Origin of the sequence: Streptomyces lanatus (assembly GCF_014655715.1) — a bacterium.
In the GTDB taxonomy this organism is placed as follows: domain Bacteria; phylum Actinomycetota; class Actinomycetes; order Streptomycetales; family Streptomycetaceae; genus Streptomyces; species Streptomyces lanatus.
In genome coordinates, this window is sequence record NZ_BNBM01000017.1 from 1 (window position 1) to 56338 (window position 56338).

54 protein-coding genes, 1 other RNA gene and 2 pseudogenes (1 of these 57 cut by a window edge) are annotated in these 56338 nt (G+C 70.2%); 29 read left to right on the plus strand and 28 right to left on the minus strand.

Annotated features, from left to right (window positions below; all coding sequences use genetic code 11):
* Positions 1 to 57 precede the first annotated feature (57 nt).
* From IE325_RS34360 to IE325_RS34370, 3 genes are all read right to left on the minus strand, one after another.
* Complete coding sequence (locus IE325_RS34360; RefSeq protein WP_190074040.1) at positions 58 to 528, minus strand: nuclear transport factor 2 family protein; 471 nt, start codon at positions 526 to 528, stop codon at positions 58 to 60.
* An 8-nt stretch (positions 529 to 536) separates the two neighbouring features.
* Positions 537 to 1565, minus strand: a complete 1029-nt coding sequence (locus IE325_RS34365; RefSeq protein WP_190074041.1) for a Strvi_7410 family MBL fold metallo-hydrolase — start codon at positions 1563 to 1565, stop codon at positions 537 to 539.
* A gap of 86 nt (positions 1566 to 1651) precedes the next feature.
* A complete protein-coding gene (locus IE325_RS34370) occupies positions 1652 to 1927 on the minus strand; it encodes a hypothetical protein (RefSeq protein WP_190074042.1) in 276 nt (91 codons plus the stop codon).
* A 125-nt stretch (positions 1928 to 2052) separates the two neighbouring features.
* Between IE325_RS34370 and IE325_RS34375 the strand changes: the two genes are divergently transcribed.
* Positions 2053 to 3510 carry an aldehyde dehydrogenase gene (locus tag IE325_RS34375; RefSeq protein ID WP_190074043.1) on the plus strand — a complete coding sequence of 486 codons (1458 nt, stop codon included), beginning with the start codon at positions 2053 to 2055 and terminating at the stop codon, positions 3508 to 3510.
* A gap of 6 nt (positions 3511 to 3516) precedes the next feature.
* Positions 3517 to 3750 (plus strand): ferredoxin, encoded by a 234-nt coding sequence (locus tag IE325_RS34380; protein ID WP_190074044.1) that lies wholly within the window; start codon positions 3517 to 3519, stop codon positions 3748 to 3750.
* Between the two features lie 254 nt (positions 3751 to 4004).
* On the opposite strand, the gene IE325_RS34385 is transcribed toward IE325_RS34380, so the two are convergent.
* On the minus strand, positions 4005 to 4625 hold the full coding sequence (locus IE325_RS34385; protein ID WP_190074045.1) for a TetR family transcriptional regulator: 621 nt from the start codon (positions 4623 to 4625) through the stop codon (positions 4005 to 4007).
* Between the two features lie 209 nt (positions 4626 to 4834).
* Here IE325_RS34385 and IE325_RS34390 point away from each other — a divergent pair, with 209 nt between their 5' ends.
* The 3 genes from IE325_RS34390 to IE325_RS34400 all read left to right on the plus strand — a co-directional run bounded on the left by IE325_RS34390 (position 4835) and on the right by IE325_RS34400 (position 8167).
* Positions 4835 to 6286: a glycosyltransferase family 4 protein gene (locus tag IE325_RS34390; protein ID WP_190074046.1), complete on the plus strand. Its 1452-nt coding sequence runs from the start codon at positions 4835 to 4837 to the stop codon at positions 6284 to 6286.
* A 79-nt stretch (positions 6287 to 6365) separates the two neighbouring features.
* A complete protein-coding gene (locus tag IE325_RS34395; RefSeq protein ID WP_190074047.1) occupies positions 6366 to 7100 on the plus strand; it encodes a class I SAM-dependent methyltransferase in 735 nt (244 codons plus the stop codon).
* Positions 7097 to 8167 carry a prenyltransferase/squalene oxidase repeat-containing protein gene (locus IE325_RS34400; protein WP_190074048.1) on the plus strand — a complete coding sequence of 357 codons (1071 nt, stop codon included), beginning with the start codon at positions 7097 to 7099 and terminating at the stop codon, positions 8165 to 8167. The genes IE325_RS34395 and IE325_RS34400 overlap by 4 nt, the downstream gene beginning before the upstream one ends.
* Positions 8168 to 8177: 10 nt before the next feature.
* Here the strand turns inward: IE325_RS34400 and IE325_RS34405 are convergent, their stop codons facing one another.
* Positions 8178 to 8471 (minus strand): hypothetical protein, encoded by a 294-nt coding sequence (locus tag IE325_RS34405; protein WP_190074049.1) that lies wholly within the window; start codon positions 8469 to 8471, stop codon positions 8178 to 8180.
* A 148-nt stretch (positions 8472 to 8619) separates the two neighbouring features.
* Here IE325_RS34405 and IE325_RS34410 point away from each other — a divergent pair, with 148 nt between their 5' ends.
* From IE325_RS34410 to IE325_RS34420, 3 genes are read left to right on the plus strand one after another with little or no spacing between them, the layout of a single operon-like run.
* On the plus strand, positions 8620 to 9924 hold the full coding sequence (locus IE325_RS34410; RefSeq protein WP_190074050.1) for a hypothetical protein: 1305 nt from the start codon (positions 8620 to 8622) through the stop codon (positions 9922 to 9924).
* Complete coding sequence (locus tag IE325_RS34415; protein ID WP_190074051.1) at positions 9921 to 11480, plus strand: substrate-binding and vWA domain-containing protein; 1560 nt, start codon at positions 9921 to 9923, stop codon at positions 11478 to 11480. The genes IE325_RS34410 and IE325_RS34415 overlap by 4 nt, the downstream gene beginning before the upstream one ends.
* The gene (locus tag IE325_RS34420; protein ID WP_190074052.1) at positions 11467 to 12249 is read left to right on the plus strand and encodes a hypothetical protein; all 783 of its coding nucleotides are present in this window, start codon (positions 11467 to 11469) and stop codon (positions 12247 to 12249) included. Before IE325_RS34415 ends, IE325_RS34420 begins: the two co-directional genes overlap by 14 nt.
* 6 nt (positions 12250 to 12255) lie before the next feature.
* Here the strand turns inward: IE325_RS34420 and IE325_RS34425 are convergent, their stop codons facing one another.
* From IE325_RS34425 to IE325_RS34445, 5 genes are all read right to left on the minus strand, one after another.
* On the minus strand, positions 12256 to 13260 hold the full coding sequence (locus IE325_RS34425) for an LLM class F420-dependent oxidoreductase (RefSeq protein WP_190074053.1): 1005 nt from the start codon (positions 13258 to 13260) through the stop codon (positions 12256 to 12258).
* 110 nt (positions 13261 to 13370) lie between these two features.
* Positions 13371 to 14201 carry a DUF5336 domain-containing protein gene (locus IE325_RS34430; protein WP_190074054.1) on the minus strand — a complete coding sequence of 277 codons (831 nt, stop codon included), beginning with the start codon at positions 14199 to 14201 and terminating at the stop codon, positions 13371 to 13373.
* Positions 14202 to 14363: 162 nt separating this feature from the next.
* Positions 14364 to 15317, minus strand: coding sequence for an N-acetylmuramoyl-L-alanine amidase (locus IE325_RS34435; protein ID WP_190074055.1), 954 nt, complete (start codon positions 15315 to 15317; stop codon positions 14364 to 14366).
* A gap of 64 nt (positions 15318 to 15381) precedes the next feature.
* Entirely contained in the window at positions 15382 to 16032 is a 651-nt protein-coding gene (locus tag IE325_RS34440; RefSeq protein WP_190074056.1) for a class I SAM-dependent methyltransferase, read from the minus strand.
* Positions 16033 to 16128: 96 nt separating this feature from the next.
* The gene (locus tag IE325_RS34445) at positions 16129 to 17871 is read right to left on the minus strand and encodes an MFS transporter (protein ID WP_190074057.1); all 1743 of its coding nucleotides are present in this window, start codon (positions 17869 to 17871) and stop codon (positions 16129 to 16131) included.
* Positions 17872 to 18044: 173 nt separating this feature from the next.
* On the opposite strand from IE325_RS34445, the gene IE325_RS34450 reads away from it, so the two are divergent.
* A complete protein-coding gene (locus IE325_RS34450; protein ID WP_373315269.1) occupies positions 18045 to 19484 on the plus strand; it encodes an MFS transporter in 1440 nt (479 codons plus the stop codon).
* Positions 19485 to 19491: 7 nt separating this feature from the next.
* Here the strand turns inward: IE325_RS34450 and IE325_RS34455 are convergent, their stop codons facing one another.
* Positions 19492 to 20124 carry a response regulator transcription factor gene (locus IE325_RS34455; protein ID WP_190074254.1) on the minus strand — a complete coding sequence of 211 codons (633 nt, stop codon included), beginning with the start codon at positions 20122 to 20124 and terminating at the stop codon, positions 19492 to 19494.
* A 218-nt stretch (positions 20125 to 20342) separates the two neighbouring features.
* A complete protein-coding gene (locus IE325_RS34460; RefSeq protein ID WP_190074059.1) occupies positions 20343 to 21536 on the minus strand; it encodes a sensor histidine kinase in 1194 nt (397 codons plus the stop codon).
* Between the two features lie 296 nt (positions 21537 to 21832).
* Between IE325_RS34460 and chsH3 the strand changes: the two genes are divergently transcribed.
* From chsH3 to IE325_RS34475, 3 genes are read left to right on the plus strand one after another with little or no spacing between them, the layout of a single operon-like run.
* The gene (gene chsH3 / locus IE325_RS34465) at positions 21833 to 22690 is read left to right on the plus strand and encodes an enoyl-CoA hydratase ChsH3 (RefSeq protein ID WP_190074060.1); all 858 of its coding nucleotides are present in this window, start codon (positions 21833 to 21835) and stop codon (positions 22688 to 22690) included.
* Between the two features lie 29 nt (positions 22691 to 22719).
* Positions 22720 to 23796 (plus strand): Zn-dependent alcohol dehydrogenase, encoded by a 1077-nt coding sequence (locus IE325_RS34470; protein ID WP_190074061.1) that lies wholly within the window; start codon positions 22720 to 22722, stop codon positions 23794 to 23796.
* 11 nt (positions 23797 to 23807) lie between these two features.
* Positions 23808 to 24746: a 3-oxoacyl-ACP reductase gene (locus IE325_RS34475; protein ID WP_190074062.1), complete on the plus strand. Its 939-nt coding sequence runs from the start codon at positions 23808 to 23810 to the stop codon at positions 24744 to 24746.
* A 68-nt stretch (positions 24747 to 24814) separates the two neighbouring features.
* Here the strand turns inward: IE325_RS34475 and IE325_RS34480 are convergent, their stop codons facing one another.
* Together IE325_RS34480 and IE325_RS34485 are read right to left on the minus strand one after the other, a co-directional pair.
* Positions 24815 to 24970: a hypothetical protein gene (locus IE325_RS34480; RefSeq protein ID WP_190074063.1), complete on the minus strand. Its 156-nt coding sequence runs from the start codon at positions 24968 to 24970 to the stop codon at positions 24815 to 24817.
* Between the two features lie 48 nt (positions 24971 to 25018).
* Positions 25019 to 26272, minus strand: a complete 1254-nt coding sequence (locus tag IE325_RS34485) for a hypothetical protein (RefSeq protein WP_190074064.1) — start codon at positions 26270 to 26272, stop codon at positions 25019 to 25021.
* A gap of 222 nt (positions 26273 to 26494) precedes the next feature.
* Here IE325_RS34485 and IE325_RS34490 point away from each other — a divergent pair, with 222 nt between their 5' ends.
* The 3 genes from IE325_RS34490 to IE325_RS34500 are packed head-to-tail and all read left to right on the plus strand — an operon-like array spanning position 26495 to position 29264.
* Entirely contained in the window at positions 26495 to 27352 is an 858-nt protein-coding gene (locus IE325_RS34490; RefSeq protein ID WP_190074065.1) for a Nif3-like dinuclear metal center hexameric protein, read from the plus strand.
* Positions 27349 to 28092 (plus strand): zinc ribbon domain-containing protein, encoded by a 744-nt coding sequence (locus IE325_RS34495; RefSeq protein WP_190074255.1) that lies wholly within the window; start codon positions 27349 to 27351, stop codon positions 28090 to 28092. Before IE325_RS34490 ends, IE325_RS34495 begins: the two co-directional genes overlap by 4 nt.
* 11 nt (positions 28093 to 28103) lie before the next feature.
* Complete coding sequence (locus tag IE325_RS34500; RefSeq protein WP_190074066.1) at positions 28104 to 29264, plus strand: bifunctional RNase H/acid phosphatase; 1161 nt, start codon at positions 28104 to 28106, stop codon at positions 29262 to 29264.
* Here the strand turns inward: IE325_RS34500 and eda are convergent.
* Positions 29247 to 29876: a bifunctional 4-hydroxy-2-oxoglutarate aldolase/2-dehydro-3-deoxy-phosphogluconate aldolase gene (gene eda, locus IE325_RS34505; RefSeq protein ID WP_190074067.1), complete on the minus strand. Its 630-nt coding sequence runs from the start codon at positions 29874 to 29876 to the stop codon at positions 29247 to 29249. The genes IE325_RS34500 and eda overlap by 18 nt on opposite strands.
* Positions 29877 to 29937: 61 nt before the next feature.
* Positions 29938 to 30720, minus strand: a complete 783-nt coding sequence (gene yaaA, locus IE325_RS34510; protein ID WP_190074068.1) for a peroxide stress protein YaaA — start codon at positions 30718 to 30720, stop codon at positions 29938 to 29940.
* 74 nt (positions 30721 to 30794) lie between these two features.
* On the opposite strand from yaaA, the gene IE325_RS34515 reads away from it, so the two are divergent.
* Positions 30795 to 32231, plus strand: a complete 1437-nt coding sequence (locus IE325_RS34515) for an RNB domain-containing ribonuclease (protein WP_190074069.1) — start codon at positions 30795 to 30797, stop codon at positions 32229 to 32231.
* On the opposite strand, the gene IE325_RS34520 is transcribed toward IE325_RS34515, so the two are convergent.
* Positions 32182 to 32778 (minus strand): hypothetical protein, encoded by a 597-nt coding sequence (locus tag IE325_RS34520; RefSeq protein WP_190074070.1) that lies wholly within the window; start codon positions 32776 to 32778, stop codon positions 32182 to 32184. The genes IE325_RS34515 and IE325_RS34520 overlap by 50 nt on opposite strands.
* Positions 32775 to 33536: a MerR family transcriptional regulator gene (locus IE325_RS34525; protein WP_190074071.1), complete on the minus strand. Its 762-nt coding sequence runs from the start codon at positions 33534 to 33536 to the stop codon at positions 32775 to 32777. The genes IE325_RS34520 and IE325_RS34525 overlap by 4 nt, the downstream gene beginning before the upstream one ends.
* Before the next feature lie 53 nt (positions 33537 to 33589).
* Here IE325_RS34525 and IE325_RS34530 point away from each other — a divergent pair, with 53 nt between their 5' ends.
* From IE325_RS34530 to rnpB, 3 genes and pseudogenes are all read left to right on the plus strand, one after another.
* A complete protein-coding gene (locus IE325_RS34530) occupies positions 33590 to 34465 on the plus strand; it encodes an AraC family transcriptional regulator (RefSeq protein ID WP_190074072.1) in 876 nt (291 codons plus the stop codon).
* Between the two features lie 52 nt (positions 34466 to 34517).
* A pseudogene (locus IE325_RS47125) lies at positions 34518 to 35264 on the plus strand (DMT family transporter); the annotation flags it as partial.
* Positions 35265 to 35379: 115 nt separating this feature from the next.
* An RNA gene (gene rnpB, locus IE325_RS34540) (RNase P RNA component class A) lies at positions 35380 to 35781 on the plus strand.
* Positions 35782 to 36166: 385 nt separating this feature from the next.
* Here rnpB and IE325_RS34545 read toward each other — a convergent pair.
* Complete coding sequence (locus IE325_RS34545) at positions 36167 to 37222, minus strand: tyrosine-type recombinase/integrase (RefSeq protein WP_190074073.1); 1056 nt, start codon at positions 37220 to 37222, stop codon at positions 36167 to 36169.
* 1021 nt (positions 37223 to 38243) lie between these two features.
* Here IE325_RS34545 and IE325_RS34550 point away from each other — a divergent pair.
* From IE325_RS34550 to IE325_RS34560, 3 genes are all read left to right on the plus strand, one after another.
* Positions 38244 to 38912, plus strand: coding sequence for an RNA polymerase sigma factor (locus tag IE325_RS34550; protein WP_190074074.1), 669 nt, complete (start codon positions 38244 to 38246; stop codon positions 38910 to 38912).
* 67 nt (positions 38913 to 38979) lie between these two features.
* Positions 38980 to 39282: a hypothetical protein gene (locus tag IE325_RS34555; RefSeq protein WP_190074075.1), complete on the plus strand. Its 303-nt coding sequence runs from the start codon at positions 38980 to 38982 to the stop codon at positions 39280 to 39282.
* 40 nt (positions 39283 to 39322) lie between these two features.
* Positions 39323 to 40942, plus strand: a complete 1620-nt coding sequence (locus tag IE325_RS34560) for a hypothetical protein (protein WP_190074076.1) — start codon at positions 39323 to 39325, stop codon at positions 40940 to 40942.
* Between the two features lie 149 nt (positions 40943 to 41091).
* Here IE325_RS34560 and IE325_RS34565 read toward each other — a convergent pair.
* From IE325_RS34565 to IE325_RS34580, 4 genes and pseudogenes are all read right to left on the minus strand, one after another.
* A pseudogene (locus tag IE325_RS34565) lies at positions 41092 to 41451 on the minus strand (single-stranded DNA-binding protein); the annotation flags it as partial.
* A gap of 54 nt (positions 41452 to 41505) precedes the next feature.
* Positions 41506 to 42561, minus strand: a complete 1056-nt coding sequence (locus IE325_RS34570; RefSeq protein ID WP_190074078.1) for a peptidoglycan-binding protein — start codon at positions 42559 to 42561, stop codon at positions 41506 to 41508.
* An 84-nt stretch (positions 42562 to 42645) separates the two neighbouring features.
* Complete coding sequence (locus IE325_RS34575; protein ID WP_190074079.1) at positions 42646 to 43290, minus strand: hypothetical protein; 645 nt, start codon at positions 43288 to 43290, stop codon at positions 42646 to 42648.
* Between the two features lie 20 nt (positions 43291 to 43310).
* Positions 43311 to 43946, minus strand: a complete 636-nt coding sequence (locus tag IE325_RS34580; protein WP_190074080.1) for a ParB N-terminal domain-containing protein — start codon at positions 43944 to 43946, stop codon at positions 43311 to 43313.
* 430 nt (positions 43947 to 44376) lie between these two features.
* On the opposite strand from IE325_RS34580, the gene IE325_RS34585 reads away from it, so the two are divergent.
* From IE325_RS34585 to IE325_RS34615, 7 genes are all read left to right on the plus strand, one after another.
* Positions 44377 to 44979 carry a hypothetical protein gene (locus IE325_RS34585; protein WP_190074081.1) on the plus strand — a complete coding sequence of 201 codons (603 nt, stop codon included), beginning with the start codon at positions 44377 to 44379 and terminating at the stop codon, positions 44977 to 44979.
* A 59-nt stretch (positions 44980 to 45038) separates the two neighbouring features.
* Positions 45039 to 45323, plus strand: a complete 285-nt coding sequence (locus IE325_RS34590) for a helix-turn-helix domain-containing protein (RefSeq protein ID WP_190074082.1) — start codon at positions 45039 to 45041, stop codon at positions 45321 to 45323.
* A gap of 5 nt (positions 45324 to 45328) precedes the next feature.
* Positions 45329 to 46399, plus strand: coding sequence for a hypothetical protein (locus IE325_RS34595; protein ID WP_190074083.1), 1071 nt, complete (start codon positions 45329 to 45331; stop codon positions 46397 to 46399).
* 11 nt (positions 46400 to 46410) lie between these two features.
* On the plus strand, positions 46411 to 47229 hold the full coding sequence (locus tag IE325_RS34600; protein ID WP_190074084.1) for an ATP-binding protein: 819 nt from the start codon (positions 46411 to 46413) through the stop codon (positions 47227 to 47229).
* Positions 47230 to 47383: 154 nt separating this feature from the next.
* Positions 47384 to 48553, plus strand: coding sequence for a DUF2637 domain-containing protein (locus IE325_RS34605; protein WP_229912201.1), 1170 nt, complete (start codon positions 47384 to 47386; stop codon positions 48551 to 48553).
* Positions 48554 to 48614: 61 nt separating this feature from the next.
* Positions 48615 to 49046 carry a hypothetical protein gene (locus tag IE325_RS34610; protein WP_190074085.1) on the plus strand — a complete coding sequence of 144 codons (432 nt, stop codon included), beginning with the start codon at positions 48615 to 48617 and terminating at the stop codon, positions 49044 to 49046.
* Between the two features lie 189 nt (positions 49047 to 49235).
* Positions 49236 to 50843 (plus strand): hypothetical protein, encoded by a 1608-nt coding sequence (locus IE325_RS34615; RefSeq protein WP_190074086.1) that lies wholly within the window; start codon positions 49236 to 49238, stop codon positions 50841 to 50843.
* Between the two features lie 749 nt (positions 50844 to 51592).
* Here the strand turns inward: IE325_RS34615 and IE325_RS34620 are convergent.
* From IE325_RS34620 to IE325_RS34640, 5 genes are all read right to left on the minus strand, one after another.
* The gene (locus IE325_RS34620; protein ID WP_190074087.1) at positions 51593 to 52414 is read right to left on the minus strand and encodes a hypothetical protein; all 822 of its coding nucleotides are present in this window, start codon (positions 52412 to 52414) and stop codon (positions 51593 to 51595) included.
* 353 nt (positions 52415 to 52767) lie between these two features.
* Entirely contained in the window at positions 52768 to 53091 is a 324-nt protein-coding gene (locus IE325_RS34625; RefSeq protein ID WP_190074088.1) for a hypothetical protein, read from the minus strand.
* A gap of 58 nt (positions 53092 to 53149) precedes the next feature.
* Positions 53150 to 53575, minus strand: a complete 426-nt coding sequence (locus IE325_RS34630; RefSeq protein WP_190074089.1) for a hypothetical protein — start codon at positions 53573 to 53575, stop codon at positions 53150 to 53152.
* Between the two features lie 119 nt (positions 53576 to 53694).
* A complete protein-coding gene (locus IE325_RS34635; RefSeq protein ID WP_190074090.1) occupies positions 53695 to 53898 on the minus strand; it encodes a hypothetical protein in 204 nt (67 codons plus the stop codon).
* Between the two features lie 3 nt (positions 53899 to 53901).
* Positions 53902 to 56338, minus strand: the 3' portion of a protein-coding gene (locus IE325_RS34640) for a hypothetical protein (RefSeq protein WP_190074091.1). It continues 491 nt past the right edge of the window; the window shows 2437 of its 2928 coding nt (coding positions 492-2928); the start codon falls outside the window, past its right edge; its stop codon occupies positions 53902 to 53904.

Here is a 56338-nt window from a genome sequence, read left to right on the forward strand (position 1 = left end):
AACGACTCCGGCAGAAAGCCCAGAACCCACTGTCATAGGCCTCCGTCAGTTGCACACCTAGTCGCCGACCCGTGGGGTGGGCCCGGCGAAGGGCAGGTGCAGGGTTCGGGAGGTGAGGAGCCAGTGGCCGTCGACGCGGCGGAAGGTGTCCTGGTAGTGGCCGACCTGGACGGGCGGGCCGGCGGGCACCATGGCGCCCGACCAGCCCTCGATGCGGTACGTCGTGAAGTACGACGTGGACTCGGCCGTGTCCGGGGCGGTCACCGTGACGCGGATGTTGGACATGATCCGCCGCGACAGCTTGTCCGGCGGCCGGGCGCCGAAGTACGCCCGCAGCGCCTCCCGTCCCTCGGACCGCCGCCCGTCCCCCGGAGGCGGCCACTCCCATATGCCGTCCTCGGTGAAGAGCTCGGCGACGGACGAGGGTTCACCGAGGTCGAGACGGTGGACGAAGTCGAGGACGACGCGCTCGCAGGCGCGCTCGGCGAGGAGCCGGTCGAGGGGACTCAATGGATCCACGGAGTTCATGGCGATCTTTATACGGCCACGTACGTCACCGGCTCGCTCCCCGCCACCGCCTCCGCCCTCCCCAGTTTCACCAGCCGTCGCAGATGGGCCTCCGCCTCGGCGATCGCGATGTTCCGGGAGCCGTACGGGATCTGGTCCCAGGGGCGGTTCCACTCCATGAGTTCGGCCAGTTGCCAAGGGGTGAGTGGAGTGGCGAGGAGGGAGTGGAGGTCGGTGAGGCGGGACTCGTGGTGGGTCAGCAACTGCCGTACGCGGGCGGGGGCGTCGGTGAAGGTGTGCTGGTGGGCCGGGAGGACCTCGGCGGGGGTGAGGCGGGCGACGCGTTCGAGGGAGGCGAGGTAGTCGCCGAGCGGGTCGGTGACGGTCGTGTCGTCGGGGTCCTCGTACAGGCCGATGTGCGGGGTGATCTCGGGGAGAAGGTGGTCGCCGGAGAACAGGCGGCCCTGGCCGGGGAGTTGGGCCGGGTGGTCCTCCTCCAGGTGCAGGCAGACGTGACCCGGTGTGTGACCGGGGGTCCAGATCGCGCGCAGGCGGCGGCCGGGGAGGTCGAGGAGTTCGCCGGGGACTATCTCGCGGTCGGGGTCGGCGGGGGTGAAGCCGGGCAGGGTGCTGGGGCGGCGGGCCGTGCGCAGGGGGGCGATATGGGCCTCGGGGGCGCCGGCCGCCGTGAGTTTGGCCGCCATGTAGGAGAACCAGCGCTCGGGGCGGGTCGAGCGGGTGCGCCGTACGATCGCCGCGTCCGCCGCGTGCATGGCGATCCAGGCGCCGGAGGCCTCACGGACCCGGCCCGACAGGCCGTGGTGGTCGGGGTGGTGGTGGGTGATCACCACCCCGTGGACCTCGGAGGGTGCGGTGCCGCAGGCCGCCAGGCCCTCGGCGAGGGTGTCCCAGGACGCCGGGTCGTCCCAGCCGGTGTCGACCAGCACCGGGCCCCGGTCGGTGTCGACGACGTACACCAGGGTGTGGCCGAGGGGGTTGTCGGGGATCGGGACCTGGATGGACCGCACGCCGCCGCCGTGGTCGTACACCGTCGCCATGGACTCCCCAATCGCCGCGACAAGCTTCGGCCGTGAAGAACACCGTCACTATAACTAGAACGGGTTTCGATGGGAGCCCGAGTCATCTACCAACAGCGCGGGGCGAGAGAGTGCGGGAAGTGCTCGCACGGAACCCAGACCGGCATCTCGGCGGGCTCGGCCCGCCGGACGCGCTCGGAGGTCCAGTACTCCCGGATCTCCTCGGGACTCTTCGTCTCCCGCTGAACGGACACCCCGTTGCCGCGGCTGACGTCCTCCCAGGCCGAGACCATCCATGCGGCGCCGCAGGCCGCCGTCGTCATGGCCGTCCCGAACACCGCCCAGGCGCGCAGGCGTCGGCGGTGATCATTCGTCATCCTCACTTGATCAGGGTAGGCGCGAAGTGATGTGCGTTCCGTGGACTCCGTCGGGTGGAACTGGTATCAGTTCCGTGTAGCCAAGAAGCTGATGGACCGTCAGAAAGCATGCTCAGGGGAGGCAGTCGGCCATGACCGAGCTCGTGGAACACGGACAGCTGTTCATCGGCGGGGAGTTGACCGACCCCCTGGGCAAGGACGTCATCGAGGTGATCTCGCCGCACACGGAAGAGGTCATCGGACGCGTCCCGCACGCCTCGCCGGCCGACGTCGACCGGGCGGTCGCGGTGGCGCGCAAGGCGTTCGACGAGGGACCCTGGCCGCGGATGAGCCTCGACGAGCGCATCGAGGTCGTCACCCGTATCAAGGACGGAATCGCCGTACGACACGAGGAGATCGCCCGCGTCATCTCCTCCGAGAACGGGTCCCCGTACTCCTGGAGCGTCCTCGCCCAGGCCCTCGGCGCGATGATGGTGTGGGACGCGGCGATCACGGTCGCGCGGAACTTCACCTACGAGGAGACCCGCGACGGCGTCCTCGGCAAGATCCTCGTGCGGCGCGAGCCGGTCGGCGTCGTCGCGGCCGTCGTCCCCTGGAACGTCCCGCAGTTCGTCGCCGCCGCCAAACTCGCACCCGCCCTGCTCACCGGCTGCACGGTGGTGCTGAAGCCGTCCCCGGAGTCACCGCTCGACGCCTATCTCCTCGCCGAGATAGCGAAGGACGCGGGGCTGCCGGAGGGGGTTCTCTCCATCCTCCCGGCGGACCGTGAGGTGAGTGAGTATCTCGTCGGGCACCCGTCCATCGACAAGGTCTCCTTCACCGGTTCCGTCGCCGCGGGCAAGCGCGTCATGGAGGTCGCCGCCCGCAATCTCACCCGCGTGACACTGGAGTTGGGCGGCAAGTCGGCGGCCGTCGTCCTGCCGGACGCGGACGTCGAGGCGACCGTCGCCGGTGTCGTCCCGGCGGCCTGGATGAACAACGGCCAGGCGTGCGTGGCCCAGACCCGCATCCTGCTCCCGCGCTCCCGCTACGACGAGTTCGCCGAGGCCTTCGCCGCGGCGGCCGGTGCGCTGGTGGTCGGCGACCCGCTGGACGCGGCGACCCAGGTGGGGCCGCTGGTGGCGGAACGGCAGCAGCGCAGGAACCTCGACTACATCCGGATCGGACAGGAGGAGGGCGCGAAGATCCTGACGGGCGGCGGGCGGCCGCGCGGGCTGGAGCGCGGCTGGTACGTCGAGCCGACGCTCTTCGGGGACGTCGACAACTCCATGCGGATCGCCCGCGAGGAGATCTTCGGGCCCGTGATCTGCCTCCTCCCCTACGGCGACGAGTCCGAGGCCCTGAAGATCGCCAACGACTCCGACTACGGCCTCAGCGGCAGCGTCTGGACGGCCGACACCGCGCACGGCATCGAGGTCGCACGGCAGGTCCGTACCGGTACGTACTCGGTGAACACCTTCAGCCTGGACATGCTCGGCCCGTTCGGCGGCTACAAGGACTCGGGGCTGGGGAGGGAGTTCGGGCCGGAGGGCTTCGGCGAGTATCTGGAGCACAAGATGATCCATCTGCCGGCCGGCTGGGAGGCGTGAGGGGACATGGGTGACCGCTGGCATGTCGAGGTCGACCGGTCGGTGTGCATCGGCTCGGCGCAGTGTGTCCACCACGCAGCCGGTCACTTCCACCTCGACAGCGGCCGTCAGTCCCATCCGGCCGACCCGGAGACCGACGCGAACGAGCGGATCCTCGCGGCGGCGGAGAGCTGTCCGGTGGAGGCGATCGTGATCACGCTGCTGGGGAGCGGGGAGCCGGTGTTTCCGCCGGAGGAATAGTGCCGGAAAAGTACCCTTCCGGGGGGTTCATTTCCGGCTAACTGTTCTATTCTGGAAGTCGGCCTACGGGACGAGTGAGGGAGTTCGAACCGGAGTAGCCGACTCTGGCGAGAAGCAGACGGCTTCCGCTGGGGCCGACGTCGACGGTCCGGGCTGAGAGGCCAGAAGGCAGTAGTCGGGCCGGATGGCGACCCCCATAACCTGATCCGGACAATACCGGCGCAGGGAACCCGTCTCGTAGGTCCTACCTGTGCCTATTCGTGCGTCTCCGGGCTCGTCAGGTCGATGAGCCGGCACACCGTCTCGATGTCGATCTTCACCTGGGCGATCGAGGCGCGGCCCGACAGCCAGGTGATCAGGGCCGAGTGCCAGGTGTGCTCGATGACGCGGACGGCGGAGAGCTGCTCGGGGGTCGGGTTCTCCAGGCCCATCGCGTCCAGGATGATCACCGTGGTCTGGCGGGAGACCTGGTCGACCTCGGGGGAGACGCTGCGGTCGGCGAAGGTCAGGGCGCGGACCATGGCGTCGGCCAGGTGCGGCTCGCGCTGCAGGGCGCGGAAGGCCCGCATCAGGGTCTCCGCGACCCGCTCGGCCGCGCTCTCCCCCTGCGGCGGCTTCTTCCGGAGTGTGCCGTGCATGTGCTCCAACTGGTCCTGCATCGTGGCGACCAGCAGATGCACCTTGGACGGGAAGTAGCGGTACAGCGTGCCCAGCGCCACCTGCGAGGACTCCGCGACCTCCCGCATCTGTACGGCGTCGAAGCCGCCCCGGCTGGCGAGCTGCGCGCTGGCGTGCAGGATGCGCCGGCGCCGGGCCTCCTGTCGCTCCGTGAGGGGCGGTGAGGCGGGGCTCGCGCTACTGACTTCCGCAGGCATGGATCCCGTTCCGTGACAGTCGGTGAGGGTGAGTGACCGGACAGAGCATGCCAGGGCCTCGGCCGTGGCGTGAATCACCTGATCCATCGCTCACAGCGGCGCTACCTGCCGGTAGATTCAGAGCCTCTTGAACGATCAAGTCTGAAACTTGTTCTAGATTAGCGTCCCGGCGTAGTCTCGCGGGAAGAGCAGGGAGAAGGGGGTCCGGAGTGACCGCTGGGGCCAGGGAGGCCGGGTCCCCCGAGGACCTTGCCGCCGACGGCGAGCGACCGCTCGACATCGCGCTTCTCACCTATAAAGGGAACCCGTTCTGCGGCGGCCAAGGTGTCTATGTAAGGCACCTCTCCCGCGAACTGGCCCGCCTCGGCCACCGCGTCGAGGTGATCGGCTCCCAGCCCTACCCCGTCCTCGACGAGGACGCGGAGTACGCGGGCCGGCTCACCCTCACCGAGCTCCCCAGCCTCGACCTCTACCGCCAGCCCGACCCCTTCCGCACACCCGGACGCGACGAGTACCGCGACTGGATCGACGCGCTGGAAGTGGGGACCATGTGGACCGGCGGCTTCCCCGAGCCGCTCACCTTCTCGCTCCGCGCCCGCCGCCTGCTGCGCGCCCGGCGCGGCGAGTTCGACGTCGTGCACGACAACCAGACCCTGGGGTACGGGCTGTTGGGCGACGTCGGCGCGCCCCTCGTCACCACCATCCACCACCCCATCACCGTCGACCGGCAGTTGGAGCTGGACGCGGCGGAGGGCCGGCGGCGACGGATGTCGGTGCGCCGCTGGTACGCCTTCACCCGCATGCAGAAGCGGGTGGCACGCCGTCTGCCGTCGGTACTGACCGTGTCGGGCACCTCCCGCGCGGAGATCGTCGACCATCTCGGCGTACGGCAGGACCGTATCCACGTCGTGCACATCGGCGCCGACACGGACCTTTTCTCGCCGGATCCGTCCGTACGGCGGATCCCCGGCCGGATCGTCACGACCTCCAGCGCCGATGTCCCGCTCAAGGGCCTGGTGTTCCTGGTCGAGGCGCTGGCCAAGGTCCGCACCGAGCACCCCGACGCCCACCTCGTCGTCGTCGGCAAGCGGCCCGAGGAGGGCCCGGTCGCGCAGGCCATGGAGCGCTACGGCCTCGAAGGCGCCGTCGACTTCGTCAAGGGCATCTCCGACGCCGAACTCGTCGACCTGGTCCGCTCGGCGGAGGTCGCCTGCGTGCCGTCGCTCTACGAGGGCTTCTCCCTGCCGGCCGCCGAGGCCATGGCCACAGGCACGCCGCTGGTCGCCACGACCGGCGGGGCGATCCCCGAGGTCGCCGGCCGGGACGGCGAGACATGCCTGGCGGTGCCGCCGGGGGACCCCGGGGCGCTGGCCGCGGGCCTGAGCCGCCTGCTGGGCGACGCGGAACTCCGCGACCGTCTGGGAGCAGCGGGGCGTGACCGCGTCCTACGCAACTTCACCTGGGCGAAAGCCGCGGAGGGCACGGTGGCCCGCTACCGCGAGGCAATCGCCCGCTCCGCGGTCGGCGACGGCAAGCCGGGCCGCTCCGCGCCGAGCACCAACCGCTCCGCGCCCCAGCCACCCGGCCGCCCCGCGGCCACGGCAACGGTGATCGAGCCCAGCTCCGACGAGCCCGCCCGCTTGACCAAGGCCGCCCAGTGACCACCCGTCCCACCCCTACCGGCCACCCCGCCCCTCCCTCCTCTCCCCCCTCCCACCCCGACCGCGAAAGCAGGCCCACGTGCTGACCGTCGACTTCTCCCGGTTCCCGCTCGCCCCGGGCGACCGTGTGCTGGATCTCGGCTGTGGTGCCGGGCGGCACGCGTTCGAGTGTTATCGGCGTGGGGCCCAGGTCGTGGCGCTGGATCAGAACGGCGAGGAGATCCGTGAGGTCGCGAAGTGGTTCGCGGCGATGAAGGAGGCGGGGGAGGCGCCGGAGGGGGCCACCGCGACGGCCATGGAGGGTGACGCGCTCGCGCTGCCCTTTCCCGACGAGTCCTTCGACGTCGTCATCATCTCCGAGGTCATGGAGCACATCCCGGACGACAAGGGCGTACTCGCCGAGATGGTGCGGGTCCTCAGGCCCGGCGGCCGTATCGCCATCACCGTCCCGCGCTACGGCCCCGAGAAGGTGTGCTGGGCGCTGTCCGACGCCTACCACGAGGTCGAGGGCGGCCACATCCGCATCTACAAGGCGGACGAGTTGCTGGCGAAGATCAGGGAGGCCGGGCTGAAGCCGTACGGCACCCATCACGCCCACGCCCTGCACTCCCCGTACTGGTGGCTGAAGTGCGCGTTCGGCGTCGACAACGACAAGGCGCTGCCGGTGAAGGCGTACCACAAGCTCCTGGTCTGGGACATCATGAAGAAGCCGCTGGCGACGAGGGTCGCCGAACAGGCACTCAACCCCCTGATCGGCAAGAGCTTCGTGGCCTACGCGACCAAGCCCCACCTCCCGGCGGTGGACGCCCGGTGACCACCCCCCGGACAGAACACCTCGTCCTGCCCGGGGTCCTCACCGCCGAGCAGGCTGCCGGGACCGTGGCCGGACTGCTCGCCGTACAGCGGGAGGACGGGGCCATCCCGTGGTTCCGCGGGCACCACCTCGACCCGTGGGACCACATCGAGGCGGCCATGGCGCTGGACGCGGCCGGTGAACACGCCGCCGCCGAGCGGGCGTACGACTGGCTGGCGACGCATCAGAACGAGGACGGCTCCTGGTACGCGGCCTACGCGGACGGCGCCCACGACGACGTCACCGACACCGGGCGCGAGACCAACTTCGTCGCCTACATAGCCGTAGGCGTCTGGCACCACTACCTCTCCACCGGCGACGACACCTTCCTCGACCGCATCTGGCCGTCCGTGTACGCGGCCGTCGAGTTCGTGCTCCGACTCCAGCAGCCGGGCGGGCAGATCGGCTGGCGGCGGGACGACGACGGCACGGCCACGGCCGACGCGCTGCTGACCGGCTCGTCGTCCATCCATCACGCCCTGCGCTGCGCCCTGGCCATCGCCGAGCAGCGGGAAGAGCCGCAGCCCGACTGGGAGTTGGCGGCGGGCGCCCTGCGGCATGCGATCCGGCGGCATCCGGAGCGGTTCCTGGACAAGGACCGGTACTCCATGGACTGGTACTACCCGGTGCTTGGCGGGGCGTTGACCGACGCGGAGGCCAAGGCCCGGATGGAGGAGGGCTGGGAGCGGTTCGTCGTGCCCGGGCTCGGGGTGCGGTGTGTCGTACCCAATCCGTGGGTGACGGGCGGCGAGTCCGCCGAACTCGCCCTGGCCCTGTGGGCGATGGGCGAGTCCGACCGGGCGCTGGAGATCCTCCAGTCCATCCAGCACCTGCGGGACGCCGACAGCGGCCTGTACTGGACCGGGTACGTCTTCGACGACGACGCGATCTGGCCGCGGGAGCTGACCACCTGGACCGCCGGGTCGCTGTTGCTGGCCGTCGCGGCGCTGGGCGGGCATGAGGCGACCTGTGCGGTGTTCGGCGGGGAGCAGCTGCCCAGGGGGCTGGACCCGGACTGCTGCCCCTGAGGGAGACGGGTCAGTGGCGGTGGACCCGATTGGCGATGGCATGGCCCACGAACAGGTACACGACCGCGGCCAGGCCATAGCCCGCCACGACCCTCGCCCACTCCTCGTCGAACGTGAAGAGATCGTGCGACCAGCCCGCCAGCCAGCGGGCCACGTCATGGACGAACTGCACGAACTCGTTCGCGCGGTTGGCGTCCAGCAGGTACATCAGGATCCAGAGGCCCAGGACGAGGGCCATGACGTCGGCGACGATCGCTATGACCGTGCCGGCCTGATTGGCACCGTTGCGATATCGAGGGGACATGCCCTGCGAGTAGCCCCGGCGGCATGACCGAAACCTCGCGATCGGGGCCGGAACGGGGCGTCACATTCAACTGGCGTTCCCCGTAAAGTCGTTCAGTGGTCAAGATGGTCACCGACGATCCTCCTCCCGGAAAGGGTCAGGAGAGCCGGTGTCCGAAGCAGACAGACCGCACGTCTCACAGGAACCACGCCTACGTACCCGCGACAGGAACCGCCCCCGCGCACGCTTACCGATCCACGTCCTCGTCGCCCTTCCCCTCGCCCTGGCCGGGCTGATCTCCCTGCTCGTCACGGGCAACGCGCTGCGGCCGTTCGACCGCATCACCACCATCGAGGCCCGGATGGCCTCCAAGTCCGACTACTTCAAAGACCCCGAGGTGCGGCGGCTCCTGCTGCAGCACGGGCTGCGCGTCGACATCCACCGGCTCGGCTCCCGCGGCATCGCCACCCAGTCCCTCAAGGGCATGGACGCGGTCTTCCCGTCCGGCCAGCCCGCCGCCAAGCAGATCCTCGACCGGCAGGACCACTCGGTGCGCTCGGTGCGTCCCTTCGTGACGCCGCTGGTGCTCGGCACGTTCCGGGCCTACGCCGAGACACTGGAGAAGATGCGGGTGGCCACCGCGCAGCCCACGCCCGGCGGCGGCAAGACGCTCTACTACAACCTCGACATGCACAAGTTCATCGGCCTGCTCGACGGAAAGACCGGCGTCGACCAGGACATGGGTGACCAGGACGGGGACGAGACGGAGGAACGCGCCGACACCTGGAACGCCATCGGCTTCGACCGCCGCGGCGGACGCAGCAACAGCGGCCGGGTCCTCGTCCGCACCTCCAGCGTCTGCGAGTCCAACTCCGCCGGCACCTACCTGAGCATCCTCGCCTTCGTGAAGAACGAGGACAGCACGCCCGGCGCGGGCCAGACCGACAAGACCAAGGCGATGAAGGAGGCCCGGGAGGTCGCCGGGAAGATCAAACCCCTCATCGACCTCCAGGGCATGTGGGCCGACGAACAGGCCGACAGCTATCTCTCCGCACTCGGCGAGAGCATTGCGCCCATCTCCCTGATCTACGAGCACCAGTATCTGGCCCACCAGATCGAGTACCGGCAGAAGCACGGCAGCCAGGACACCGACCGCGTGCTCCTCTACCCCAGCCCGTACGCCCTCACCGAGCCCCAGCTCATCTCCCTCAGCGACAAGGGCGACCGCCTGGTCGACGTCATCGAGAACGACCCCCGGCTGCGCCAGCGCGCCATCGAGCTGGGCTTCCGCGTCCGCTTCTCCGGCGAGGACGGCACCAGCGACCAGCTCAACGCCTACCTGGGCGAGCACGGCATCCAGGTGCCCACCCCGAACCGCGACGAGACCAAGGTGTACGAACCCGACCTGGACGTCCTGCAAGAGATCATCAACTCCGTCGGCTCCTGCCCACCGCCCGTGCTGGACGCCCCATGAAGCGATATCTCGGCGCCGCCCTCACTCTGGCCCTCCTCGCCGCCCTCACCTCCTGCACCCAGGGGGACGAGGAGGTGACCCTGCGCGTCCTCGCCAGCCCCGAACTCGCCGACCTGGAACCGCTGTTGGACGACCTCAAGGACGACACCGGGGTCGAACTGGACATGGACTACCGGGCGACGGCCGACCTCTCCGGCGCCCGCGGCACGTCGTACGACCTCGCCTGGCCCGCCTCCGACCGCTCCTATCTGCTACGGCTGGAGGAGCGCGGCGAGCGGGCGGCGCGGCCGGAGTCCACGCCGATCATGCGCTCGCCCGTGGTCGTCGGCCTCACCCCCGAGACCGCCGGCACCCTGCGGGCCTCCTCGCCGGACGGCCGGCTGTCCTGGGCGGACATCGCGGACGCCGCCGCCGACGGCACCGTACGGTTCGGGATGGCCGATCCGCGCCGCAGCGACACCGGGCGCGCCGCCCTCGTCGGCGTCGCCACCGCGGCCGCCGGAACCGGCAGCGCACTGCGCGAACAGGACGTCTCCTGCGACCGGTTGCGCGGCTTCCGCTCCGGCCAGACCCTCACCGCCGCCAGCTCACGGGACCTCATCGCCGCCTACACCGGCCACCAGGGCGAGGCCGACGCGCTGATCGCCCATGAGTCGGAGCTGCTGTCCCTCAACGCGAGCGACAAGCTGCGCGAGCCGCTCGTGATCGTCCACCCCGAGGACGGCATGGTGCTGTCCGACTTCCCGCTCCTCCTCCTGGACCCGGACGAGCGGACCGCGTACCGCAAGGTCGTCGACTGGCTGCTGGGCGGCGACGTACAGCGCCGGCTCATGCAGCACACCTGGCGCCGCCCGGTCGACCCGGACATCACCCCCGCCGCACCCCTGCGCGCGCCGGTCGGCAACGCCCTGTCCTTCCCCGACCGCCTGTCCATCGTGGAGCGACTCGTCGCCGACTACGGCGATCCCGCGAGCCCCACCAGCGACCAGGTGGTGTTCCTGCTCGACTTCTCCGGCTCCATGCGCGGCGAGCGGATCGCCGAGCTGCGCGACGCCTTCGCCGACCTCAGCGGCGCCGACGCCACGTCCACCGGCAAGTTCGCCGGCTTCTACCGGGGCGAGCACCTCACCGTCGTACGGTTCGGCGGACGGGTCCTACAGGAACGTACGGTCACCGTCCGCGGCGACGGCGACCTCCGGACCCTCGCCAGGACCGTGGCCGCCGACTCCTTCGCCGACTCCACCGCCGTATGGTCGGCCCTCGACCACGGCTACCGCATCGCCGCGGACGCCGTCCGCGAGGCGCCCGAACGACCCGTTTCCATCGTGCTGATGACGGACGGCGAGAGCAACGCGGGCCTTTCCTACGAGGAGTTCCTGCGCCGCCGCGAGAAGTTGGGCGCGGATGTGCGCGAGGTGCCGACCTTCCCCGTCCACTTCGGCGAGGCGGACGCCGCGGCACTGGAGAAGGCCGCTCGCGCGACCGGCGGCCGCATGGTCGACGCCGACAAGTCATCGCTCTCCGACGCTTTCAAGGAGATCCGTGGGTGTCATTGACAGTCAGTGGTGGAGCATGCGCTGGCCGGCGGTGCTCCTCTGGTGCGCGACGGCGGTCTGCTGCGGCGTCGTGCTCTGGTACGGGGCGGGACGCCTCGTGAAGGCCTGGCGCCGGCGGAACAGACCCGGGCACGCGGTCTCCGGCCGGTGCTTCTACCTGGACGAGGAGGAGGTCAAGGACGTCGCCGACCTCCTCCACATACCGAGATCGGACGTGCAGGTCTCCGAGGAGGTCAATGCCAAGCGCGGCGCGGGCGTGACCGGCACGCTGCCGGGCGCCGGCGCCAAGCTGGAGCAGTCGGCGGGCTCGTCCACCAAGACGGAGCGCAAGGATGTCAACACACCGATGAAGACCATCAGCCTGATCATGGACAGGCTGTGGGAACAGGACCGGGTGGTCGACGCCGACCTCGTCAAGGAGCGCATCGCCCTCACCGCGGCCCTCGCCGACGAACTGCGCGACACCGCCGCCACGGACGGCGTCGCCCTGACGGACGTCAGAGGCGGCACCTACCTCTCCGTCTCCGGCCTCTTCACCGTCCAGCGCACCGACCGCGACGACTTCGTCCTGCGCGCCCGCTACGGCACCGGCGCGACGGCCGCCCAGGTGAAGATCGTCTGCGAACAGCCCTGGGTCCGCCGACGATTCCCGGTCGACACCTACTCGGAGGACGAGAAGTTCCCCGCCACCTGTCTGGGCCTGGTGCGCTCATGGAACGACCGGACGCAGGAACTGACCCTGGACCCGGTGGCGATCTTCCAATGGTGAGACCTGTTACGCGTTGAGCTCGGCCAACACCCTCAGCGACCGCCGGTCCGGAGCCAACGCCAGCAGATCCGTCACCGGCCCCTTCCGCCACAACTCCAGCCGCTCGGCGATCCGTTCACGCGGCCCGACCAGGGAGATCTCATCGGCGAAGGCATCCGGCACGGCGAGCACGGCCTCCTCCTTACGACCGCTGAGAAACAGCTCCTGAATCCGCCGGGCTTCCGCCTCGTACCCCATGCGCCCCATGAGATCGGCGTGGAAGTTACGGGCGGCGTGCCCCATACCCCCGATGTAGAACCCGAGCATGGCCTTGACGGGGAGCAGCCCTTCGGAGACGTCGTCACAGACGTGGACCCGGGCGAGGGGCGCGACGAGGAAGCCGGGGGGAAGATCGCTGACTCCGTACACCTCGGGCCTGCTCGGCGACCAGTACAACGGCAGCCAGCCATCGGCGATCCGGACGGTCTGGGCGACGTTCTTGGGCCCCTCGGCGCCGAGGAGGACGGGCAGGTCGGGGCGGAGGGGATGGGTGATCGACTTGAGGGCCTTGCCGATGCCGGTGCCGTCGGGGCCGCGGTAGGGGTGGGAGTGGAAGCGCCCGTCGATTTCGACGGGCGCTTCGCGCCTCAGAACCTGCCGTACGACATCCACGTACTCCCGTGTCGCGGTGAGCGGCGACTTCGGGAACGGCCGCCCGTACCAGCCCTCCACCACCTGCGGCCCCGACAGCCCGAGCCCGAGCATCATCCGCCCACCGGAGAGGTGGTCGAGGGTGAGGGCGTGCATGGCGGTCGTCGTGGGCGAACGGGCGGCCATCTGCGCGACGGCGGTCCCGAGCCGGATCCTCGACGTCTGGGCGGCGATCCAGGTCAGGGGCGTGAAGGCGTCGGACCCCCAGGACTCGGCGGTCCAGACGGAGTCATAGCCGAGCCGCTCGGCCTCCTGGGCGAGCGGTATGTGATCCGGGGAGGGGCCGCGCCCCCAGTACCCGAGTGCGAGCCCGAGCCGCATGCGCCTGCCTCCTTCTGACGGTACGTCAGCTGAGTTCCGCGGCTGCGACTGTACGACAACGGCCCCTCACCGGGAAGGGTGAGGGGCCGTCGTACGGCTTGTGCCACGGCTCAGCCGCGCTGAATACCCGAGGTGTCCTGGAGCACACCACGACGACCGTCCTGCGTCTGCGCGACCAGGGTGGCGCCACGCTGCTCGACGGCCAGGTACCAGGTGCCGGGCGCCAGTTCGGCGATCGGCGTCGGCGAACCGTCCTCCCCGAACAGCGGCCGCGGCACGGGCACGGCGAACCAGAACGGCGAGAAGTCCCCGGCGGGGGCGGGAGTCGGGGCCGGCGCCTGCGGCTGCCCACCACCGAAGGGCTGCCCCGGCTGCGGCTGCCCACCGTAGGGCTGGCCGGGCTGCGGCTGCTGGGCGCCCGGGTAGCCGTAACCGCCCTGCGGCTGCCCGCCGTAGGGCTGCGGGGCCGCAGGGCGGGGGGCCGGGAGGAGGGCACCCTTGAGGGCGGGGACGAGCGGGGTGGCGATGGCGGCGGCCGCCATGACCAGGGTGGCGATGAGGGCGAGGATCAGACCGATACCGGCGTCGATCGTGATGGTCGAACCGCCGTCGCCGTTGTCCCCACCGCCCAGCGGGTCGAAGACGTTGCCGAGCGCGGCCCAGGCGGCGAAGACCGTGAAGGCGGTGCCGAACTGGCCGAGGTCGAGGCCGGCCACCTTGGGAACCTGCGGCAGGCCGTGGGAGACAACGACGAGCGCGGCCCCGATGATGCCCGCGAGGACGACCCCCATCAGGACGGGGCCGCTCTCCCAGGAGTTGGGGAACTCGGCGCTGTCAGGGGCCCCATCGATCGAGTAGAGGTCGAGGAACGACGCGATCAACAGCAGTACCGCTGCTCCGATCACCACGCCGTCGCCTCGAGTGAGGGAGCGGATATTCACTTCAGGTCCTTCGTCAGTCGTCTTCGTCGGCATCGCTGGAGGCGTCGCTGTCACCATGTCGCCGTAAGGCCCCGGTGTGAAGCGCGGGGGTGGCCCCTCATCGTAGGGACGACCCTATCTTCCGACCGGTGAGGCTGTCCGCCGGGATCAGCCCGTGGACCATTACCCCCGCAGGAAACTCACGATTCCCTCAGAGATCCCTTGCGCCGTCTTCTGCCGCCACGCGCCGCTGGTGAGCAGCGCCGCGTCCTTGCTATCGCGCATGTTGCCGCACTCGATGAACACCTTGGGAACCGTTGACAGATTGAGACCGCCGAGGTCCTCACGCGTGACGAGACCGGTGCCGTCGCCGACGTAGTTGGAGGGCGCGCTGCCCGTGACGCGGACGAAGGAGCCGGCGACGCGCTCGCCGAGATCGCGGGAGGGGGTGACGATGGGGCCGGTGTTCGCGGCGCCCTCGTCGACCTTGCCGGGGAGGATGACGTGGAAGCCGCGTTGGCCGGCGCCCGCGCCGTCGGCGTGGATGGAGACGACGGCGTCGGCGTGCGCCTTGTTGCCGATCTCGGCCCGTTCGTCGACGCAGGGCCCCCATGAACGGTCGCCGTCCTGGGTGAACTTGACCGTGGCGCCCTGCTTCTCCAGCAGGGTGCGCATGCGGTGGGCGACGTCGAGGGTGAACTTGGCCTCGGTGTAGCCGTCGTTGGTGGACGTGCCCGTGGTGTCGCACTCCTTCCAGTTCGTGCCGATGTTCACCTTGCGGTTGATCTCGGCCGTGTGCTGGAAGTTGTTCGGGTTGTGGCCCGGGTCGATGACGACGACCTTGCCCTTGAGGGAGCCGGACGTGGAGTCCGCGGTGGGCGTGGGCGGGTCCACGTCGGCCGGGTCCTTGGGGGAGTCGTCCGTGGTGGAGCCGTCCGTGGGGGTGGTGAGGGCGCCCGACGCCGACGACGCCCCCGTCGGCTGCTTGGGGCTCTCGCCCGAGCCGCCCACCGCCTCGTACACCACCCATCCGAGCAGTGCCCCCGGCACGAGCGCGGCGGCGGCGACGGTGAGGGCGCGGGGGCGGCGGCCTCGGCGGGGCTGGTGAGGATCGAAGTCCGGACCTACGTACGACACGCCTGACACCTTACGGGCCGACCGCGGCCGACGCGGGAAGGCCACGGCGGAGCCACACCGGAGTTCAGCTGCCTGTCCCCGTCCGCTTCAGCACCCGCAGCGAGCCGGTCACCGACGCCTCGGTGAACGCCCCGGACGCGAGGGCCCGCAGGTACACGCGGTACGGGGCCTGGCCGGTGAATTCGTCCTCGGGGTCCGGGAACACGTCGTGGATGACCAGGAGGCCGTCATCGGCGACGTGCGGGGCCCAGCCCTCGTAGTCGGCGGTCGCGTGCTCGTCGGTGTGGCCGCCGTCGATGAAGACCAGGCCGAGGGGGGTGCCCCAGACCTTCGCGACCTGCGGGGAACGGCCGACCAGGGCGATCACATGGTCCTCCAGGCCCGCCTTGTGCAGCGTCCGGCGGAAGGTCGGGAGGGTGTCCATCAGGCCGAGCTCGGGGTCGACCGTCTCCGGGTCGTGGTACTCCCAGCCCGGCTGCTGCTCCTCGCTGCCCCTGTGGTGGTCGACCGTGAGGGCCGTCACGCCGGACGCGCGGGCGGCGTCGGCGAGCAGGATCGTGGAGCGGCCGCAGTACGTGCCGACCTCCAGGAGGGGCAGGCCGAGCCGCCCGGCCTCGACCGCCGCCGCGTACAGGGCCAGACCCTCGTCCACCGGCATGAAGCCCTTCGCGGCCTCGAACGCGGCCAGGATCTCGGGCTTGGGGGCGGGGGTCATGGGGTCCCTTTCGGTCGTACGGGCGTTTGGGCGCCCATGGTGCACCACACCCCCCGTCATGTGGTCGACGGGGGGTGCGGGCGGGTGGCCGGTGTGTCAGGCGGTGACCGTCTCGGCGGGCAGTGCCAGGTCCACGTCCACCGCTCCGTCGTCGCCCGCATGCGTCGCCGAAGAGGCCAGCGGCCCGTGGCCGTCGGCGCGGGCGGCCAGGACGTAGGCGCCCTGGGCGGGGACGGCGAGGGCGTAGCTGCCGTCATCCTCGGAGAGCGTCGCGCCGGCCTGGCGGCCCCGCCGGTCGATCAGGGTGACCTTGGCGCGGGCGACCGGGGTGCCGGTGGCGTCGACGACCCGGCCCCGGAAGCCGCGCAGGGCCTCCTCGGCGCGCTCCAGGTTGGCGTCCTCCTCGCTGCTGGCGCGCAGCTGCGTGTGGGCGGCGGCCGGGCGCTGCCTGGGGAGGAAGAGGGCCAGGAGCAGGCCCACGGCGACCGCGGCGGTCGCGATCAGGAAGGAGACGCGGAAGCCGTGCATGGTCGGGATCTCGACGCCGCCGACGTTGTTCGCGGTGTTCGCCAGGACCATACCGATCACGGCGCTCGACACGGACGTACCGATGGAACGCATCAGCGTGTTGAGGCCGTTCGCCGCGCCCGTCTCCGAGGCCGGGACCGCGCCGACGATCAGGGCGGGGAGGGAGGAGTAGGCCAGGCCGATGCCGGCGCCCAGGACGACCGCGATGACCAGGCTCTGCCAGGGGGCGCTCATCAGGCCGAGGCCGGCGCCGTAGCCGATCGCGATGATCAGCATGCCGAGGATGAGGGTGGTCTTGGGGCCGTACTTCGCGGAGAGACGGGCGTAGACGGGGGCCGTGAACATCATCGTCAGGCCGAGCGGGGCGACCAGCAGGCCCGCCACGACCATCGACTGGCCCAGGCCGTAGCCGGTCTCCTTCGGCAGCTGGAGCAGCTGGGGGAGGACGAGCGAGACGACGTAGAAGCTGACCCCGACCATGATCGACGCGAGGTTGGTGAAGAGGACGGCGGGGCGGGCGGTGGTGCGCAGGTCGACCAGGGGGGCCTTGGTGCGCAGCTCGTAGACGCCCCAGACGAGGAGCACGGCCGCCGAGGCGCCGAACATGCCGAGTGTGAGACCCGATGCCCAGCCCCAGTCGCTGCCCTTGGTGATCGGCAGGAGGAAGAGGACTAGGCCGACGGAGAGGCCGAGCGCGCCGAGGGCGTCGAAGGTGCCTTCCGCGCGGACTTTGGACTCCGGTACGACGAGGAGGGTGAGGGCGATGGCGAGGATGCCGAGGCCCGCGGCGCCGTAGAAGAGGGCGTGCCAGTTCGCGTTCTGGGCGACCAGGGCCGCGGCGGGCAGGGCGAGGCCGCCGCCGACGCCGATCGAGGAGCTCATCAGGGCCATCGCCGAGCCGAGCTTCTCGCGGGGCAGCATGTCGCGCATCAGGCCGATGCCGAGGGGGATCGCGCCCATCGCGAAGCCCTGGAGGGTACGGCCGACGATCATGGGGAGCAGGGTGCTGGTGAGCGCGCTGACCAGGGCGCCGACCACCATCACCGCGAGGCTGGCTATCAGCATGCGCCGCTTGCCGTAGAGGTCGCCGAGGCGGCCCATGATCGGGGTCGCGACGGCGCCCGAGAGGAGCGTCGAGGTCAGGACCCAGGTGGCGTTGCTGGGCTCCGTGCTGAGCAGCTGCGGCAGGTCCTTGATGACCGGGACGAGCAGGGTCTGCATCACCGCGACAACGATGCCCGCGAAGGCGAGGACCGGGACGAGTGGGCCGGTCGCTCTGCCGGTGGGCTGGTCGTTCGTCGTTTGTGTCATGTGTAGCTCGAACTCCGTCTGCCTGGGCAACTATTCCGATGCTTTGAGACACTAACGAATTCTTGACCTTCTCTTGGGGTTCGGGCCTAGGGCGAAGGGGGAGCGGGCCTAGGCGGAAAGAGGAGCGGGCCTAGGTCGAAATCCTGATGCCAGGAGCGTCGGCCGTTGAGAGCATGACATCCATGCTCGAAGCCACCGACGTCACCCGCGCCCCCCGCCGTACGGCTCCTCCCACCTGGCTGGTGGTGGCGCTCGCGTGCGCGGGGCAGTTCCTGGTCGTGCTCGACGTGTCCGTCGTGAACGTGGCGCTGCCGTCGATGCGCGCCGACCTCGGACTGGACGCGCAGGGCCTGCAGTGGGTGGTGAACGCCTACGCCATCGCCTTCGCCGGGTTCATGCTGCTGGGCGGACGGGCCGGTGATCTGTACGGCCGTAAGCGGATGTTCCTCGTCGGGCTCGGCCTGTTCACCCTGGCCTCGCTGGCCGGCGGGCTGGCCCAGCAGGACTGGCAGCTGCTGGCGGCGCGGGCCGTGCAGGGTCTGGGGGCGGCGGTGCTGGCGCCCTCGACGCTGACGATCCTGACGGCGGCGGTGCCGGAGGGCGCGGCCCGGGCACGGGCGATAGGGACCTGGACCGCCGTCGGTGCGGGCGGCGGCGCGGCGGGCGGCCTCGTCGGCGGGGTGCTGGTGGACGTCCTGTCGTGGCGCTGGGTGCTGCTGATCAATGTGCCGGTGGGTGCCGTGGTGCTGGCCGGTGCCGCGCTCTGGCTCGCGGAGAGCCGGGCCGGCGACGGGCGGCGGCTGGATCTGCCGGGCGCGGTGCTGGTGACCGCGGGGCTCGGCACCCTCGCCTACGGCATCTCCCAGACGGAGGCCGCGGGCTGGACGGCGACGGCCACGGTCCTCCCGCTGCTCGCCGGTCTCGCCCTGCTCGGCGCCTTCCTCGCCGTCGAGTCGCGTACGGCGGCCCCGCTGATGCCGCTCGGACTGCTCAGGGTGCGGGCGGTGGCGTCGGCGAACGTGGCCATGCTGCTGAGCGGCTCCGCGATGTTCTGCATGTGGTTCTTCATGACGCTGTACGCGCAGAACGTGCTCCACTACACACCCCTGGAGGCCGGACTCGCCCTGGTGCCGAGCTCGCTCGCCGTGATCCTCGGCTCCAAGCTCGCACCGCGGCTGATGCGGCGGATGGGGGCGCGGTACGTGGCGGTCATGGGGTCGCTCGTGGCGGCGGTCGGCTTCGGCTGGCAGTCGACGCTGAGCGTGGACGGTGCGTATCTGACGTCGATCATGGTGCCGGGGATTCTGATGATGCTGGGCGCGGGCCTGGCGGCGACACCACTCGCGTCCCTGGCCACGTCCGGGGCCCGACCGGAGGAGGCGGGCCTGGTCTCCGGGCTGGTCAACACCTCACGCACGATGGGCGGTTCCCTGGGGCTGGCGATCATGTCGACGATCGCGGCGGCACGTTCGGCGGGGAGCGGGGCGCCGGGAGCGCTGACGGAGGGGTATGCGCTGGTGTTCCGTACGTCTACGGCGGTGTTGTTGGTGGGGGCGGTGCTGATGGTGCTGTGGCTGCCGAGGAAGCCTGCCGCGAGCTCGCCCGCGGCCTAGCCCCCGTTCACAGCCACCCTTGCTGCCGTGCCTCCCGCAGCGCTTCCATCCGGTTGCGGGTGCCCGTCTTGCCGATGGCGGAGGAGAGGTAGTTGCGGACCGTGGACTCGGAGAGGTGGAGCTTGGTGGCGATGTCGGCGACCGTCGCGCCCTCCGTGGAGGCGTTGAGGACGTCGCGTTCACGGGCGGTGAGCGGGTTCGGGCCGGCGCTCAGGGCGGCCGCGGCGAGGGCCGGGTCGATCACCGTCTCGCCGGTGAGCACCCGGCGGACGGCGACGGCGAGTTCCTCCACGGGGCCGTCCTTGACGAGGAAGCCGGCGGCGCCCGCCTCCATGGCCCGCCGCAGATAGCCGGGGCGGCCGAACGTCGTCAGGATCAGCACCCGGCAGTCGGGCACCTCGTCACGCAGCTGGGCCGCGGCGTCGAGGCCGCTCAGACCCGGGAGTTCGATGTCGAGGAGGGCGACATCGGGGCGGTGGGTGAGAGCGGCGTCCACGATGGTGTCCCCGGCCGACACCTGCGCCACGACCTGGATGTCCGGCTCCATCCCGAGCAGTAAAGCGAGTGCTCCGCGCATCATGCCCTGGTCCTCGGCGAGCAGAACCCGGATGGACTTGGCGGGCCGATGGTCCCGCGGCATCTCGTTCACGGGCCAAGAGTAGGTTGTCCAGGGGCTTGGGGCTTGGGGCTCGGGCTTGCGACCCGGGCTCGGCGCTGGGCTTACGAAGCCGGGCGAGCCGCCCGCCCGGCCCGCCGCACTACCCGACGGCGAGGGGACCGCCTGGACCACCGGCTTCCTTGGCCGGGGCTCGGGGCTGGACCTCCGAAACCGGGCGAGCCCTCACCCGACCTGCCGCACTACCTCACGGCCAAGGCGACCGCCTCGACCACCGGCTCCCTCGACTCCACCGGCAGTTCCGCCGTCACCACGAACCCCTGACGCGGCCCCGGCCCCGCGGTCAGCGTGCCCCCGGCAGCGGCCAGTCGCTCCGTCAGCCCTTTCAGCCCCGTGCCTCCGCTACCGCCTCCGCTTCCGCCTCCCGGGCCCTCCACCGCACCCCCGTCATCCGTCACCGTCAACCGCACCCGTTCCCCACTCCCCGAACTCCCCGACACGACGATCTCGCACCGCCCGGCCCCGCTGTGCCGCACGACATTCGTGACCGCCTCGCGTACCACCCAGCCCAACAGGGCCTCGGTCTGGGGGACGAGGGGTGGGCCGGAGCGGTGTATGGAGGGTTCGATGTCGGCCGCCCGTAGTGCGGAGACCGCGTGGTCGAGTTCGGTGCTCAGGCTGCCCTGCCGGTATCCCGTCACGGCCTCGCGGATCTCCGTGAGCGCCTGGCGGCCGACCGCCTCGATGTCGTTGAGCTGGGACTGCGCAGCCGCCACATCCCCGGCGGCGAGGCGACGCGCGGCCTCCGACTTCACCACGATCACCGACAGGGTGTGTCCGAGCAGGTCGTGCAGATCGCGGGAGAAGCGGAGGCGTTCCTGCTCGACCGCGCGCCGGGCCAGTTCCTCGCGGGCGGTGCGCAGTTCCCGTACCGCCTCCGAGAGGGACAGGATCGCCGCCGTCACCATCGTGGAGATCCAGGTGGCGTAGGCGATGTCGAGCCCGGCCCAGCCGTCGTGGGCGACGGAGACGACACCGGCCACCACACCGACCACCAGACCGGTCGGACGCAGCTGCGGCATTCGTACGACCGCGCCCGTGGCCAGGCCGAGCAGCGGGAAGAACAGCAGCCAGTTGCCGCCGTACGCGAGCGCCAGGGCGCAGGTGACCAGGCCCAGCAGCACCAGGGCCACCCGGGTCGAGGTGGCCTCCCGCGTCTCCTTCAAGAAGGAGCGGAAGGAGACGTAGATGTAGAGCGAGTTGAAGGTCAGGAGGCCGAGGCCGCCGATCCATGGCTCCGGGGTCTCGCCCTGGAAGAGGTTGGAGAAGGCGCCCATGCCCATCAGCAGCCAGGGCAGCAGGCTGTAGCCGTTGGGGCTCCGCTCGTCCCTGAAGGTCTCGCACGAGCTCGTGCGGGTCTTGCGCAACCAGGCCATGCCCCTGCCCCCTGTCGGGTGAGAACCGATGACATCGACGGTACGGATCCGGGGCGCCGCGCGGCAGGGGCGGCCGTACGCGATACGGCAGGACAAATGTCATGGGTGACCGAGCCGGGCTGACACCTCGTCAGGAGTCTTCACAACTGTGGAGTGCTCGGCTATACAGAGGGCGCCGGACTGGAACGCGTTCTAGAACGGCCCGCGACGACCTCGGTGCGGCCGACGGTGCGGACGGCCGTACCGGGGTCTTGACCCGCCAGAGCCACCAGAACCCCGCCACCGTCAGGAGCCGTATGCCCATCGACGCAGCCAAGGCCCTCGCCGCCGAGCCCCGGACCGGTGAGATCTCCTGGAACTCCAAGGACGTCCAGCTGTACCACCTCGGCATCGGCGCCGGCCTGCCCGCCACCGACCCCGACGAACTGCGCTACACCCTGGAGTCCCGGCTGCACGTCCTGCCGAGCTTCGCCACCGTCGCGGGTTCCGGATCGCCCGGCGTGATCAGCGGACTGTCGATGCCCGGCATCGAGGTCGATCTGGCCCGCGTTCTGCACGGCGGCCAGAGCGTGACCCTGCACCGGCCCATCCCGGCCACCGGCACGGCCACCGCCACCAACCGGATCGCCGCCGTGTACGACAAGGGCAAGGCGGCCGTCCTGGTGCTGCGCACCGAAGTGGCCGATGCCGACGGTCCGTTGTGGACCAATGACTCCCAGATCTTCATCAAGGGAGAGGGCGGCTTCGGCGGCGACCGGGGCCCCTCCGCCTGCCTCGAACCTCCCGTCGGCGAGCCCGCCCGGACCCTTGAGCGCCCCATCCGCGAGGACCAGGCCCTCCTCTACCGCCTCTCCGGCGACTGGAACCCGCTGCACGCCGACCCCGAGTTCGCCAAGGTCGCCGGCTTCGAGCGGCCCATCCTGCACGGCCTGTGCACCTACGGGATCACGCTCAAGGCGGTCGTCGACACGCTGCTCGGCGGGGATGTGACGCGGGTGCGGTCGTATGTCACCCGGTTCGCCGGGGTCGTGTACCCGGGGGAGACCCTGCGGATCCGTATGTGGCCCGGGGACGGGGCCGTGCGGGTCGCCGTGAGCTCGGTGGAGCGGGACGACGCGCCCGTCCTCGCCGACACCGTCGTCGAACACTCCTGAACTCCGCATGACCTGAGGGGAGCCGCACCATGCGCGCAGCCGTACTGCACGAGATCGGCCAGGACAAACTCGAGGTCCTCGACGACTTCGAGGCGGTGGGCTTCGGCCCCGGCAAGGTGAGGGTCCGGGTACGGGCCACCGGGCTGTGCCACTCGGACCTGTCCGCGATGAACGGCGTACTGCCCCAGCCCGCGCCCTTCGTCCCCGGGCACGAGGGCGCCGGGGAGATCCTGGAGGTCGGGGAGGGTGTACGGAATCTGAAGCCCGGCGACCGGGTCGTGCTGTGCTGGCTGCCCGCCTGCGGAGCCTGCCCCGCGTGCAAGCGAGGCCAGACCGAGCTGTGCCTGGCCGGGTTCATGAACGCGGGCACCCCCAACTTCAAGCGCCCCGGCGGTGATGTCTTCGGCTTCGCCGGCACCGGCACCTTCACCGAAGAGGTCGTGGTCGAGGCGGGCTGCGCGGTGCCCATCCCCGACGACGTGCCCTTCGACATCGCCGCCCTCATCGGCTGCGGCGTCACCACCGGCCTCGGCGCCGCCCTCAACACCGCCGACCTGGAGGCCGGTTCGTCGGTCGTCGTCATCGGCTGCGGGGGCGTCGGCATCTCGGCGATCCAGGGCGCACGGCTCAAGGGGGCGGCGGAGATAGTCGCCGTCGACCCGGTCGCCTCCCGTCGCGAGGCCGCGCTGAGGTTCGGCGCCACCAGGGCCATCGCGCCGGACGAACTGGCCGACGCCAAGCAGCAGATCACCGCCGGCGAGGGCTTCGACTACGTCTTCGAGGTCGTCGGCAGGTCCGCCACCGCCCGCACCGCCTACGAGAACACCCGGCGCGGCGGCACCCTCGTCGTCGTGGGCGCGGGCGCCATGGACGACTTCCTCCAGCTCAACATGTTCGAGCTGTTCTTCGACGAGAAGCGCATCCTGCCGTCCATGTACGGCGGCGGCGACGTCCTGCGCTCCTACGAGCGGACGATCGCGCTGTGGCGCGCGGGCCGCATCGACCTGGCCGGCCTGATCACCCACCGGGTGCCACTGGCCGAGATCAACGAGGCCCTGGACCAGATGCGTACCGGGACGGCCCTGCGTACGTGCATCGAGATCTGAGGACGGTACGGATGTCACTGCCACTTCAGGGGCTGTCCGCCGTCGTCACCGGCGCCGGGCGCGGCCTGGGCCGGGCCGAGGCGCTGGAACTCGCCCGGCTCGGCGCGGCCGTCGTCGTCAACGACTACGGACAGCCCGGCCGGGACGGATCCGGCGCCGCCTCCGCCGCCCCCGCCGAGGAGGTCGCCGCCGAGATCCGCGCGGCGGGCGGCACGGCGCTCGCGCACACCGGGGACGTCGCCGACTTCCAACAGGCGGGCGCACTGGTGGAGTTGGCCATCGGCGAGTTCGGCAAGCTGGACATCCTCGTCAACAACGCGGGCATCCTGCGCGACCGCATGGTCTTCTCCATGGCGGAGGGCGAGTGGGACTCGGTGATCCGGGTCCACCTCAAGGGGCACTTCAACACCATCCGGTTCGCCGCCGCGCACTGGCGTGAGCGGTCCAAGGCGGCGGGCGGGGCGGTGTACGGGCGGATCGTGAACACCTCCTCGGAGGCGTTCCTCGCCGGATCCGCCGGGCAGCCCAACTACGCGGCCGCCAAGGGCGGCATCGTCGGCCTCACCACCTCCAGCGCCCTCGCGCTCGCCAAGTACGGCGTCACCGCCAACGCCATCTGCCCGCGCGCCCGTACCCGGATGACCGAGGACGTCTTCGCGGGCCTCGCACAGCCCGAGGACGGCCTCGACCCGCTCGCCCCCGAGCATGTCGCCCCGCTCGTCGGCTACCTGGCGTCCCCGGCCGCCGCCCGGATCAACGGCCAGCTGCTCGTCGTCCACGGCGGCATGGTCGCGGTCGTCGAACGGCCCCGGGTGGCCGCCAAGTTCGACAGCAAGCAGGAGGCCTTCAGCTACGAGGAGTTGGACGCCGTACTCGGTGCGCATTATGCGGAACGGCCGCAGGAGGAGACGTTCGCGGCGGCGGAGGTGCTGGGTCTGAAGCGGGCGTAGAGAGCGAACGGGAACGGCCCTGCTCCCCGAGGGGGAACAGGGCCGTCGCACCGAGTTTGTGCGTGGCGTCAGACCGCCGACTCGGTCTCCTCGACCTGCTTGCGGTGCCGGCCGGGAGGGGCCGACTCGCCGTCGTGGGCCGAGACCGGGCCCCGGTGCCTGCCGTGGCCGGTGTCCTCCTGGACGTCGGACGACGGCTGGGTCGTCGTGCTGGCGTTGCTCATCGGTACAGCTCACCCCGTCAACATGATCCTTCTAACAGCCGGGCGAGTCTAACCGGGTGACCATGGGCCGAATCCAGGCGGCCGCGCCAACCGCCACGACTTCGTTACAAGACCGTCCAATGGGGCTTGTTGCAGGGGAACGGGGCGCATCCGAGTGGGGGCCGGGGGCTCTGTGGGTGCCGCGTCAGGCAGTAGGGCCCGTGCGGCACCGTCGTGGCTGGTCGCGCCCACGCGGCGGTAGCCGCAGATCGAATCCAGCCCCCCGCCCCTTTGGGGCGCCTCCCAACAGGCAACTCCACACCGCACCGCCCCCGACGCATAAGGCATCCGCAGCACCCCTTCCCGAGTCCACCACCCCACCCCCCTCAACCACCCCTCCGGCGCCGCGAGATGACGCACATCCCGCTCCGCAGGCCGCCACACCCCCACCCAACTCCCCACCGGCCCGTCGATGCGCAGCGCCACCCCGCAGCTCTCCGGTGTCAGCACCTGACCCGGCTGGATCGCGAACGGCGTCACCGTGCACTCGGGCATGCGCAGGCACTCCGGGAAGCGCACCGGAAGGGTGCTGCCGAGGACGCCCCAGCCCAACCGTTCCTGCCCGGGCGAGGGCGCGTCCGAGCGGATCAGCAGCAGCCCGCTGTCCGGGTCGGCGAGCAGCAGCCGGTCGTCGCTGTCGTCCGCGATCTGCAGCAGCGGCGACACCTCGCCGCCCCGCCCCAGATCGACCACGACGGCCTTCGTACGGCCCCCGGACTCCGGGTCGAGCCGGTCCAGGGCCAGCATCCGCCCCTCCCGGTCCAGCCACACCCCGCCCGAGCAGCGCCCCGGGATCCGCGCGAGGCACTCCGGCCCGGAGGCGACCCCCGCCACGAGCCAGACCGCGCTGGAGCGCCGGCCCACCGCGAGGGCGTACGCCTTGGCGCCGCCCGGTGCCGGGGGCAGCATCCGCAGCCGGGTCCCCTCCTCCGGGCACTGGACCGCGCCCAGCGGCAGTTCGCCGGTGCCGGGACCGGTCGGGTACAGCAGCGAGAACACATGCCGTCCGTCGGTGGGGCGGCGGATCAGGACCCGTCCGTCGCCCATCGGCTGCACCTCGGTGCCGGGCTCCTCCGGCTGATGGGCGGGCAGTGGCACGGCGTAGGGCTCGGGGCCGTCCAGGGTCCAGCGCTCCGGGAACCAGTTCTCGCCGTCCAGGGCGAGGCGGGCGGCGTAGGAACCGTCCGCCGTGATGGCGCAGTCCGCACCAGGCGCGTCGCCGTCCTCATGCTCCGCCGCGGGCTCGATCGCACAGGCCGTCATGGTCCGGTCACCTCCGGTCACGACGCTAGTTTTCGCACGCACAGGCGTGGGACCGGTGACGTCCGCTTCACACAAAGGGATGGCCCAGGAACGATTCACCTGAGGAAACGGGGGCCGATGTGCTGAGCGGAGCAGGGGTGGCCCCGAGCGGCCGGTGGGGGCGCGATACGGCTGTTCCGTAGCCGGTACAGCCGTACGGAACGGGCAGGTAGCCTGTCCTTCGTGCCCCGTCTGTCTGAAGTCATCGCCGCGCTGGAGAACCTGTGGCCCGCCGCGCGGGCCGAGTCCTGGGACGCGGTCGGCACCGTCGTGGGCGACCCCGACCAGGAGGTCTCCCGGGTCCTCTTCGCCGTCGACCCGGTCCAGGAGATCGTGGACGAGGCGGTCAAGCTGGACGCCGACCTGCTGGTCACCCACCACCCGCTCTACCTTCGCGGTACGACGACGGTCGCGGCCTCCCACTTCAAGGGCCGGGTCGTGCACACCCTCATCAAGAACGACATCGCGCTCCACGTCGCGCACACCAACGCCGACACCGCCGACCCCGGAGTCAGCGACGCGCTCGCCGGGGCCCTGGACCTCCGTGTCGTACGCCCCCTGGTGCCGGACCCGACCGACCCGAGCGGGCGCCGGGGCCTGGGCCGTGTCTGCGAGCTCGACCACCCCCTCACCGTCCGCGAGCTGGCCGCACGCGCCGCCGAACGCCTCCCCGCCACCGCGCAGGGCATCCGCGTCGCCGGCGACCCCGAGGCGACGGTCCGTACGATCGCGGTCAGCGGCGGCTCGGGCGACAGCCTCTTCGACGACGTACGCGCCGCCGGTGTCGACGCCTTCCTCACCGCGGACCTCCGCCACCACCCGGCGTCCGAGGCCCGCGCCCACACTCCTCTCGCGCTGCTCGACGCGGCGCACTGGGCCACCGAATGGCCCTGGTGCGAGCTGGCAGCCACCCAGCTCGACGAGATCTCCGACCGCAACGGATGGGGACTGCGCGTCCACGTCTCCGACACGGTCACCGACCCCTGGACCGCCCACGCGGCGTCCAACCAGCCCACTAGCACTACGGGAGCCCCCAACTGAACGCCGCGCCGGCCGACCAGATCCGACTCCTCGACGTCCAGGCCCTCGACGTCCGCCTCCAGCAGCTCGCGCACAAGCGGAAGTCGCTGCCCGAGCACAGCGAGATCGAGTCGCTGACCAAGGACCACACCCAGCTGCGCGACCTGCTCGTGGCCGCGCAGACCGAGGAGAGCGACTGCGCCCGCGAGCAGACCAAGGCCGAGCAGGACGTGGACCAGGTGCGCCAGCGCGCCGTCCGCGACCAGCAGCGCCTGGACTCCGGTGCCGTCACCTCCCCGAAGGACCTGGAGAACCTCCAGCACGAGATCGCCTCCCTCGCCAAGCGGCAGGGCGACCTGGAGGACGTCGTCCTGGAGGTCATGGAGCGCCGCGAGTCCGCGCAGGAGCGGGTCGCCGAGCTCACCGAGCGAGTCGGCGCCGTGCAGGGCAAGGTCGATGACGCGACCGCCCGCCGCGACGCCTCCTACGAGGAGATCGACGGCGAGGCGGCCACGGTCACCAAGGAGCGCGAGGTCGTCGCGGGCGCGGTCCCGGCCGATCTCCTCAAGCTCTACGAGAAGCTGCGCGAGCAGCAGGGCGGCATCGGCGCGGCCAAGCTGTACCAGCGCACCTGCCAGGGCTGCCGCCAGGAGCTGTCCATCACCGACATCAACGAGATCCGTTCGGCGGCGCCGGACACCGTGGTGCGGTGCGAGAACTGCCGCCGGATCCTGGTGCGTACGTCCGAGTCCGGCCTCTAGGAGCCTCAACCGTGCGGGAGTTCATCGTCGAGGCGGACGGCGGGTCACGGGGCAACCCGGGGCCCGCGGGCTACGGTTCGGTCGTCGTCGACGCGGCGACGGGCCAGACGCTGGCCGAGGCGGCCGAGTACATCGGCGTCGCCACGAACAACGTCGCCGAGTACCGGGGGCTGTTGGCGGGGCTGCGGGCGGCGCACCGGCTCGACCCGTCCGCCACGGTGCACGTCCGTATGGACTCCAAGCTGGTCATCGAGCAGATGTCGGGCCGCTGGAAGATCAAGCACCCCGATATGAAGCCCCTGGCGTTCGAGGCATCGAAGGTCTTCCCCGCGCCCCAGGTGACATACGAGTGGATCCCCCGCGAGCAGAACAAGCACGCGGACCGGCTGGCCAACGAGGCGATGGACGCCGGGAAGCGGGGGGAGCAGTGGTCGGCGGCGGATTCGATGGCCGAGGTGGAGGCAGCGGACGCGAAAGCCGAGGCTGATGTCCGTGCCGCCCGCACCGTCGCCGCCCCCTCCACCGGCTGGGGTCCCGCCGACATGGGCGCCCCCGCCACCTTCGTACTGCTGCGGCACGGCGAGACGCCCCTCACCCCCGAGAAGCGTTTCTCCGGCAGCGGAGGCACGGATCCGTCCCTCTCCGACATCGGCCGTGAGCAGGCAGAGCGGGTCGGTGCCGCCCTCGCCCGGCGCGGCACCATCCAGGCCATCGTGGCCTCGCCGCTCGCCCGCACCCGGGAGACCGCCGGTATCGTCGCCGCCCACCTCGGACTCGACGTGGCCGTCGACGACGGTCTGCGCGAGACCGACTTCGGCGCCTGGGAGGGCCTCACCTTCGGCGAGGTCCGCGAGCGCCACCCCGACGACCTCACGACCTGGCTCGCCGACCCCGAGGCCCGCCCCACCGGCGACGGCGAGAGCTTCGCGGCCACCGCCACCCGGATCGCCGCCACCCGCGACAAGCTGGTCGCGGCGTACGCGGGCCGCACGGTCCTGCTCGTCAGCCACGTCACCCCGATCAAGACGTTCGTACGCCTCGCCCTGGGCGCCCCGCCCGAGTCCCTGTTCCGCATGGAACTCTCCGCGGCCTCCCTCTCGGCGGTCGCGTACTACGCCGACGGCAACGCGAGCGTACGGCTCCTCAACGACACCTCACACCTGCGCCCGTAGCCCCGCCGCCGCCCGGGCCAGCGCCTCGATCCGCCTCCAGTCCTGCCCCGCCACCGCGTCCGCCGGAAGCATCCAACTGCCGCCCACGCAGCCGACGTTGGGCAGTGCGAGGTATTCGGGCGCCGTCGCCGGGCCGATGCCGCCCGTGGGGCAGAACCGGGCCTGCGGCAGCGGTCCGTTCAGCGACTTGAGATACGCGGTGCCGCCCGCCGCCTCGGCCGGGAAGAACTTCATCTCCCGCACCCCGCGCTCAAGCAGCGCCACCACCTCGGAGGTGGTCGACACCCCCGGCAGATACGGCACCCCGGACGCCCGCATGGCGTCCAGCAGTACGTCCGTCCAGCCGGGGCTCACCAGAAAGCGTGCCCCCGCCCTGACGGCGTCCGTCACCTGCTCCGGCGTGATCACCGTGCCCGCCCCGACCACGGCGTCCGGCACGGCGCCCGCGATCGCGCGGATCGCCTCCAGCGCGCCCGGCGTCCGCAGCGTCACCTCGATGGCGGGCAGCCCGCCCGCGACCAGGGCCCGGGCGAGCGGTACGGCGTCGGAGGGGTCGTCGACCACGACCACGGGGACGACGGGCGCGAGATCCAGGACTGAGGAGGAGGTCATGGTCTCATCCTGCCCAGGGCGAGCAGCATGCGCAAAGGTCATTGCGCATGCTGCAATCGCCTCAGTGGATCTCCGTCACCAGCACATCCAAGGTCCACGCCTTCCCTGGCTTCCCGGGCGCCGCCACCTCCACCTCGTACCCGAGATCCCGCAGCGCCTCCACCAGCTCCGCCGGTCCCTCGGGCGCGGCACCCTCTGTCAGCAGACTCCGTACGATGCGCCCCTTGGTCGCCTTGTTGAAGTGGCTGACCACCTTCCGGGTCGGCGCGTGCAGCACCCGTACCGACGCCGTCCGCCCGGCCACCTCGCCCTTCGGCTTCCACGCCGCCGCGTACGCCGACGAGCGCAGGTCCAGCACCAGCCCGTCCCCGGCTGCCTCCGGCAGCACCTGTGCCATCGGCGCCCGCCAGTGCGCCCCGAGCGCCCCGAGGCCGGGCAGCTTCACGCCCATCGAGCAGCGGTAGGAGGGGATGCGGTCGTTGACGCGCACCGCGCCCCACAGCCCCGAGAACACCAGCAGCGACCGGGTCGCCCGCCGCTTCGCCGCCGCGTCCAGCGACGCCAGGTCCAGGGCGTCGTACAGCACCCCGGTGTAGATCTCCCCGGCCGGCCGCGCCCCCGCGGTCAGCAGCCCGGCGTTCTTCGCGACCTCGCCCCGCAGCCCCTCGCTGAGCCCGAGCACGTCCCGCGCCTTGTCCTCGTCGGCTCCACACAGCTCGACCAGCTCACGCAGCACGGCCTCGCGCGCCTCGCCCAGCCCCGGCAGGGACAGCGAATCCGGCTTCAGCGGCGCACCCCGCCCGGACGAGGCCTTGCCTTCGGACGGCGGCAACAGGACAAGCACACGTACTCCTTCGCTACGAACTCCGCCACAGCGTACGGCGTGCCACCCGGCGCCCCTCGCCCTACGCTCGACTCATGCCCCGCCGCCACATCCGGGTGACCGGCGCCCCCGAGGCCCCCCTCAGGGCCGCCCTCGCCGAGCTGCGCACCGAACTCGGCGTCGCCGGGAGCTTCCCGCCCGAGGCACTGACGGAAGCCGAGCAGTCGGCGAAGGCCCCGATGCTCCCCTCGCGCGACGCGATCGACCTCCCTTTCTTCACTCTCGACCCGCCCGCCTCCACCGACCTCGACCAGGCGATGCACCTCTCCCGCCGGGGCACCGGCTACCGCGTCCGGTACGCCATCGCCGACGTCGCCGCCTTCGTCGCACCGACCGGCGCGCTCGACCGGGAGGCCCACCGGCGGGTGACCACGCTCTACTTCCCTGACCTGCGGGTCCCGCTGCACCCCGAGTCGCTCAGCGAGGGCGCGGCGAGCCTGCTCCCGGACCAGGACCGGCCCGCGGTGCTCTGGACGATCGACCTCGACGGGGACGGCCGTACCCTCGCCGTCGACGTACGCCGGGCCCTCGTCCGCAGCCGGGCCAAACTGGACTATGCGGGCTTGCAACGCCAGATCGACAACGGGACCGCCGAGGAGCCGCTGGCGCTGCTCAAGGAGATCGGCGAGCTGCGGGAGAAGCTGGAACTGGAACGCGGCGGCATCTCGCTCAGCGTGCCCGAGCAGGAGATCGTCGAGCGCGACCACACCTACGAGCTCGCCTACCGCGCCCCGCACCCCGCCGACCGCTGGAACGCCCAGATCTCCCTGCTGACCGGCATGGCCGCCGCGGAGCTGATGCTGGCCGCCGGCACCGGCATCCTGCGCACCCTCCCCGCCGCCCCCGACGGCGCCGTCGGCCGACTCCGCCGTACCGCGCACGCCCTGCGCATCGACTGGCCGCACCACGTCTCGTACGCCGAACTGGTCCGCTCCCTGGACCCGCACCGCCCGCACCACGCGGCCTTCCTCCAGGAGTGCACGACGCTGCTGCGCGGCGCCGGGTACACGGTCTTCCGGGACGGCGTCTTGCCCGCCCTCACCACCCACTCCGCCGTAGCGGCCCCCTACGCCCACTGCACGGCCCCCCTGCGCCGCCTCGCCGACCGGTACGCAGCCGAGATCTGCCTGGCGGCTGGCGCCGGGCGACCGGTGCCCGAGTGGGTGCTGGCCGCCCTCGACGCGCTGCCGGCCCGGATGGCCGAGGGCAGCCGACGCGCGGGCACGGTCGAGCGGGAGTGCGTCGACATCGTGGAGGCGGCGCTGCTGAAGGACCGGGTGGGGGAGGAGTTCGACGGCTGGGTGGTGGAGGTGGAGGAGCGCCGGCCGGCCGTCGGGACCGTGCAGTTGGAGTCCCCGGCGATCATCGGCCGGATCGAGGGGACGGACGCGCTTCCGCTCGGTGAGCGGCTGCGGGTCCGCCTCACCCAGTCGGATCCGGGAGCGGCGAAGGTACGTTTCGCGCCTGCCTGAGTGCCGATACGAGGCTGTCGGCGTCCTCGGCGTGGAAGCGCACGAGCCGGACGTCCCGCCGCCGGCCCAGGAAGGTGAAGTGGGCGACGGGTTCGGCGAGTTCGAGCGTGATGGTGGTCTGTGCGCCGACGGCGAGGTTGAGTTCGCCCTCGGCCCGCTCATGGGTGTGGCGTGACTCGCGGCGCACATGGGCGATCTTCTCCAGCGGTATGCGCAGATCGACGTGCGCGGCATGCCGGACGCGCAGGAAGCCGGCGCCGAGGACATGCGGCCGTACGACGGAGGCGGCGTGCATCCCGACGACCAGCACGAGGGTGTACACGTCCACCATGAACCACGCGCGCTGTACGGCGGGGTGGTTCCGCAGCAGTACGGACATGGTGATCGACTCGATGACGATCACGAACCCGAAGCCCATCATCATGGCGCCCTGCCCACGCGCGTACCCGAAGCCGGTGCCGTCACCGATCCCGTGCCGGCGCCGGGCCACCCACAGCCCGAGACTGGCGAGGACGCGCAGCTCGTGCCGCACCAGGGCGAGCATCATGGTCCGTTCCCCTCGGTCAGGTGCCGCAGCGTGCGGCGGATGGCCTCCGCCTGGGCCGGTGCGAAGTCGGCGTAGAAGGCGCGCAGGAAGCTGTTGTCGGAGTCGATGTGCAGCGGCTCCGGGAACAGGTCGCGGGGCAGACAGTCGGCGAGGGCACGGGCCGCCTCGTCCACCCGCGGGTCGTCCGGGTCGGCGTCGACGAGCTGGTCGAGCAGGGCGTAGGCGGCCACGGCCCGCTCCTGGCCACCCGGCCGGGCGAGGGCGCTCCCCAGCGCGCCCATCAGCTGCTCCCGCCCCTCGGGATCGGCCGTGGTCTCGATCAGCGCGAGCATCTCGCGGTCCTTCGCGGCCATGGGGGAGTCGGCGGCGAGATGCGCCGTGTCCTGGAACAGCGCGGCCAGCCGAGGCGACACCGGCCCTTCCGCGGGCAGCCCGCCCTCCGCCTCCAGCAGCACCCGCAGCCGCTCCCGCCGCTCCCGGATGGCGGCCTCCTGCCGGGCGAGATCCTCGTCCAGCTCGCCGAGCACCTCGACGAGATCCTTCCCGGCGTCCTCCGCCAGCACATCCCGGATCTCCGCGAGCCCCAGCCCCAGCTCGGCCAGCCGGCGGATCCGCGCCAGCACGACCGCGTGCCGCAGCGTGTAGTCCCGATAGCCGTTCGGCAGCCGCTCCGGTTCGGGCAGCAGCCCCTGATGGTGGTAGTGCCGCACCGTCCGGGTGGTGACACCCACGGCGGCGGCGAGTTCTCCGATCCGCATGGGACCAGTAGAAACGCTGACGTTACGGCAGGGTCAAGCGGACACCGCCGGGCATGGAAACGGGGCTTCGGGTGTTGAGCCCGTACGGGAAAGGGGGTGACAGGTTGCGCGAACAGGCACTGTGGACCAGGGCCCGGCTCGGCCGCGACGGACCGCCCCTCGACCTGCTGACCGCCCGCTTCGACCGGCACGTCTACGCCCCGCACGCCCATGACGAGTTCACGATCGGCGTCTGCGTCGGCGGCAGCGAGATCATCGACTACCGGGGCGGCCGTATCCGCCCCGGCCCGGGCTCCATCGTCGTACTGGCACCGGGAGAGATGCACACGGGCGCTCCGGCCGCCTCCGAGGGCTACGCCTACCGAGCCCTGTACGCCGACACATCACTCCTGACCGACGGAGCCCGCAGCACCGCCGTCCCGTATTTCCGCGACCCCCTCCTGGACGACCCGGAACTGTCCGCCGCCCTGCGCCGAGCCCACACCGAACTGGCCGCCTGCCCAGACCCCCTGGAAGCCGAGTCCCGCATCCCCTGGCTGCTGACGGCCCTGGCCCGCCGCCACTCCACGGCCCGCGCGGCCGACGACACGGTGCCCGGCGCGGACCATCTGGCACGGACGGTCCGCGACCGCCTGGCCGACGAACTCACCGCCCCACCCTCCCTCGCCTCCCTGGCCACCGAACTCGGCCTGTCCCGCTACCAGCTCCTGCGCGCCTTCCGTACGACGATGGGGATACCGCCGTACGCCTGGCTGGCCCAGCACCGGGTCACCCGGGCCCGCGCACTCCTGGAGTCCGGCCTGCGCCCGGCCGAGGTCGCCGGCCTGGTCGGCTTCGCGGACCAGGCACACCTCACCCGCTGGTTCCGCCGAGTACTGGGCGTCACCCCGGCGGCGTACCGCAACAGCGTTCAAGACACCGGACGCTGAGCGGACCGAGACTCCCCGCATGACTGCACGTGGCTGGTCCCTGTTCGCCCTGATGGGCGTGGTCTGGGGCATCCCCTACCTATTGATCAAGGTGGCGGTGGAGGAGGTCTCCCCGTCGACGGTGGTGTTCACGCGCTGCGCGCTGGCCGCCGCGCTCCTGCTCCCCTTCGCGCTACGCCAGGGCGGCCTGCCCCGGACGATACGAACGCACTGGCGCCCCCTGCTGGCCTTCGCCTGCATAGAGATCATCGGCCCCTGGTGGACCCTGACGGACGCCGAACGCCACCTCTCCAGCTCCACGGCCGGCCTGCTGATCGCGGGCGTCCCGATCGTCGGCGTCGCCCTGTCCCGCTTCTTCGGCACTCGGGAACACCTCGGCATCCGCCGCGTCATCGGCCTGGCCCTGGGCCTGGCCGGCGTGGCCACGCTCACTTTCCCGCATCTGACGACGGGCGACGCCCGCTCCCTGACAGAGGTCCTGCTGACGGTACTGGGATACGCGACGGCCCCGTTGATCGCGGCGAGATGGCTCAAGGACGTCCCGTCCCTGCACCTGACCGCGGCCTGCCTGACCCTGGCGGCCCTGGTCTACGCCCCCGCGGCGGCCCTGACCCGCCCGACGTCCCTCCCCTCCGCCGAGACCCTCGCCGCCCTGGCCGCCCTGGGCGTGATCTGCACGGCGGTCGCCTTCGTGGCCTTCCTGGAGCTGATCAAGGAGGTGGGCCCGACGCGGGCGACGGTATTCACGTACGTCAATCCGGCGGTGGCGGTGGCGGCCGGGGCGCTGTTCCTGGACGAGCCCCTGACGGCGGGGATCGCGGTGGCCTTCGCACTGATCCTGGCGGGCTCGGTACTGGCGACGGCGGCAGGTCCTGCGAAGGACGAGGGCCCGGTACCATGGTCGACACGGCAGACGAGCCGGGCGGACGGCCGCGTGGAGTCCCCCTAGGGGGCTTCCCGAGGAACGTCCGGGCTCCACAGGGCAGGGTGATGGCTAACGGCCACCCGGGGTGACCCGCGGGACAGTGCCACAGAAAGCAAACCGCCCGGTGCTTCGGCGCCGGGTAAGGGTGAAACGGTGGTGTAAGAGACCACCAGTGCCCAGGGCGACCTGGGCAGCTAGGTAAACCCCACCCGGAGCAAGGTCAAGAGGGAGCGCCTCGGCGCTCCTGCGGGGACGTTCGAGGGCTGCCCGCCCGAGTTCCCGGGTAGACCGCAGGAGGCCGGCGGCAACGCCGGTCCTAGATGGATGGCCGTCACCCCGGCTCCCGCGAGGGACCGGGGGACAGAACCCGGCGTACAGCCCGACTCGTCTGCCGCTAAGGGGCTCTGATCAGCGTTTTAGCTGGTCAGAGGCCCTTTTTCGTCGATTCAGGCCCTCGGCTAGAACCCGTTCCGTACGCGTCCAAACCGGGGTTCACGGCTACGTACGTAGCCATGAAAGTAGCCATGGGACGGGAGTCTACGAGCCTGCTTGATTCGGCCCTTCACCTGCGGCAGCACGCCGCTGTCCTGAGCCTTTGATGGGATGGAGCGTCCCGTCGGAACATCGCGCGGCGGGGCGTGATCAGGTTGTACCTCTCTGATTGCCCCGGATAGATCCTCGGTTCTGCGGGGCGCAAACGCGCCAGCGGGGCTGAGGCCGACATCGGCCTCAGCCCCGCTGAGGGTTCTGCGTTCGCGCCGGGAGAGGCGCTGAGGTCACGCCGCGACAGGCTCGGGGGACCGCGACGGCCGCGCCGTGAGGCCCGCGGCGATGGCTCCGTGCGTGTCCGCGTGGTCCCGCAGGAGGTGGCTGTACGTCCGGCGCAGCTCCTCGACGGAGTCGCCGACCCACGCCGCCACGGTGTGCTCCGGGATTCCGTTCTGAAGGCACGTGGAGATGAAGGTGTGCCGCAAGTCATGGAACGTGGGGAGCTTCCCCATCTCGTCCTTGATCCCCAGCTTCCGCAGCGTGGGCTTCCACGCGTCGTCGTTGAAGTGGTTCCGGCAGATGAGGTTGTTGCGTGCGCTCCAGAACAGGGCGCGTGCCGTGCCGCGCTTGCACTCGGCGAGCGTCTTCTTGTGCTCCCACAGGACGTTCTGGGTGACCCGCGGCGGCTGCTGCTCCATGAACTCCTCCAGGGCGTCCACCAGGTACGGCGGCATCGGGACGTCCTTGGTGTTCAGGCGCGGGCTCGTCTTGAGCCTGTCGACGAGCGTGGGGCTGTAGCGGGTCTCCTTGGTCCGGAGGATCTGCCGGCGCACGGTGAGCAGCTTGCTGTCCGTGCCGATGACGTCCTCACACACGGCCAGGGCCTCTGCTTGGCGGAGCCCGCACGCGAACCCGAGCATGGGTATGAGGCGGTACCGCTCGGGAAATTCGTCGTAGATCGCCCAGCACTCCTCCGGGCTGAAGACGTAGAAGGTCGACTCGGCGACGTAGGGCCCGTCTACCTCGTACGTGGGGTTGGACGCGATCTTTCCGTTCTGGAGGGCGTCCTTGAGGATCATCTTGAAGACCTTCCAGTGCCCCTCCGCGGTGGAGTCTGCGAGGTCCTTGTTGGCCTCCATCTCCTGTACCCACGCCTCGACTTGGGCCTTCCTGATGGTGCGAAGGCGCTTGCTTCCCCAGCGGGGGTTGAGGTGGACGCGGACGGCGGACTCGTAGCTGGCGACGCTGATCTCCTTGGCGCGCCGTCTGCCCAGCCAGTCGGCTGCCCACTGCCTGAAGGTGAGGTTCGTTTCGACGGGCTCAGGGGTTGCGCCTGGGGCCATTCCGTCGAGGATCGCTTGCGCTTGAGCCTGCGTCAGGCCGCCTGATTCGGGGATCGTCGCGCGCGTGCGGCTGCCTTCGTCGGTCGTGCGGTTGTAGGACCAGCTATGGCCGCACCCGCCCTTCTTCGGCCTGTTCTGGTCAGGGCAGTCGCACCTTTTGTAGACAGTGGGCTTGCGTGCCACGGGACGCCTTTCGTGATCACGGTTGATTCTCGGGTAACTCCCTGGCCAGGGGAGTTGGACTCTACGTAGGCGCAGCCGTGGCCGGTCAAGCCCGACGGGCGGAGGGGCGGACGAGCGGTGATGGACCTTCTATTCGCAGCAATAGCACCTACGTTGGCGCGCAGAGTTCACTCTGTGCGCGCTTCGATCCATGCCTCGAAATCGCGCTCCCGGACGCGAAGAATGCGGTCGCTGACGCGCACGATGGGGATGTCCCAGTTCCTGTAGTTGTCGAGCACCGTGCGCTTTGTTACGTCCATTCGCTCGGCAATCGTCTCGAAACTCAGCAATGCATTTGAACCACCGCGAGGCATAGCCGTCCCTGTTCGTTCGTAGGTGCCCCCGGGCGGACCGATCCGGCCGGATGGAGCCGGTTGCGTTCAGTCCGGCACCGGTAAGTACGCGGGTCGGCGAAATCTGTTACACCTCGGAGAGGCCCACCGGTGGTGCAGCGCGTTTTGGTCGCTATGGGGCGGCGGTACTGGTCGGGTCGGCCGGGTCAACGGCGAGGCTGATTAAGGCAGTTGGGTGGTGGCGGTCGTCGGGTAGTGCACCGCGAGCGCGGCGCGCTGATCGCGTGGTGCGGGCGTTGGTGGCAGGCGGCGCATGCCCGCATCACGTGGCAGCGAAGGGCGCGCGGCATCGCTGATCTGTTCGATGCGTTCCGCAGAGGATTGGTTATGCTGCCCGGGTGCCGCATCGGAACGTGATCGTCCATTGGTGGGGAGACCATGGAGGTTGCTCCGAGTGCTGCGCTGTAGCTGATGACCACAGCACCGGCTTGGGGGGATATCACGCCGTGACCGACACTTTGGAGGCCTTGGTCGCACGCGCCGTAGCAGGCGGAGACGACGGGGCTGACGCCATTGCGGCGCTGTACGACGAGCTCAATGACACCGTGTACCACTGGGTGCGGTTCTACATCCGGGACGGGCACGTCGCGGAGGACCTGTGCCAGGAAGTCTGGCTGAAGGTCGCCCAGAACATAAGCAAGTACCGCTCGGGGACGAGTCTGCTGGCCTGGCTGCGCACGATCACGAAGAACACTGCGCTCGACTACCTACGCTCGGTGCAGCGGCGCCCTTCGGAAGTGCTGTACGCCGACCACCTTGAGCTCGACCGGCCGCGCTTCGACCAGAACCCGCAGGAGCACGCGGAACGGCGCGCACTGGCCCAAGCCGTTGCCGCTCAGCTGCAAAAATTGCGCAGTGAGCAGCGGCAGGTCCTGATCCTGCGGTTCTTCGACGGGCTCACCCCGGGGCAGACTGCGCAGATCATGGGGAAGTCGGACGGCGCTGTCCGTACCCTCACGGTGCGAGCGCTGCGCAAGCTCGCCGCCGTCATGCCGACGGGCGAGTCGTCCTCCGAATTGGTCGAAGAGCTGCTGTCGGCGGCAGCGGGCAGACATAGAGTTGTCGGAACACGGGTTGATTCACGAGAGGCGAGGGCGCATGTCGCGACGCGCTGACCAGAGCGGGCGCTTGGAGGGGGCGCTGGAAGGCGGGCCCATCCCTCACGATGAGGACACCCGCCAGATGCTGGCTGCCGCGGGTGCGCTGCAGCCCGGCCACCAACGCAGCCCCTCGAGGGTGCGCGCCGCCCGAGAGGCGATGCTCCGTGAATACGCGCGTACCCAGAGCCCGCAGGAGACGCGGGAGGACGCCGGATCCGGCGACGGCTTGGACGAGCCGGAGATCCATCGTGTGGAGATGGAACTGCCCGACGGTGGTCAGCTCGTTCTCACGGACATCGAAAACATCACCCCGGAGCGGGCAGAGAAGACGGCCGACCACATCGCTCGCATCCTGAACAGCAAGGAAAGAGACCGCCAGAGTTGAGCAGCGCAATATCTGGGGGCTCCGGCGGCTGGGGGCGGCCGTGACCGAGCCGCAGCCTCGTATTCGGATCCACATCCTCAATCCCAAGGACGAGGACGAGGCTGAGCTCACCGACCTGGGCCTTGTCAACGTTGGAGGCGAGCGCCTCCTGTTCCTGAAGCCGCAGAGCTTCGACTCGGCCGTACGCCAGGTGCGTTCTGCGCTGCCGGATCTACCCTTGGAGCAGGTCGAGCGCTTGGTGCGTGAGCACCCGGAGTTCATGGACTTCGAGGAGCTGCTGGGGACGGTCAAGTCAGCTCGGCCCCTGGACATCACCCCCACGCCTGACGAGTCTTTGCAGCCCGCCCGGGTGCTCGGGCGTGCGAAGCGGTGGGTAATCGCTGCTGCGCTGGCGCCTGCGCTCGCGGGGAGTTGGGCGCTGGGCTACGTCACCGCCGACAGCCCGGCAGGAACTACCGCGAGTGCACCGGACGCGAGTCCCTCGCCCGGCTCCACCGTGCAGTCCGCAGCGAAGCCGTTCGTCGGCCCGGAGTTCATGGGCTTCTCCGATGCTGGGCAGATCGACTGCAAGCCGATCGCCACCCTCGAAGCGGAGTGCACGGACGCGGACGGCATGGTGATGTCGAGTAAGGCGGCCACCGGGCCGGACAGCACGATCTTTACCTTCTCGTACGGTTCGGAGCGCATAGGGCTGAGGATCTTCGGAGACGCGGACTATGCAGAGACGTGGGTACGGCAGGACGGTACGACCGAGCTGTACCCCAACCTCTCCCGTTCCGGCCGGTACGTGCTCTGGGGCACGGACAAGGAGCGGCTGTCGGAGTACACGGAGCTACTCAAGGCCGCGGAGGCCACCTCATCGGCGACCCCGCGCGTGATGGGCTCGTTCGCGCCGCTCCCGTCTCGTCTGGCCGCGCTCACCCTCGGCACGTTGGGGCTGGACGAGCGGGACGTGGAGGCAATCCTGTACTCACCGCAAAGCGCGTCGGTCGACGAGCCCGTTCTCCTGGCCGCGCAAGCAGTGCTTGGTGTCCAAACGACCGGACCGCGCTACACCGGCGGCGACGACATCGTGGCAATCGCCGCAGGCCTCGATCGGCCGCCCGTCGTGTCCCTGCCCGAGCACACCCCGCACATGGACCCCCCAGTGGTGCCCATCGAGGACCGGGACGCTCCTTCCGTGCCAGCCGAGAGCACCGAAGGGACCCAGCCGACTACGACGTCGCCGGCCCCTGCGGACGAGCCGGTCGCGGAAGCACCCCAGGCCGAGCAGCCGCCGGCGACACCTGCTCCGGTCGATTCAACAGAGCCGGAACAGACCACGCCTCCAGCGACGTCAACTCCCGAGCCGTCGACGCCACCGGCCTCCGATCCAGTTGAGGACACGCCCGGCGTCCCGGAGACCCCGGCTGCGGGGGAGACCCCGACCGACGAGGGCTCTGATCCGGTCGAGGAAACTCCGGCCGCCCCGGAGAGCCCGGCGCCGTCCGATGAGGGAACGGCCCCAGTCGAGGAGACTCCGGCCCCCGTGGAGCTGCCCGCAGACATCTCCGCTGCCGCCGAGGAGTCGACTTCGGCGGATTCCGCGGACCCGGGCACGGGACAGAGCGGGGACGACCTGCTGATCCTGGACTCGGCCTGGACGGTCGCGGCCGCCTGAACCAACAGAAGGGGGCCCGGACATCGGTCCGGGCCCCCTTCTACGTGCACGGGTCAGAACGGCGGTTCGTCCCCGCGCGGCGCGGCCCATGGGTCGTCGGCTGCGGGACGGCCCTGCGCTGCTGCGGCGGGGTGCTGCGCGTTGGCCCCGGTCTTGGTGACCTTCGCGGTGGCGTTGCGCAGGCTGGCGCCGACCTCCTCGACGTCCAACTCGTAGGCCGTGCGCTTCACGCCCTCGCGGTCCTCGTAGGAGCGCTGTTTGAGGCGCCCCTGAATGATGACGCGCATGCCCCGGGTCAGGGACTCGGCGACGTTCTCGGCCGCCTGTCGCCACACGGCGCAGGTCAGGAACAGGCTCTCGCCGTCCTTCCATTCGTTGGTCTGCCGGTCGAAGGTGCGGGGCGTGGAGGCGACGCGGAACTTGGCCACCGCGGCGCCGGAGGGGGTGAAGCGGAGTTCGGGGTCGTCGACCAGGTTCCCGACGACGGTGATGACAGTCTCGCCTGCCACGGACAGGGCCTTTCATGACGGAGCCGGCCCGCGCGGGTGCGGGCCGGCCGAGGGTCAGGAGAACAGGATCGTCCAGGTCTTCGGGCCGGGGATGCCGTCGGCGTCGCCCGCGAGCTCCTGGTGTGCGCGCTGGAAGTCGCGCACGTTCAGGCGGTCCGCCTCCGACCACTTCGGGCCCGGACCCGAGGTGTAGTGCTTGCCGTAGCCCTTCCGGACGAGTTGCTGCCCGAGCAGGGTGATGGACGCGTTGTTCTTGCCGGGGCCGAACTTGTCGACGCCGGGGAACGGCGGGGCGGGCTTCGCGGTGACCTTGCCGGGCAGGGTGCCCAGCAGCTCCTTGAGGGAGGTCTCGCCGGGGACGCCGTCCGCGTCCGCGCCGGTGTAGCCGAGGGACTCCTGGAAGTCCTGGTAGTTCTTGGTGTCGGCGTCCGTCCAGGTGGGGCCGGGGCCCGAGGTGTAGTGCTTGCCGAACCCCTTCTTCACCAGGGCCTGGCCGACCTTGGTGACGTGGTCGCCCTTGGCGCCGTAGCCGTAGACCAGGCCGTTGATGGTGACCTGGGCGTGGGAGACCTCGGAGCTCGAGCCGCTGCCGGGGAGGGAGCCGCCAGGGTTCGGGGCGGGCGCGTAGTCGCCTGCGGGCATGCCCGCCTTCACCCAGGCGTACAGCTTGGTGCCGGGGCAGGCGGTCGCGTACCCGTCGCGGTGACCCTTCTTGGCCAGGGTGCGGCCGGTCTTCTTGCACGCCTCCTCGTACAGCGCGCGGCACGCGGCCAGGGCCTTCGCGCTGGGTTCTTGGTCGCCGCCGATGGCGATCTGGACGCCGATGCCGCTGATGTTGTGGTTGGGGCAGTGGGCGCCCTGCAGGCCCCAGCCGCGGCCCTCGTAGATGTTGCCGGCCTGGTCGACGACGAAGTTGTAGCCGACGCCGCTCCAGTCGTTGCCCAGGTGTTCCGCCTCGATGGCGCGCATGATCGCGTAGCCGGTGCGGGTGATGTGTGCCCCGCCGTCGTAGTGCACGAAGAACTCGGTGCGCTTGCTCAGGGAGACGGATGCCGGGGTGCCGTTCCAGGGCTTCGCGCCCCAGGTGGCGCGGGAAATGATCGTGGTCATGGGGGTGGTGCCCTCCGCTTCGGGTGATCAGTGGAGGGCACCGTGCAGGGCGTGGGTGGTTAACGTCGCGTGCTGCCCTGCGGCCTACTCGTCGAGGACCTCGGCGTCCATGACGCTGCCGTCCTCGAGCTCCGGCGGGTACTCGACTGAGAACAGGCTGCGGTCCAGGCGCTCGGCGAGCGCGGCCAGGTCGACGGCCTGGGCGTCCGGGTCGGCCGCGATGTCGCCCAGGCCGGTGATCTCGACGGCGACGATCGCGTCCTTGCCGTAGTGCTCGCGGTGCTGTCGCTCGAGGTACCAGGCATCGGCGCGCCAGTCGGGCGACGTGCGGTCCTCCACGGTCTCTTCGACGATGTCGCCCGTCACGGAGTCCCGGAACCGTCGGGTGGTGACCTTGGTGACGATGCCGCCGTCGGCGACCCGGCGGATGTTCATCATGGCGCGCGCGGCCGCCGTGGCGCGGGCCGTGCGGACCTTCTCGTACAGGGCCGCGTACTCCTCCTCGTCCGGGTTCGGCTTCTCGCCTGCCTCGCGGGCCTCGATCTCGGCGCGGCCGCGGGCCATCCACGCCAGGAAGCTCGAGCGGGAGACCCCGGCCATCTCGGCGGCCAGCTCGACAGCAACGCCCGTGCGCGACGCGCCGACGAGGCGCGCCTCGACCTCGTCGGAGAGCAGGCGCGGGCGACCGCTGTGGCCTTGTGGCCGGCGTGCCTTGCGTCGGGTGGACATGGTGTTCCTCGGAGAGAGGGTCAGCGACTGGACGTGAACATGTGCCCGCAGGCCGGGCAGGTCGTGTGCGGGGCACGGCCCTCGTCGTCGGGACTGAGTTCGTCGCCGCGCTCTCCGTCGTCGGGCAGGTGCACCAGGGGCGTCTCGTCCTCGCGGCCGCCGCCGGGCAGGGTCTCGGGGTCGACCTGGCCGAGCATCTTGTCGATCTCTTCGTGGGGGATGGCCAGGGAGTCGAACAGCTCCGCCTCGTTCGTGGCCAGGTCCTCAAGGACCTCGGCGAGTTCGCGCGGATCCCATCCGCCCTCGCCGGGGAGCCTGTTCAGCTTGATGGCCAGGGCCTCGGCTTCGGCGTCGTTCCTCGACGACCAGCCGCGCATGACGGGTACGAGCCAGCCGCCGTCCTCGTCGATGACGATGCCGCCCGGCGCGCGCATGCCGCGGGACTGCATCTCGATCAGGGACTCACGGCGGCCGTGGCCGTGGAGGGTCTGCTGGGTGCGCTCGTCGACGACCGGGATCTCCACCAGGCCGTGCATGTCGATCGACGCGATGATGAGTTCGAGTTCGTGCCGCTTGGGGTTACGGGCCGCCGGTGTCAGGTCGGTGAGTGGCACGTAGGTGATGAAGCGCGGGGGGCTGGCGATCGTCTCGGTCACGGCTGGTGCGGTCCTCTCCCATGCGTTGGTGTCCGGCAGCGGGGAAGAGCTGCGAGCCCGCGGACTTCAACCGCGGCGCCCCGCCTCGCAAGCAGGGCGATGCCGTCATGGCCGACCCTCACCCGCCGCCGGGCCGGTTCCGCCCTCGTTCCGGATGGGGCGAAGCCGGAGCCCTGCCGCTTTCGGTGACGTCGCCGAATGCCGCAGAGCCGCAAGGAAGGTAGGAGGGCGCACCGTTAACGTCGCGTCCTACCCAAGTGATTTGCCTGGGTGTACTATTCGGATCGGCTGGGAGAGCAACCCAGCTACCCGGGCCTAGGTGTAACAAGAATCGGCTGGCGACGTACCTCCATGCGACGTCCCGAGACGCCCCGCCCGGGAGAACCAACACCCTGGGCTACGGCGTCCGGGGGCAGAGAGGAACACTCAGATGTCGAACGACGTCGCCGACGACGCGCAGGCAGAGGAGACCATCGAGCTCCCTCTGACGGCTCTCGGGCTGATCGGGGCCCTTGCCCGCGCCATGGAAGAACATCAGACGGGCGTCATCAAGCCGAAGAAGGACGCCCCGAAGGTGCCGCTCATCAAGGGCTTCGACGAGGAGAAGCGGACTGACCTCGTGGTGGAGATTGGCGGCCAGGAGGTAGGCCGCTACAAGGTCAACCTCACGAGGGACCGGTTCGCGGTCGCCGACGAAGCTGCCTTCGACGCCTTCGCGGACAGCCGGGACGAGATCGACATTGTCATCGTCCGGAAGAAGTCGTGGGAGGACGCGGTCCTCAAGTATGCCGAGATGAACCCGGAGACGGGCACCATCTTTGACTCGCGGAACGGCGAGGAGATTCCGGGACTCAAGTTCGTGCCGGGTGGGCAGCCCACCGGCTCCGTCACCTGGACCTGGAAGAAGCGGAACGGTCAGCCGGTCGGTAAGAGCGTGCTATTGGCGGCGTATCGGCGCGGTGATCTCAACGAACTACTGCGGAAGACACCGGAGTTGCTGCCCACGCGACAGCCCGGTGCGAGCGACGAGTGACGACGGCCGTCCGGGTCCGGCCATCTGCGGCCGGACCCTGCTTCCCAGGGACCAAGACCATGACCACCACCGCGCCTTCCCGTGCTCAGAAGTTCTCCGACCGCGCGCACCGCGTCCTCTTCGAACTCGCCCTGCATCCCGACGGTGAGTGGGTCGACGTGACGTCCATCTACACCAGCCTCGGATTGAATTCCCATGAAGTGCGCGGCGCCCTTACCGAACTGCGCACCGCGGGCATGACGGAGAGGAAGCGGCGCATGGCCCGCAGCCGGACCACCGGCCGCCGGACGCACCGCACCTACTTCCGGCTGACCGACGACAGCACCAGCGAGGCCGCCGAATGAGCCGCTTGCCCAGTCCCACGGCGGTCCGTCACAACCGGCGTCGCCCCTACTACGTCCATGTGGAGTCGACGACCGTCCGCAACACGCGCCTGAGCTACCGCGCGCTCGGGCTACTGACCTACCTTCTTGATCAGAAGGAGGGGTGGCAGGTCCGGTCCGACCAACTCTCCAAGGGCGAGGGGCGCGAGGGGCGTGAAGCGATACGGACCTCGCTGCGCCTGCTTGCCGCTGAGGGCCACTACCGCCTCGAGCGGCGCCGACTGCTCAACGGCAAGGTCGTCATGGGCACGGCGGTGTCTGAGTTTCCCGTGGACCAGTGGATCAATGATCACGAGATATTCAGCACCCAGAAGGATCCGGCCGTCCCGGTGGTCGAGCAGGAGGACGGCACGTTCTTCGTCGAGTACCCCGACGGCAGCCGCGGCAGCGACGGGTTCGAGACCGAACTCTACGACGAGGAACCCCCGGACGACCCGGAGTTCGAGCCGGAGGAGAAGCTCACAGTCGACGAGGTGCCCGCGGCCGTGCAGCCGGAGAAGCCTGCCCGTACCCGCAAACCCCGCAAGACCCCCGAGGAGAAGGTGGCCGAGGCGGAGGAGAAGGAGACCACCGCCGACGAGAGAGCCAAGGAGAAGGCCGCTCTCGACGACGGAGCGACGGCCGGGGCGCAATGGTGGTGGGGAACCCCGGAGAAGGACGGGCAGCCGGCCAAGAAGGGCCGCGTGTACGAGCTGATCGACGAGGAGAAGATCCCGCGGTTCGTCGGCAACAAGGGCCGCGCCTACCACGGCGTCAGGACCCTGGTCCGCAACGCTCTCATGGCGGGATACGACCGGGGCACGATCGCTACCGCCCTCGAGACCACGAAACGGGCGTTCCCGAGTCAGCAGCAGTTCGAGGACGCGTGCGCCATGGCGGCAGGCGTCCACATCGACCGGCCCAGGTTCAACGGCACCCGCGGCGTGCCGTACAACGACGCGAACACCTGGGGCGACGACACGAACCCGTCATCCGCCACGCCCAGCAGCACCAACGACTCTGACGACGCCACCTTCGGCGTCCTCGTACGACCGTAAGGAGCGCCACGATGTCGGTCACCGCGGATACCCCGACGACCGCGCCGGCCCGCGGCATGAACGCGCTCGGCGACCTGAGCGCCCACCTCTTGAGCGTGCTGAAGAACAACGGCGCGGACATGTCCCAACTCGGCGTGCCGCCCCAGCCGGAACCGGAAGACGGACTATGGGAGGACGTGTCCGTGCCGCAGGCCCGCGCGCGACAGAGCATGTGGCGCAACAGCATCATCGACGCCGCCCACGATGACTATGTGCCATTCCGCTTCGATCACCTTGATGAGGCGCAGAAGCCGAAAACGCTGCAGAGCTGGCTTGACTCCCTGATCGAGGCGAAGAAGCTGGACGCCCGGCCGGAGATCCTGAACATGATCCTCCCGGGGAACATCGGCAGCGGGAAGACCGCTGCGGCGATCTCACTGGGGAACGAGGCCGCGGAGCGGGGGCTATGGACCCTGTTCGTGAAGCACGCAACATACCTGACGTGGCGTCGCCCGGACTCGGCGCCGCACAACATGAAGGCCTGGGAGGTCCGGAAGAGGTTCGTCGAGTGCGACCTGCTGGTCCTCGACGAGCTGTGCGGCGAAATGGACGTGACAGCCACCGAGTTCGCTCGGAAGGAGACCATCGACCTGATCGACGCCCGGATCGCGGCCGGACGACCCACGGCATACACCACGAACCTGCGCAGCCGCAGGCAGCCGGGGAGTCAGGCAATGGGCGTGGTGGACATCCTGGGGGAGCGATTGCTGTCCCGGCTCGAGTCCTCGGCACACCTGGCGAAGATCGTCGGTCCGGACAGGCGGAAGCCGACGCAGCCACTGGACTGGTGACTAGGGGGACGAATGACCCTGCATGTCCTGGTTGCTGACGGGGCGTGAGTTGTCAACAGCGGCGCAAGAGGCGAAAGACGCTATATCGTTTAATCGACCCGGAAGGCTATGAGCATACGCCGACCGGGGGAACCCGAACGAGAGGAAAGGTGTCTTGAAACGTCTGTCCCCCGGATCCGACACGGACGAGAAGCTGAAGGCTCTCGACGAGTCCGGAATACCGCCGCTCAGCCGTCGGGAGCGCTTCGGTGCCGGCCTGACCGCGCTGGGTGGGGCTGCCGTCGGAGGCCTCGGCTTCTACGCCTCGTTCGACGCCGTGTCCAAGGCGGCCGCGTCCTGGGGCTTCACCGAACCGTGGGTCCTGCCCACCGCCATCGACTCGGCCATCCCCGTCTTTACCGGGGCGTACCTCTATCTCATCCGCATGGACATGCCGCTGTGGTGGGCGCGGCTCGTCCCCTGGGCCCTGAGCCTGATCACCTGCGCGCTGAACGTGGCGTCCGGCAACTCCTTGTGGTCCAGGGTCTCCCACGGTGCCATGTCCCTGCTCTGGGTCGCCGTCTCCGAGATCGCCGCGCACATCTACGCCGTCCGGATCGGCGCGGCCACTGGGCGCGGTCGCCGGATGGAAAAGGTTCGGTGGGCCCGCTGGATGCTCTCCCCGCTGCCCACCTTCCTGCTCTGGCGCCGTATGCAGTTGTGGGAGGAAAGGTCGTACGAAACGGCCCTCCTGCTTGAGCAGGAGCGAATCGTCTACCAGGCGCAGCTCCATGGCCGGTTCGGGCGGGCGTGGCGCAGGAAGGCACCTGTGGCGTCGCTGCTGCCGCTGCGACTCGTCGGCGCCGGCGTCCCGCTCGCCGAGACGGCCCCCGCTGGTCTGCGTGCGGCGGGCATCGAGCCCACGGGCGTCTTCGCCCCGGCACCTAAGCCGCCCGTGCCTCCGTCCCCGGCGTTGACCGCCGTGCCCGCCCCGGTAACGCCCCCGACTTCGTCCGTTCTACCAGCCGTCAAAAGACCGCGCGGTGTCACGCGCGCCGTGCCTCCGCAGACGCAGGCCGGCATCCCGCAGTGGAGTACCGAGGGTGAGCTGTACGAGATCATCAAGGACGTTATCGACAACGGGCGTCGGGAGGTGTTCAACGGGCCTCTGACTGGTAGGGCAATCGGGGTGGTTCTCTGTAAGTCCCAGGGGGAAGGCCGTAAGGTCCGCGGCCGGCTCATCGAGACCTACGCCGCCACGAAGGGCATCATCATCCCGGACAAGGCCACTCTCGACGACGTCTTCGTCCTGTTCAACCAGGCGCTGACGCCGGCCAGCCCGTAAGGCATCCTGCCCCTACCCGTACCGAAGTGGCGGGCCCCTCCCTGGGGTGCCCGCCACCTGCATGATCGGATCCTTCTACATGACACCGGAGATCCTGGCCCGGATCGCCACCGCCCGTGCTGCCCGTGACCTGTCCGACCTTGCCCGGCTCCTGCTCGCGGACACAGTGACGACCACCAGCCCGACGGAGCGCATCGAGAAGGCCCGCCGCTTGCGACAGGTAGCCAATGAGGTCGTTGACCTGGTCGTGCTCGCCGAGGCCCTGGAGGGTGCGTCCTGGGAGGAGATCGCCGAAGCCCTCGGTCGACGGGACCCGGGCACCGTGGAGCGGGAGTTCGCCGAAGACGTCGCCGAGTGGAGCTCCAAGTCCGAAAAGGAACTGGAACGGGCGGCCGAGGGGCACGCCGCCCTTGACGAGTGGTACGGCCGTCACCGCGAGGACCAGGACCCGGAGCTCTCAACTCCTGTCGCGGATCTGCTGAACAGGCATTGAGCTACCCGACCAGGCGGGTAGAATAGTAAGCCGATGGCAACGGCGAGAGGTTAAGCCCTCTGCCGTTGCATCCTCCGCGGGAGAGCAACCCGGGGAACCACGAAGTGAGGGAACACCCAGATGCCTGGTACCACCACGCCTTTGCATGACCGCAGATCCCGGAAGCCGACCGGCAAACCGAGCCCGCCCATGATCCTCATTGCCGGTACGGACAAGAGCGGTCGCAGCCACGAGGCAGCAGCGGGCACGGCATCCGATCTGGTCGGCATGTCGTACTGGATCCAGGTGGGTGGCTCGTCCAACACCGCCGACTATTACGGCCGTATCCCCGGCGCCCGCTACGAGATCGTGGAGCACGACGGATCGCACGCGGACATCTGCGACGCGATTCGCTGGGCGTCCACCCAGCCACCGCACAACGGCAAGCGCAACATGATCGTCTTCGACGACAGCAGTGCTCTGTGGGACATGCTCAGTGACGAGGTCGCTCTGGTCTCCCGCAAGCGCGCCGAGCGCCGGGCCCAGGCCACCGGCCGTCGCACCGCCCGACTCGATGACCCCTACGTCGACGAGGACCGAGACCTGTGGGTCAACGCAAAAGACCGATGGGGCGAGGTGCTGTGGCTCCTGCGCCAGCACCCTGGCCCGGTCGTCATGGTGGCGCGCCAGGAGGTCGTCACCGCCTACGAGAACGACAAACCAACCCGGCACATCACACGCCGCCTCAAGGCCGAGAAGAACCTCTCAGCGGCCGTCGACGCAGTCGTTGAACTCCAGGGGATCGGCGAAGGCTACGTCACGGGCGTGCACACCATGGAGTACACGCTGGAGGCGGGCCGACAGTACCGGTTCGCCGGGATCGACCACCTGCTGAGGAAGATGGGCTACGAGAATTCCGCCCCCACTCGCCAATCGACTGAGTCGCGGCCGTGGGCGTACCTCAACGAACAGCGCCTCCAGCAGCAGCCAGCCCCGCCCGCTCCCGCGCAGCAGCCTGGCTTGACGGGACCACAAGCCGTGGCGCTGATCCACCAGGCCCTCACCAGCAAGGGCGACCCCGAAGCGTGCCTGCACGACGTCCGCGAATACTGGGGCAAGCGCACTCTGGCGCAAGTCCGCACCACGACCAAGTTGTGGGGCGAAATGGACGCGGACGCCCTGATCACCAGGTCCCTGGAGTACGTCAAGGAAGAGGCCAGTAAGCGCAAGCAGGCCGAAGGGAGCGCGTCTGAGCAGACCGGCCCGAGCCCTGCCCCGTCGGCCGAACCCGAGCACCAGGACCAAGCACGTGGGCACCAGGAGAACGAAGAACCGGACCCTTCACTCGAAGACAGCGATACAACGGTGTCCTTGGAACCTCCTGAAGAAGCGGAAGTCGAACCGCCCCCGCCACCGGACCCGGAGGCCGAGGATCCGCCGCCGGGCGAATCTCCGGAGGACACCAGCGCCGCCGAGGAGCCGCAGGACGTCCCCGCTGCCCCCCGGCCCACGGCCCGGAAGATCCGCAAGAGGCCGAACGAGGACCGTGCGCTCAAGGCACTCAACGCCGAGGCTGACGTCCAGGCCCGGATCAGGATGATGACTGTGGGTGAGCACCTTGGGCCGATCTCCGAGGAGGGCGACCCGCCCATGACCGTTCTCCGGGACTACCTCCAGAAGCACCGGCCCGCGATCATCGCCCAGCTCGAGCAGGAGGGGCAGACGGAGCTCGCCGCGTACTACCGGGACGTGACCGTCGACCCGCAGATTCAGCAGCGGTTCGCCTCGTACTTCGCGGGCGTGCCCGCGGGGCAGTGAAGTGACGTGAGTCGATGCGCGCCCGGCCCGGTCGGGCGCGCTCCGCCGGCGTGCTGCGCCCATCTCGATCTCATCGCCTCACGTCACCTCAGCCCAGCGCGCTCGCGCGCCTCACCGTCTCTGCAGGCGCGCCCAGGTGATCGCGCGCGCCGATCCCCGGCGCGTTCCGACTGCGCCGACCCGCACCCGCGCCGTCCTGGCGCGCGGATCCACGCGCGCTCAGGCGCGCTTCGAAACCGGGCGCGCCCACCGTGACCGCGCCCCGCGCCGACCCGAGCGCGCTTCCGCGCGCGCCCAGGCGGGCCCATTGGGCAGGTACGCGCCCCACCCGCGCCGCGCGGCGCGCGCCTGCGGAAGATCGCGCCCGCCCGGATCGGCCGGACCGCGCGCCCGCGCCGAGCCCTCCGCGTGAAGGCGCGCACTATGCAGCGCGCCATGGCGCGCGCCTTTGACCTGCCCATTTCCGGAGCGCTGCCCGTCCGGCCCCCGCGTGTCACGGTGAGCGCGGCCTCCTGGACCTCGTCGACTACGCGCGCGGCCCTGGTGGCGCGCCCAGCGGCGAGGTGATCGCTTCTCGAGTGCGCGCGCCCTGCGGCGCGGATGGCCGCGCGGATGCGCGCCGGTCGGGTGGCCGCGCGCCGAGGACCGCGCCCGTCCCGCGCGGCCGCGCCTCGAGCGCGCCCCGGACATGACGAAGGGCGCGCCATCGGGCGCGCCCTCGAGTCATGGACGATCAGTCGGTTGCGCGCCTACTGCGGGCCCTGCCTGGCCGCGCGCCGGAGGGCGCGCCGCTGCCTCCGTGCCTCGGCAGCTCGCTCGAGCTCCCCTCCGCGCTCCTGCCGCAGTAGCTTCATCAGCTCCTCGGGGTGTCGCTCGCCGAGGAGATTGAGCGCCTGCAGCCGGACGTTCGGCTCGCTTGGCATCCGCCCCTCGCGCGCCTCCCTGTACTGCACGCCGTAGCGCAAGAAACGGGCCTCCGACTCCACCCGGCGGCGGAAGCCGTCGATGCGTCGTTCCTGCGCGTTGCCGCTTTCGCCGGGGGGCGGCTCGGGCATGAAGCGGGCCGGCTCCTCGAGCATTTGGCGACAGATGCCCGCAGCCCTTACGGCTACTCTCGGTGAGCGGAAGGCGAGTGCTTCGACCCAGGGAGACGTTGGCGCGGGGACGGGCTCGTCGAGGATGAACCCCGTCCACCGGTCGACGAAGGAGTCGTCGTCGAGGGCCGCCAACTCCTTCGCATGCTCGTGGGCTAGATCGTCGACGACGTCCTCGACCGGGCGCATCGCGGTCTTGATCGTCTCCTGCCACGGCGCGATGCGGGCCTTCTGCCGCTTTTTACTCTCCCCCTCCTGGATGGGGTTGAAGAACTTCGCTCGGCGAACGGCCGTCTTGAGCGCCTCGAGCGTGCGGGGGGCGAGGCGGGGATCGTGGAGAGCTGGACCCTGGACCTCTCTGGGTGCGCGCTTGTCGGTCCCGCCCATGACGTACTCGACGACCATGCCCATGAACGCGTCTTCGCTCATCTGGGACAGGCGCTTGATCTCGGCCGCGATGCGCTGCGCATCAGCCATAGCTGTGTTCCTCCACTTTGGGTGTGACCCGTGCTCTCGGGCCGTTGTTCGGACGGTGTCCGCTGGCATAGAGCGAGGTGGCCGCACTGGGCGCGACGCGGAGATGCGTGTGCCGGATCCTCGCAGGAGCAACCACTCCCCGGCCCCGAGTGCTCTACACGCACCCGGTTACTCGATCCGAATTGGCCAGGTAACCAACGGGCGGGAGGAACACCCCAGCTCTCACGAGCAGAAGTGGTCTTGCGCCACTGAACCCTGAACCTGAATCTCGAACGCATTCTTCGCGGCAGCGGTACGGCCACCTCGTTCCAGATGGTACCCGCCGGCCAAGGGCCGGACGTGCCTCATGATCCTTATTCGGCCTGCTGAGACGCCTTCCTGCTGGTGACGGCCTCGATGATCGGCGCGAGCTTGCTGGGCTTCCACACGAGGTCGTAGCTCGTCTGGGAGGCCGCGAGCACGCCGAGGACGGTGACCGTGGTCAGCTTGCCGTGCTGGAACTGGTCCCAGCCGCCGTCCCCCGCCACGGCGACGATGCCGGCGACGAGCGCGGCCACGACCGCGACGACCTTCTTGTACCTCGCCGACCAGGCGGGGCGCTGCACGACTGCGGTGAGCAGCGGGAGCACAGCGCCGACCTGGACGCCGGTGGACAGGGATTCGAGTGTTGCTGACATGGGGTTGCCCTTCATGCGGGGTTTGCGTGATGGGCGGACTGTGCGTGTGGCCGACGCCTTACGTCGCGTCGTCGCCCAGGTCCTCGGCGATCTCCCGTGGCGGGGCCGGGGCGGGGCGCTCGTAGAGCTTGACGACCAGGGCGCGGAGCTGGTGGATGTAGTCGACGGCCGCGGCCTTCCAGCGCCTCCACTGCCTCTGTTCTTCCTCCAGGCGCTCGACGCGGTTCTCAAGCGTGGTCACCCGCTCCAGCGTCTTAGCGTTCGTCTCGCGCTGCTGCTCGAGGAGCTGGGTGAAACCGTTCGTCACCGTCTGTACGGACGTCACGAACGTGGTGGCCTCCGCCGTCTCCGCTTCGGTCTCGGTACGGCGGTTGTTCTGGCGGTACACCATCCAGGCCCCGCCCAGCACGCCCGTCATGCCGAACAGTGGGCTGAGGACAGGCGCCAGAGAGATGAGCCACTGCATGAGCGCTTCCTCGGTCATCGGTCGTCAGGTTGGGGTACGCGGGAGCCGAGGCCTGAGTAGGCATGCGGCTCCCCTCGTTCCGAACAGTGCACGGCCGCTGCGCTTGTGTCCTGGACGCGGTAACTGCCCCTACCGTCCTACTGGGTTGCAGACTCCTCGTACGGCACGAGATCCGTGATCGGCTGGCCGCACGGCATGCACATCCCCCGGTAGATGGGGGGCTCGGCGTTGGCGTAGTAGGTGCCGACGCACGGTTCTCCCTCGGCCGGGCAACCAGCGGTGTGGCAGGTCGCCACCATGATCGCGGCCTCGGGTTCCACTTCGTCGTCCAGTGCTGCCATTGGCTAGTCCTCTCCGATGATCATCCAGTTGACGACGGTGTTCGTGGTGTTGGTGCGAGTCACCCAGATCGTGAGTCCCGAGGACGACACCGAGGACACGCCGACGCCGGTCACCTGCGTGCCGGGCACGGTGGTGTTGACCGTGGCGAACGCGCGGAAGTTCGTGCCCTTGATGTTGCCTCCGGACAGGGTGACCGAGGTGGGGATGTTCGCCACGGGGTTGATCGTGACTTGCCCGAGGCTGATGTTGTCCGCGCGGAAGACCCCGGCCGCGCGGATGCTTGCGCCGGTGATGGTGGCCGCGCCGGTGCTGCCGGCGCTCAGACTGGCCGTGTCCTTGCTGAGGTACAGGCGGCCACCCACGGGGGAACCATTCGACGCGACGACCCTCTCGGCCGTGTAGAAGTCGTTCCCGAAGAACGTCCGCCATCTGTAGATGGTGCCCGCATCGTTGAACGTGCCGCTGTTGACGCCGATATTGGCATCCGCGGCAGAGGAGCCGGAGACGTTGATGAACGCCTTGTTCGTACCGTCGTCGGACGTCCAGTAGATGAACGGGTAGGCGTCGTTCGGTTCAATGCCGATCTTGTTCCCGCCCGTGCCATAGCCGGTGAGGTTCGAGGCGTTCATCACGACGCGCGGGCCGGAGGCTGCAGTCTGAATCGTCGCGCCGGTGATCGTCTTTCCGTTGATCGCGTTGGCGTCGAGCTTCTCGGCCGTGATCGCACCGGCGGCGATGTGCGTGGCGTCGATTACCCCTGCTGCAATCTTGGTCGCGGTGATGGCGTTCGCAGCGATCTTGTCCGCCGTCACGGCCAGGGCGTCGAGCTTGTCCGTGGTGACCGCCAGGGCGGCGATCTTCTCGGCGGTCACTGCGAGCGCGGTCAGCTTGTCGGTGGTGACGGCCCCGGCGAGGAGTTTGGGTGTGGTGATCGCCCCGTCGGCGATCTGCACCCCGGCTATGACGGGGCGTACGGCAGCGTTGTCGAACCGCACGGCGCCGACCGACGCCTGGAAGGACTCAGTCCAGATGGACGCCTGCACGGTGTTGGCGGGCGCGGTGACTGTGTTGGTGATGCGGTTCCAGGTGCTTCCTCCGATCACGGGCGTGGACGCCTGAGCGACGCCCCAGCCGAGGGTGGCGCCGGCGGAGTCCTCCCACCGGGCGTAGAACTTCACGATGGCGGTGGCGGTGTAGTCGCTGGAGGTCAGGTAGTCGAAAGCCAGATAGAGCTGGTCGCCGGCCAGGATCGGAATGGTGGTGATCTTCAGGGAGCGTGTTGTCTCTGATGCGGCGGCCGCGTTGAGTTTCAGGGACTTGGCGGACCCATTGCCCGTGGTGTCGATCGAGAAGTTCGCGTTCCCAGACACCAAGTTCGTGCTGTAGGCGCCCTCGAAGGAGGGATCGGGCAAGATATTGGAGCCGCCAACGACGGTCAGCTTCTCCGTCGTAATGGCTCCGGCCGCGATCTCGGCAGCGGTCACCGAGTTGGCCGCGATCTCCCGGCCTGTGACTGCGTCCGCAGCGATCTTCCCTGCAATCACTGCGTCCGCCGCAATCGCCGCCGCGGTGACGGAACCCGTGACCAGGTTCGTGGAGTTGACGACACCGGTGCGCAGGGACTCGATGACGAAGGCGTCGACCTCCATCACGGCAGCCGTGGACCGGCCGAAGTTGAGCCAGGCCGTTGGCCGCAGGAACCGCACGTTCGCGTGTGTGCTGCCGGGCAGCCGAGGGTCGGTGTTCGGCCCGGCCGGGGCTGTGGCACCTACGACGGCGTGCCCCTGGATATAGCCGACGTACACCTTCCAGCCGTCGCTGACGCTGAGTGTGCCGCCGTTGCTGGCGCAGTAGTGCTGTGTCGTTGTGGCTGCGGCACCGGCTCGGTTGACGAGTGTCACGCCGTCCTCGGCAACTCCGACCACGCCGAGGTACACCGTGGCCGGGCCGGCACTGTCCTGTGCGGTTGCCCGTACACGGATCATGACCCGGTACAGGGTGTCCGCGTCCTGAGAGACCAAAGCTCCACCCGCGAGGTGCACATCGCCGGTTGCGGTGAGCAGCCCTCCGCCTGAGGGGGTTCCGGTGGGGTCCAGGGCGATCTGCCAGGTGGCACCGCCAGCGCTGGAAAGCTGTTGCCAAGCGGCGGGGTCACGGAATAGGTCGACGTACCGCTGGGTGGCGCTGTCGCCAAGTGGCCCACCGAGCGCGTTCAGCGTGACCGCGCCCGCGGCGAGCGCAGCCTGGGTGACGGAGTTCGCGGCCAGCTTCTCGGCGAGGACCGCGCCGTCGGCGAGCGCGGTGGTGCCAACAGCTCCCAGAGCGATCTTCGCGGCGGTCACGGCGCCCTGGGCGAGCTTGACCTCGGTCACGATGCCGTCGACCAGGTCTTGGGGCACGGCCTGCCGGGGCTGGCCTTGTACGGCAACCGATGGGGGG

Coding starts and splice junctions, on each gene's coding strand:
- IE325_RS34360 (WP_190074040.1), bottom strand. CDS start 528: ATGAACTCCGTGGATCCATTGAGTCCCCTCGACCGGCTCCTCGCCGAG.
- IE325_RS34365 (WP_190074041.1), bottom strand. CDS start 1,565: ATGGCGACGGTGTACGACCACGGCGGCGGCGTGCGGTCCATCCAGGTC.
- IE325_RS34375 (WP_190074043.1), top strand. CDS start 2,053: ATGACCGAGCTCGTGGAACACGGACAGCTGTTCATCGGCGGGGAGTTG.
- IE325_RS34380 (WP_190074044.1), top strand. CDS start 3,517: ATGGGTGACCGCTGGCATGTCGAGGTCGACCGGTCGGTGTGCATCGGC.
- IE325_RS34385 (WP_190074045.1), bottom strand. CDS start 4,625: ATGCCTGCGGAAGTCAGTAGCGCGAGCCCCGCCTCACCGCCCCTCACG.
- IE325_RS34405 (WP_190074049.1), bottom strand. CDS start 8,471: ATGTCCCCTCGATATCGCAACGGTGCCAATCAGGCCGGCACGGTCATA.
- IE325_RS34415 (WP_190074051.1), top strand. CDS start 9,921: ATGAAGCGATATCTCGGCGCCGCCCTCACTCTGGCCCTCCTCGCCGCC.
- IE325_RS34425 (WP_190074053.1), bottom strand. CDS start 13,260: ATGCGGCTCGGGCTCGCACTCGGGTACTGGGGGCGCGGCCCCTCCCCG.
- IE325_RS34440 (WP_190074056.1), bottom strand. CDS start 16,032: ATGACCCCCGCCCCCAAGCCCGAGATCCTGGCCGCGTTCGAGGCCGCG.
- IE325_RS34445 (WP_190074057.1), bottom strand. CDS start 17,871: ATGACACAAACGACGAACGACCAGCCCACCGGCAGAGCGACCGGCCCA.
- IE325_RS34450 (WP_373315269.1), top strand. CDS start 18,045: ATGACATCCATGCTCGAAGCCACCGACGTCACCCGCGCCCCCCGCCGT.
- IE325_RS34455 (WP_190074254.1), bottom strand. CDS start 20,124: ATGCCGCGGGACCATCGGCCCGCCAAGTCCATCCGGGTTCTGCTCGCC.
- IE325_RS34460 (WP_190074059.1), bottom strand. CDS start 21,536: ATGGCCTGGTTGCGCAAGACCCGCACGAGCTCGTGCGAGACCTTCAGG.
- chsH3 (WP_190074060.1), top strand. CDS start 21,833: ATGCCCATCGACGCAGCCAAGGCCCTCGCCGCCGAGCCCCGGACCGGT.
- IE325_RS34470 (WP_190074061.1), top strand. CDS start 22,720: ATGCGCGCAGCCGTACTGCACGAGATCGGCCAGGACAAACTCGAGGTC.
- IE325_RS34475 (WP_190074062.1), top strand. CDS start 23,808: ATGTCACTGCCACTTCAGGGGCTGTCCGCCGTCGTCACCGGCGCCGGG.
- IE325_RS34480 (WP_190074063.1), bottom strand. CDS start 24,970: ATGAGCAACGCCAGCACGACGACCCAGCCGTCGTCCGACGTCCAGGAG.
- IE325_RS34485 (WP_190074064.1), bottom strand. CDS start 26,272: ATGACGGCCTGTGCGATCGAGCCCGCGGCGGAGCATGAGGACGGCGAC.
- eda (WP_190074067.1), bottom strand. CDS start 29,876: ATGACCTCCTCCTCAGTCCTGGATCTCGCGCCCGTCGTCCCCGTGGTC.
- IE325_RS34515 (WP_190074069.1), top strand. CDS start 30,795: ATGCCCCGCCGCCACATCCGGGTGACCGGCGCCCCCGAGGCCCCCCTC.
- IE325_RS34520 (WP_190074070.1), bottom strand. CDS start 32,778: ATGATGCTCGCCCTGGTGCGGCACGAGCTGCGCGTCCTCGCCAGTCTC.
- IE325_RS34525 (WP_190074071.1), bottom strand. CDS start 33,536: ATGCGGATCGGAGAACTCGCCGCCGCCGTGGGTGTCACCACCCGGACG.
- IE325_RS34530 (WP_190074072.1), top strand. CDS start 33,590: ATGGAAACGGGGCTTCGGGTGTTGAGCCCGTACGGGAAAGGGGGTGAC.
- IE325_RS34545 (WP_190074073.1), bottom strand. CDS start 37,222: ATGGCCCCAGGCGCAACCCCTGAGCCCGTCGAAACGAACCTCACCTTC.
- IE325_RS34555 (WP_190074075.1), top strand. CDS start 38,980: ATGCTGGCTGCCGCGGGTGCGCTGCAGCCCGGCCACCAACGCAGCCCC.
- IE325_RS34570 (WP_190074078.1), bottom strand. CDS start 42,561: ATGACCACGATCATTTCCCGCGCCACCTGGGGCGCGAAGCCCTGGAAC.
- IE325_RS34575 (WP_190074079.1), bottom strand. CDS start 43,290: ATGTCCACCCGACGCAAGGCACGCCGGCCACAAGGCCACAGCGGTCGC.
- IE325_RS34585 (WP_190074081.1), top strand. CDS start 44,377: ATGTCGAACGACGTCGCCGACGACGCGCAGGCAGAGGAGACCATCGAG.
- IE325_RS34590 (WP_190074082.1), top strand. CDS start 45,039: ATGACCACCACCGCGCCTTCCCGTGCTCAGAAGTTCTCCGACCGCGCG.
- IE325_RS34600 (WP_190074084.1), top strand. CDS start 46,411: ATGTCGGTCACCGCGGATACCCCGACGACCGCGCCGGCCCGCGGCATG.
- IE325_RS34610 (WP_190074085.1), top strand. CDS start 48,615: ATGATCGGATCCTTCTACATGACACCGGAGATCCTGGCCCGGATCGCC.
- IE325_RS34615 (WP_190074086.1), top strand. CDS start 49,236: ATGATCCTCATTGCCGGTACGGACAAGAGCGGTCGCAGCCACGAGGCA.
- IE325_RS34620 (WP_190074087.1), bottom strand. CDS start 52,414: ATGGCTGATGCGCAGCGCATCGCGGCCGAGATCAAGCGCCTGTCCCAG.
- IE325_RS34625 (WP_190074088.1), bottom strand. CDS start 53,091: ATGTCAGCAACACTCGAATCCCTGTCCACCGGCGTCCAGGTCGGCGCT.
- IE325_RS34630 (WP_190074089.1), bottom strand. CDS start 53,575: ATGACCGAGGAAGCGCTCATGCAGTGGCTCATCTCTCTGGCGCCTGTC.
- IE325_RS34635 (WP_190074090.1), bottom strand. CDS start 53,898: ATGGCAGCACTGGACGACGAAGTGGAACCCGAGGCCGCGATCATGGTG.